Here is a 57,671-nt window from a genome sequence, read left to right on the forward strand (position 1 = left end):
GTGCGGGCTTGTAGATGGCCTGTTCCGCTCGGAGGAACTGGGGGCCCGTTTCTTTGATTACAAGTTTGAAGTTGTATTTGAGTTTGAGTGGGAGAAGTCGAAATTAATCCTTAACCAGCAGCTGTTTAATGAGCCCAAGTTGATCCAACTTCAAAAGACGCTGGAGCAATTTATACAAACTAAGATTCTCCCTGATCCGCCCGTGTTGCCAGGAGAGAATGACATGTTCTTTTTCACCCAACATTTGGTCAATCCTGATCTGATGAAACAGGAAGCGGAAGAGATTGATCCGTTGATTCGTCGCCTCTCCGACAAGCTAAATAAGAACCAAGAGCGCAAAAACTATTGGATCAGACAGTATACTTCGGCCTTCAACAATTGGGCGCAGGACCACTTTTTACTGCAGCATTTCACCCGATCCGGTGATTTTGGAAACGAGTGGATTTTGAAGGAGGAGCCGGTTCAACCTTCTGTAGATGCCGGAGAAATGGATTTCTTTCTTTATGCGGCACTGCAGATCGGCTTCACTGAGCCGGATACCCGGCAGAAGTATCTGGAACTGGCGGTCCAATTGGATTCCAGGCAGGCTGCTGATTATTTGAAAATAGGCAGCGGAAAATTTACAAGTACATATCGTGGAGAGCGGGTGGAAGGCAGGAACAACGATATAACACAAACGATAGAAATCCGGATTCTCTCCGAAGAGGAACTTGCTTATGGAGAAGCGTTGGATTATATGATCGACCTTTTGAAGCAAGGATTTCCCAAAAGTTACCAGCTAAAACTGAAGAGCAGCCAGAAGTACTTCCTTTCTGTGAAAAAACTGGCGAAGTCCAAGCTGCATCAGTTTTTTGCCAATGCGCTCAGCTACCCTAACCTTTTTCCCAAGCTAGCAGAATATGCGGATACAGCTATGGAAGAGTTCGCTTGGTACCGGGATGTGGAACCAAGCGAGAAATCGGTGATGCCGGGCACCTATGCTGTATTGGGACTCGGCTTATACAGCGAATCCTATTTACCGCTGGTCTGCCGCTATATGGAACTGGTAGATACGGAGCATCAAATGGTGCAGGATGGCTATGCAGAGGCATTTATTGAGGCGCATGGCGTAAAGGCAGAGCATATGCTGGTGATCGTATCCATTTTGCTGGGAGGGAATGAGGAAGGCAGATTGGTTAAGAATCTAACCATCGACCGTCCTGAGCTTGCCGAGGCGCTTTTCGAGGCGCTGAAAGGCAAAGAGATTCATGAACGCGAACTGGTACTGTGTCGGATTTTCGGGAGCATGAAAAAACTTGTAGGAGCAGCCCGAAAGGCACAACCACCACTAAAAGAAGGACTGGAGCAGCTGTTGGCGCTTTAAATGTTAACACTTTGGAAATGACCTGAGGACTCCATCCTGAAGAGCCCACGTCGAACGTGGGCTCTTGTCGTTGCTTGCATGATCCGGGTCGGCCTTTTAGGCTTCTCTCAGCTGCTTAGCCACTTCCACAGCGAACTGATCCGTAAACCGAAGGCGTCCATTTTCCTGTACGATACGTCCTTCTTGCATGCGGCGGTCCAGCCAATCGGTAATCCATCCTAGGGCATAGCCGCCTTGACCGAATTCTCCTCCGAAGGCGATCATATTCTCATAGATAGCCAAGTATTGTTCGCGACTGGTATCCGGGTATGACTTTGTGTATAACCAAAACTGCACATCATACATCAGATACGATAATTCATCCGCATTAAAAGAAAAATGGCCTTTTTCTTCGACAATCCGTATACAGATGCTGCGGATTTTCTGTTCAATCTGTTCCACTTCTATTACTCGAGAGCAAAGCTCCTCCAGCAAGGAAGAAAATTTCCCGTGGGATACTTTGTAAAGATCCGCTTCCTTGTCCTCCTCGGAGGTATCAAATTCTTCTTCGCTCACTAGGCCACTAATAAACGCTTCGAAATTTTCGGCCAGAAAAGTAATTTCATAATCGTCCTCCTGATCGACGTGAATCACTTCTGGTTCACCATCTCTTCCGCATGCCCGGTAATCTAACATCACGACGTCATGACCTGCTGAAGGACAATCGCAGATCACTACGCCAATGTCAGGATATCCCCATTCCTCAATCATAAACCGACTGCCGAGATCCCCGCAGAGTGAATAGCTTTTCTCACGGCCAATGCCCAGGATGCCCGTAATGGCAATATGATCCTCAGCCCAGGAAGTGTGGTCCTCTGTTGGAAAGCAGGTGTTCTTCGAAATTCCGCCATTCTGCTGCTTCATCAGTGCAATATAAGAGGAGGGGAGCTTGTATCCCAGCTCTTCCTCGATCGAGGTGATCAGATCATCCGTGGGTGGCTCGGATAGATAGGAATTCCTCGCGTACTCGCTGTCGTCCCAAAAATCAACAAGCGACATGTTCAAAAAAGGAACATCCTCCGCTGCCGATCCGCGAGACTCCATGGCTGCTTCCCTTTTGGTAGCCATTCGACGCTCTTGTCTTTGCTGCTTCTCCGCTTTTTGCAAGCTCCACCTTAACCATAATTCGGTACGCTGATCACTGGCTTCTAATTTGTCAGAGGTACTGAATGCCTGAGCCGCATCCTCATATCTTTTTAAATGATAAAGAGCAAAACCTACCCGAAAGTGCCATATTGGATCGTGTTGACCCGCTTCAGCAATTGTTGCCAATTGGTTGAGTGCTTCTTCATAAAGCCCCAAGTTGTTATAGGCTCTGCCCAGTCGGCTGAACGCTTCGTAGTCCCGTTCCTCCTCGGGAATGGCTAACAGCAAGTCCACAATTCGCTGCTGTTCGTCTTCTTCATGCCATTGGTTCAATTGTTCGATAAGCGCTTGGTCCATTGCAGCCTCCAAAACTATTATTTTTCTTAAAAATTTAGCGGCGTTTGTCCTCAAAAATTCGTGCCTGACCGGTAGCTAACGGCTACATGGACGCCAGCCATGCGGCGCTGCCGCCTGCGATCGTCAATATTGCTCCGGCTGAAATTCCCCATCTATGCTTTTTATCTAATCTAAGTTCCCCAAATAAAATAGGCAGCAGCCATTTAAAAGCAAGGAGCGAGAAGGCACCTTGTACGGTTCCCCAAAGTACCAGATTCTTGGCCTGATCCATGTAGGCATCGGTTGAAACTGGACGGGAGAAGGCCAATGTTCCGCCGATTCGTGCGTTCCAATATGTCAATATCATATACATAATCAAAGTTAGCAAAGTCAAAAAAACCGTGAGTATAAATTTGATCAGGTCGGGCGATAACCATTTTTTCGAGGACTTGGATGTAGGTAATCCAATTAGGAAGAATACAAAGCCTACAAAAACCGCGCAACCTACAAAGGCACATAAAGCGCCATTCACGATGGCTCCCGCCATCAAAAGAATAAACATCATACGCTCCTCCCGTAGTTTGGATAATAGGGTTTCAACATCTCCCGATTAGAGCTCACTGCGGGTAACTAAATCGGTGCATCGCCAGCAAATTCGAGCAGGTCTTGACCCCGGAACTGCAGTATATAACGCTTGGTATCTTCTACCTTTACAAATTGTAACATCAATAAATGGCTGTGTACATGAATAAGAGAACGATCTCGGGGAATGAATCATACTGGATTAATACTAAAAAAATTACTTTCCCTTTCCTTATGTTACAATTGAATTTTTGATCTGGGAAAGCTTCAATATTAAGGAGGAGTACAATTTGAGTAAGCCCGATATCCGTGACATATGGTTCGATTATGCCGCGGCCTTTGTGCAGAGAAAGAATGCTTCGGACTGGAACATCTTGACCAAGCAGGAACAAGAGATTGCCGCCCTATGGCTGCTGGAAGCCGATGTGTATAACGGCGAGTTTGTGCAGTTTTTTTGCAATTGGGGAGATGAGGCATATATCTGCGCGGTACGAGCATTACAAGCCATCGGGGCGGTACATGCGCTCGAAATCGTCCAGTCCGGATATGCCTGCATCGAGCATTTATCGGAAGACAACCGCCTCACTCAGCTCTGGGATATACCAAAGTTTCTTACCGAGGAAGAGGCAGAACGGCTGGATAAACTTGATATGAGATTCTGGGAAGACCAGGATCGCATTGCGGAAATTGCACATCGATATTACGTGCAGCAGCTGGGAATACCTGCTTCAGTTGAATAATAATCTTGAGTTTGCACTATATTTACAAAAATAAAAAAAGCGAGCACTCTTTGGAAAGAGCGTTCGCTTTTTAGGTGTATTATTTTATCTGAGTAGTTCGATCATCTCTTCTTCTTCCCTTGCCCTTGCAATATCCAGCGGGGTTTGCCCATCGTTATCCTTAATGCTTTTGTCCGCTCCCTTGGCAAGAAGTATTTCAACTACGTCCAAACGTTCTTCACCGTCTGCTACTTGTGTATGTGAAGGCGTACTTCTGTCCGAGGACTTTTTATTGATCTCGGCTCCGCGATTCAGCAATTAAAAGCCCCTTCGCCGTTGGCGGAAGAGGCCCGTAAAGCTCTAGTTCCATGTGCTGGACATAAGATTCAATCAGATATAAACCCTCGGCACTCTTTTTCCGATTAAACAGACGACTTCATAATGAATGGTACCCATCCAGTCTGCAACCTCATCGACGGCGAGCAGCATGCCGTCCGACCAACCGAACAACGTAACTTCCTCCCCAACCTTTACATCGGGGAGTGCGGTAATATCAAGCATAGTCTGATCCATACAGACACGGCCGACGATCGGCACGCGATGGCCTCGCAGGAGCGCGCTGCCTTTGTTAGATAGCTGCCGCGACAAGCCGTCAGCATATCCGATCGGAATCGTCGCAATGACGCTGTCCCGTTCCGGTACGAAGGTACAGCTGTAACTGACGGGTTGATTTCGGGCAATATTCCTTAATGCAGACAGCCGGGTTTTCAGGCTCATCGCTTGCCGGATCGGGAAACTCTGCCGTTGCAGCCGTTTTGCAGGGTGCAGCCCGTACAATGCGATCCCCACCCGCACCATATCTAGATGCATATCTGGATACCGCATGGCAGCAGCGCTGTTGCAGCAGTGCTTGATTGGAATGTCGATGTTTCTCTGCTTAAAGGCTTCAACGAATGCCATAAATGCTTGAAACTGTTTCCTTGTATAGGTATCGTTATCTCCGTCGGCGTCAGCCAAATGCGTGAATATACCTTCAATTGACGTATAACGGGAGGCAAGCACCAGTTCGGCAAGCGCCAGCGTTTCCTGGATCGTTTGAATACCGATGCGCGACATGCCTGTATCGACTTTGATGTGAATTCGTGCTTTAAGTTTCAGACGCTCCGAACATAAGATGATTGCTTCCAACACTTCGCGAGTATATACAGTCATCGTAATGTCGCCGGTAATTGCCGCTTCAACGGAACGCAGCGGCGTGTACCCGAGGATGAGAATCGGCGCTTGTATACCCGCTTCCCGCAAAAGAAGGGCTTCATCTAGGAAAGCAACGCTCAAGTAATCCGCGCCCGCTTCGATGGCGGCTTTGGCCGTCTCGAACGCGCCGTGCCCATATCCGTCGGCCTTCACGACTGCCATAAGCCGGCAGCCTTCGCGAATATGAGCTTTGAACAATGCAGCATTATGAGCGATAGCGTCGAGAGAAATTTCCGCCCAAGTATCCCGATAGCTTGCCGCAAGCATAGACGCCACCGTTATTCCGCGGAAGGCGTGCTATAGAGTGCTTGCTCTACCGGAACGTAAGTGTAGCCTAGATCTTTGGCTACCGCTTCATAGGTTACAAATCCGGCCGCAGTATTGACTCCCAGCTTCAGGGAATGATTATCCTGTATTGCTTTCAATACGCCTTTGTTGGCTAGCTGCAGGGCGTACGGCATAGTCGCATTCGTAAGCGCGATGGTAGATGTTCTTGGCACGGCGCCGGGCATATTCGCAACGGCGTAGTGAACGACTCCGTGCTTGATATAGGTCGGATTGTCATGGGTCGTAATACGATCGACGGTTTCCATAATACCGCCCTGGTCAACGGCCACGTCAATGACGACGGCCCCTGGCTTCATCGTTTTGATCATTGCTTCGGTGACGAGCTTCGGCGCTTTGGCTCCCGGAATCAGCACAGCGCCAATGACGAGATCCGATTCTGCAACTGCTTCGGCGATGTTTAGCGGATTCGACATAAGCGTACTAATTTGCGAGCCGAAAATATCGTCAATCTGACGCAGCCGATCCGCGCTCAAATCGATTATAGTCACTTCTGCGCCAAGCCCGATGGCAATTTTGGCTGCATTCGTGCCTACCACTCCGCCGCCGATAATAGTCACCTTACCCCGCTTCACGCCTGGCACGCCGCCAAGTAGTATGCCTTTTCCGCCATGATTTTTCTCCAGAAACTGCGCTCCTATCTGGGTGGACATCCGCCCTGCAACCTCGCTCATTGGAGTGAGCAGCGGCAATGTACGGTTCACTTCGACTGTTTCATATGCAATGGCTGTGACTCCCGATTCTGTAAGCGCACGGGCAAGGTTGGGCTCCGCCGCCAAGTGCAGATAGGTGAATAAAATAAGGTCTTTGCGGAAATAGCCGTATTCGGACGGCAGCGGCTCCTTCACTTTCATGACCATATCGGATTTCGCCCACACCTCGCCGGCTTCATCCAGCAAAATCGCTCCGGCAGTCACATAATCATCGTTCGTAAAACCGCTGTCGATGCCGGCGTTCCGCTCAATATGCACGGTGTGGCCAGCTTTGACGAAAGAGACGACTCCTGCGGGCGTAATCGCAACCCGGTTTTCATTGTTTTTAATTTCTTTCGGTACGCCGATGATCATCAGCTGCTCCCCCTCTTATGTTGTTTCTTCAGTGCCAATTATAAAGGTGAAAACGCTTTATTACTTTGTGCGGAAACAACAAAATTAATAGGATTGATTGTGCGGATTCACAAAAGTGGACAAATCCCTGTTTAGCTTATGCATTTTTAAATCAAGAAAAACTGTTACTTTCTGGTCCATATTGTCGAGATCGATGCCGCCGATTTCTCCAATACGCTTTAATCGATAACTCAGCGTATTGATATGAACGTGCAGCGCCTTCGCTGCTACTTTCACATTGCTGTCGGAACATAAGAAAATTTCCAACGTATGCAGCAAGTCACTGCTGTGCTCCAGATCGTACTGCCGCAATTTTTTTAGACACTGGTTGTCGACGCGATGAATCTGGCTTTCTTCAAGTATTGCAGGAAGCTGGCGATAATAGCCGAGCTCCGGATAAACATAAACATTTCGGAGCTCATGAGGGAAGYTCTGCTTGATCTGCAAAACCGTCAACGCTTCCCAATAACTTCGCTCCACTAGCATATAATCGTCGTAAACGGAGCCGCTTCCTCCTCCGGATGGAGAGAAACCGAACCGCTGCTGCATTTGCTCGGACACATATTGAAAGCTGAAGGAATCGTCTTCCTTGCTATTCTGACCTTGCTTTAACCCTGACAGGAAAATAAGCTGATTATTCTTTATAGTATGAAAAAAGATTTGAATCTGCTGTGTTGTAGTGAGTATATATTCGATCTGCTGCTGCTTGTCTTGAATTTCCGATTGAAATTCAAGGACGACGATCCGGTACAGAGGCGGCAGCTCAATTTCCAGCATGGCGGCTTTCTCCCGAATTTCCTTGCAAGTCGTCAAGTATCCGGTTAGCAGTTGCCAAAAAAAATCCTCGTGCCCCTTCTCTTGCTTGCRCTTCTTGACTTGATGCTGCATCAGCTTCGTTGTAGCCGCGTGCGCCGCTTTCTTCAGCTTGCCGGCTGCTTCTTTGCCAAGCCGTTTATCTGTTTCCAGCACCCAAATATAGCCGAGAATCGTACGTTGCTTGCGAATGGCGATGACCAGCCGGTCGCCCAAACCGATGGACGAAATCGCGGGAATGGAAACGGGTTCTTCGCTTTCAATTATTTGCTGCATAATTCCTTCTTGCCATAAAGTTCGAATCACCTTCTCGGGAACTCGGCGGCCGATAATGGTCGCGACCCGCGCCGCATCGGTCTGTGAATCGTGGGAACTGTATGCCATGAGACGATGATTATTATCTTCAATTGTAACAGGATTATGGAGAACTTCGCTGATGGTATCGGCCAGCGACTCCAAGCTTTCAAAGCTTTGGTCAAAAGGATCGTTTGCTTCATTCAATTTGGAAAACACCTTCTTACCTCTCTTGAGCCTATTTGTCGATTTTTACAAAGAAATCGCTTTTATTTCAAAAATTTGAACAAAAACTAGGCCAGAGGATTGTGATAAGATGACCTCAATAAGTTTCACGGTTTTCTTAAGTTTCGCCGCAGACCGTGAATTTATACGTAATCCAGTTGCGTCCGCCGGTAGTAGGAATATTTTAACGGGTATTTTGATAACGCTTTCAAAGAAGTCTATTTTTTATTAGGAGGAATTATCATCATGAAGAAACCAGAAGCAACAGAGCTGCATCGAGGGCTTGAGCAAAGACACATTTCCTTAATGTCTCTTGGAGCTGCAATAGGTGTCGGTTTATTCCTTGGTTCTGCTTCCGCAATTAGACTTGCGGGTCCGGCGATTTTGCTCGCATATGCGCTTGGCGGACTAGCCATATACTTCATTATGAGAGCGCTCGGTGAGATGGCTATTCATAATCCTGTAGCAGGTTCGTTCAGCCGTTATGCCAGAGAGTACATTAGTCCGATTTTCGGCTATTTAACAGGGTGGAATTACTGGTTTCTCTGGATTATCACTTGTATGGCGGAAATTACAGCGGTTGGGATCTATATGGAATTTTGGGAGCCCGATGTTCCCCGCTGGATTTGGTCTTTGGCCGCTCTTGTGATCATGACATTGGTGAACCTGATTGCCGTCAAGGCATATGGAGAGCTTGAATTCTGGTTTGCGCTTATCAAGGTTGTAACGATCATTCTGATGATTGGACTCGGACTTGCTATGATCCTGTTCGGTTTCGGAAACGAAGGCGTGGCGGTTGGAATTAGCAATCTGTGGAGCCATGGAGGATTTTTACCTAATGGTTTCAGTGGCGTGTTAATGTCATTGCAAATGGTTATGTTTGCTTACCTTGGAATTGAAATGATTGGTGTAACTGCAGGGGAAGTAAAAAATCCGAAGAAGTCGATTTCCAGAGCAATCGATTCCGTATTCTGGCGCATTCTAATTTTCTATATCGGCGCACTGTTCGTGATAATGTCAATTTATCCATGGAACGAAATCGGCCAAACGGGAAGCCCTTTTGTCATGACATTTGAAAAAATAGGGATTCCTTACGCGGGGGCCATCATTAATTTCGTCGTCATTACGGYCGCACTCTCTTCCTGCAACAGTGGGATATTCAGCACGGCTCGTATGCTGTTCAATCTCGGCCAGCAGGGAGAAGCTCCTGCCCGCTTTACCAAGGTCACAAAAAGAGGCGTGCCGGGTATAGCAACATTAGCATCGGGTGGCATTTTGCTGGTTGGAGTTGTTCTCAATTATTTGGTGCCGGAAAAGGTATTTACATGGCTGACAAGCATAGCGACGTTCGGCGCGATTTGGACTTGGGCGATCATTCTTGTTTCTCAATTGAGATTCCGTAAAGGCATGACCGCTGAAGAGAGAGGCCAGCTTTCTTACAGAATGCCATGGGCTCCTTACAGCTCGTACCTTACGTTGGTCTTCTTGATGGGTGTAATCGGGCTGATGGCCTACTTCCCGGCGACGCGAATTTCCTTGATCGTTGGTCCGATTTGGTACATCATTCTAATTATTGTATATTACAGCAAGGGATTAGGGAAGCAACAGTAATTTGCTCATAACAGAAAAAAGGGCGCCCATGTCGTCATCCAGGAGTGGCGGCACTGAAAGAGGCTGGAGCCGGATAAGGTTGAGATAGGCGAGGCCCGATTAGCTTAGTACAAGGCTAATCGGGCCTTTTGTGCGCTTGGCAGCACATCGAACTAAAGGGTGAAAGTCCCAAATGTGCCGCGAGTAACTAGAACAGAGTTTGCATCCGTGTTAGTAAGAACACTTGGATTAACGTCAGAAGGTGATTCCGGCTTTATAGACACCAAAGGTCACTGGGCAGCAGATGCGATTGCTACATTAAAAACAATAGGCATTGCTAATGGTTACTCAGACGGAACGTTCAAACCAAAACAAACAATCACCAGAGCGGAAATAGTAGCTATGCTTTCTAAAGTAATGAACACGAATTTCGTGAAAAATTCGAAGTTCAAGGATGTTATAGGACACTCGGCAGAGGCAGAGATTGATACATTATCCGATATGGGAATCGCGAAGGGTACGCCGGACGGTTTATTCAAACCGAATGCTAATGCAACTAGATCTGAAACGTTACTCTTGGTCTTACGCATGCTGAATACCAGTCTTGATCATTCGCTAGATGTAGAATAGAAGAATAGAGTTGCTTGAATTCGGCAGGTACTGGTCAAACGGTATCTGCTGTTTTGTATGCGGCTAAGATGGGGACAGCGTGTTTCGTCGCACTAGATTTTTCGCCGATAGATCCGTTAAGCTGAACCATATCATAAATGAAGCGAATTTTATTGGGGGGAAAAAAGAGGTTTATCATATTCTAAACGTGAACGTTTATATTGAATCATTTTTGGTATAATATTTGGTAGAGAAAGAAGATTAAATTTCTGGTTTTAGAAAATTATGAGAGAAAATGAGGGATGGAAATGTCGTATATCGTTGATTTTAAAAATGTGTCTACGGTTGGTTTAGAGTCTTCACCTGTAGCAGAAGCGCTTGCTGGTTTACGTGCCAATGAAGCCCGTTACTTTATGAACAAATACGAGCATGAATTTACGGTTGTACCAGCTAGTGAAAGTCAGGAAAACCTTGATTATGTGAACCACATTTTGAAAGAACGTGATATTGCGTTTGCGGCCAAACCTTTAGAAACGTCGCGTTTTCAAGTGGAAAATATCCAATTTACCTACGTCTTTTATGAGGATGGTCTTGGGATCAATGTCATGTATACGGTTGATGACCCTAAGAAGCGGGCCGTTGGTTTTAAGCTTTCTGAGGGGATGGAGGTACCAAAGGAATTAGAAGGGAAGTTTAAATTTGCTAGACAGAAGTCTAAACTAGCTGGAACAATACGGGGTTCGTTTTTTGTTATTAAAGGACTATATTAAAGTAAGCCAAAGCGTAAGTGGAGGAATCTAGCCATTGTGATCCGAGTCATCTACGCATGGAGCCATGCCCGCAATTTTTAAAGGACTGTCCGCAGGCAGAGAGGTTGCTTGTGGACAGTCCTTTCAATATCCATACAAATGTACAACGTTTAACCGGGAATAGTTATTTTACCATTGTTGATTCGATTGCTCACTATTTCCAAAAGGCGATAGAGCGGCGCACCTGAAACTTCAGTCTCCCAAGCTACTAGAAGGTTGTCGTCCCTTATGTCGCTCTGGCAGCAGAAGCCCAATCAGCATTCCCACGCAGGCTGGAATCAGCCAGCCCAATCCGATATTATACAAAGGTAAGTAGTGGTTAAACCAGTCATGGAGCTGCTCTATACCTAGCGGCGTATCTTCAAGGCCGTCGACCAGGCTGACAAGAAAAGTCAGCAGCAGGCTAACCCCGTATACGGTGCGCTTACCTTTAAACAAATCATGCAAGAATGTCAGTAAGATGAGCACGATAGCCAGAGGGTATAATATCGTCAGAACGGGCTCGGAAAAGTGGATTAATTGCTCTAGACCTATATTGGCAAGTAGGGCGCTGACAACACACAAGACGATGCAGATACTTTTATACGACATGCCTGGAATAATCTTTTGAAAATAGCTGCTGCAAGCGGCGGTCAGGCCGATGCTTGTGGTCAGACAGGCTAGCAGCACAATGATGCCGAGTACAACCCCTCCGAACGTGCCGAAATAATGGCTAGTTACCAAGTTCAACACCTCGCCGCCATTGGCCAGAATACCAAAGGCGGATACGCTGCTTGCTCCGATATAAGTCAGGGATGTGTAAATAACGGCGAGCATTGCCGCTGCAATCAAGGTGGCTTGGAAGCAGACGGACAGAATGTTTTTACGTTCGTGGACCCCTTTCGCTCGAATAGCGTTTATGACGATAATGCCGAATACGAATGCCGCGAGCGCATCCATAGTCAAATACCCCTCTTGAAATCCATTAAAGAAGGCTTGGGAGGCATACCCGATTTCCGGTTCTTGAGGCTCTCCTAGGGGTACCGTAAAGGATGCTATGGCCAACATTGTGATGCAGGCGATCAAAATAGGTGTCAGTATCTTTCCTATAATATCAACCATTCTTGCTGGGTTAATAGAAAGGAGCAAGGTTACCCCGAAAAATAATACGGTGAAGACCATCATTCCTAGCGGCCCATACTCCGTTTCGATATAGGGCTTAATACCGATTTCGTACGAAATGCTGCCGGTTCTCGGCATGGCAAACAACGGTCCGATCGTTAAGTAAAGCAAAGTTGTGTAGCCGTAGGCAAACCAAGGATGTACGCGATTGGTTAATGCGAGCAAATCTTTCAAGCCGGAAAAGCCGAGCGCCAACGTTCCAAGCAAAGGCAGGCCGACGCCCGTGATCAGGAAGCCCAGATTGGCTTGCCAATACTGATCACCTGCGATTTGGCCCATCATCGCCGGGAATACGAGATTTCCCGCTCCGAAGAACAAGGCGAATAGCATGAGTCCGATTGTCAAAGTGTTACTAAAAGGAATGCGTTGCATAAAATGTCTCTCCTGTATCAAAAAATAATCTTTATTATTTACACATAGAAAAAATAATACGAATAAGATATCTTCATTGTAGCATTTCAATGTTGAATTTGCTTAATATAAATCCACATGATTCGATAAAATTCGACAATAGGGTGATAATAAAGGGTAAGCGAATCTTAGGGCACCTTCGTAGGGTGCCCTTTTGAACGATCGGCTATATAGTTAAGACTACATGAAAGCAGGTTCCGCCATCTTCATTATCAGTAACGGTAAGCATCCCATTATGTTTCTTGATAATACTTTCGACAATCGAAAGCCCTAAGCCCGCACCACCTATTTGACGGGATCGTGATTGGTCAACACGATAAAAAGGCTCAAATATATGCTTTTTGTTTTTTTCAGGAATACCGATGCCTGAATCTTTAATTTTGATTGAGACCTGTTCCTTACTTAATCTGTTTACAATAACCTCAACCGTTCCGCCATCGTCAATATTGTACTTAATTCCGTTTTCCACAARGTTATAAAAAGCACGATACAATAAGTCGGTGTTACCAGTAACCATGCTATTATCACAATCTAAGGACAGCGTAACATTTTTATCTTTAGCTATGTGTGAAAGCTCCGAAATAATATCCTCGAAAATATCCTTTACGAAAATGCTGCTTTGCTCTCCGTTGTCGTTCATATTCGTCATTTCTAGCAGATTGCCGACAAGTCCTCTCAAGCGTTTTGTTTGCTTTTCAATAACGGAAATAAGAGCATCATATTCCTCGTTTGTATGCTCTTTTTTCTTCTTAAATACATCAACCTTTGTTTGTAAAACAGCAAGAGGTGTCCTAAGCTCGTGGGCAGCATCTGCTGAAAATCTTCCTAGCATCATAAAAGCACTATTCAACTTATCCGTCATTTCATTAAATGTAATGGTAAGCTCTGCAATTTCATCCTTTGTAGGCGGCACAGATAATGTTTCAGATAAATTATGCACATTTATGTTTTTCACTTGACAATTTAGCGTATTAAGAGGCCTTAATGCTTTTCCTGAAATATAGTAGGTTAAGAATCCCCCGCCAACAATAACAAAAATCATATATATAATGCTTTTAATTGTAAAATCCATTCTTGCTTTTTTGGAATCAACAGATGGAACGGGAGCAATTATGCTGCTTGACGGTAATTGAGAGCTTTCAGAGCTTTCATCAACCCATCCATCTTCGCCGATCTCATGTGCCGGTAATGCCAAGGCTGCATCAATCCTTGTAGCCATTGTAGCCGCAGATAAATTAAGTATTAAGGTAAGACCTACACAACAAACAGTCAAAAGTGCAACGGTCATAACAGTAAGCCGCAATCGAATTGGCATTTTTTTAAGCATTAACATCACTACCCTTTTCTGATAACAAGTATCCTTCGCCGATTTTCGTTCCAATGGGGTCATAGTTTAAAACAGCTTTTAGCTTCTTTCGGAGAGTTGCAATATGAACCCGTATAGCACCACTAAAGCTATCCGCATTCTGATCCCAAACATGTTCAATCAATTCTTCTTGGCTAACCACTCTATCCTTGTTAAGCAAGAAATATTCAAGCAATGCAAATTCTTTTTTTGTAAAAGACATTTCATTATCATCAACAACTGCAATACGCTTTGATAAATCCACTTTAATTGCTCCGCAGAAATGCATACTACTTTCTTGGACAAACTTTCGCCTTAACAAATTTCGTACTCGTGCTTCCAACTCCGCAAAATCAAATGGCTTCGCCAAATAATCATTTGCACCAATGTCTAAGCCTTTTACTTTGTCATTAACACTACTTCTTGCACTGAGAATGAGTACCTTTAATTGCGGCTTTTCATCTCGTATCTTAGCTAAAACCTCAAGCCCATCCATTTTTGGGAGGTTTAAGTCAAGTATAACCAAGTCGTAATCGACGTCATATAAAAGCTCGTAAGCATCTTCACCGTTGTCACAGATATCAACGGCATAACCATCTATTCTAAGCCCATCTGCAATCGCTTCTTGCAAATCAAGCTCGTCCTCTACAATAAGAATCCTCATATGCAAATCACCTCTTTTACTATTGTACCTGAAAATAGGTTAAATCTATGTTAAGCATTTGATTCAAAAAAAATCACTTAACAGGGATTTAACATCGTTTGTTGTACGATGGTTACATCAAGTTTAGGAGGAACAAAAATGTATATATTAAAAACCGAAAATGGATGGGGATGCTGTGAGAATATCAATTTTAGATCGTAAGGAGGTTCTTGCGGCTTTCTGTTTTCTTGCTCCGAGCTTAATAGGTTTTGCCTTATTTTATTTAATTCCATTTGGTCAAAGTATTGCATTTTCTTTTGAGAATCCAAACGGAGAAGCAGGATTCTCGCTTGCCAATTATCAGAGCCTATTAACCAGTTCGTCCTTTCAAAAGGCAATGGGGAATACATTCTGGTTTACTATTACTGGCGTTCCCATTCTTATTGTATTGTCACTTTCTCTTGCCATGCTGCTTAACAAACGAGTTTTCTTTCGTAACTGGCTGCGCACCTCTTATGTGCTGCCGCTGGTTGTTCCAGTAGCTTCAATTGTGCTAGTATGGCAGATTTTATTTGATTGGAATGGCTTTTTTAATTATGTATTGGAGTGGCTTCAAATCGATCGGATCGATTGGATGAAATCAAAGTGGGCGCAAGGAGTCATTATAGTTATCTATGTATGGAAAAACATTGGCTATAACGTGATTTTGTTCTTGGCCGGTTTGCAAAATATCCCTGATCAATATTATGAGATAGCAAACCTGGAGGGAGCAAGCTGGGCTCGTAAGCTCCAGATCACCTTGATTTATTTAGTACCGACAGGATTTTTAGTTATACTGATGTCGATTTTGAACTCATTCAAGGTATTTCGGGAAATCTATTTAGTTGCGGGTGACTATCCACATGATAGCATCTATATGCTTCAGCACTATATGAACAATATGTTCCTATCGCTCGATATTCAGAAGCTGTCGGCTGCAGCATGCTTGATGGTGCTCTGTATTCTAGTCATTGTGCTGATGCTCTTCCGAGTTGAACGAAAGTTCCGTTCATTTATGGAGTAAAGGGAGGTGTGTAGATGAACAAGAAACAGATTAGAACACTGCTACTCACTATCTTCTTAACCGTGATCGCGCTTATCATGCTGTTTCCTGTTGTACTGACAGTTGTAAGCTCCTTGATGACGGAGAAGGAAATTATGCTGAATTACGGCATGTTGGGTAGTACGCAGACGAATGATATTGTGAATTTAAAGCTGATTCCAGATTGGGCTTCGTTCGAGCAATTTTTCAAGGTGCTTATTTCAACCTCACAATTTCTTCGTATGTTTTGGAATTCTGTATTTATGGTAGTTCCAATTATTATAGGTCAGGTCGTGGTGGCAACATTAGCGGCATTTGCATTTGCGAAGCTGCGATTTCCTGGCAGAGAGCCATTATTTATTGTGTATCTGATAACCATGCTCATGCCGTTCCAGGTTACACTTGTACCGAATTACATCATGTCTGATCGATTGGGGCTTATCAATAGTCCGAGCTCCATTATTTTACCAGGAATATTTGCAGCGTTTGGTGTGTTCCTGCTCAGACAATTTATGCTCCAGATTCCAACTGCTTATATGGAAGCTGCGAAAATGGACGGAGCAGGCTATTTCCGTTCCTTTGTCGCAATCGTCCTGCCTATGGTGAAACCTGGTATGGCAGCGCTTGTTGTTCTACTGTTTGCAGATTACTGGAATATGGTGGAGCAGCCACTGATCTTTCTGCAGGATGCCGCATTGCAGCCCTTGTCCATTTTTCTATCTCGCTTGCAGGAAGATGCGTTTGGGGTATCCTTTGCTGCTTCGGTCTTGTATATGATGCCCATGATTCTCTTGTTTCTTTTAGCAGAACGGTATTTTATTGAGGGCATAGAGCTTTCTGGAATTAAAGGATAGGTGGAATGAGATGACAAGTATATCTAAGCGACAACGTATAACGGCTGCTTTGTTTATATTGTTCTTTGCGATATTGGCTGGCTTGACTTTCTTTAGCAGCACACTCGAAACGATGATGCTGCCCAAAGTGATTACGGAGAAGCTTGTTTCTAAATCATTAGTTCATGATGTTAACGGGAGTGGAGTCTTAACGCCTCGAAAACAGGTGGATCTGGTGAATGAGAGCGGCTCTAAAATTTTGAAGCTTCATGTAAAAAAGAATGAAAAGGTTAAGAAGGGTCAAAAGCTCGTGACATTCGACAGTTCTGATTTGGATGAGCAGCTATACCAAGAGGAAATGGCGCTTAAGAAGCAAGAGCTGAATCGGGAGGTGTTGAAGGAGAACTTCGTGAATGCGATGCGAGACGGTGATGAGCAAGTAATTGTCAAAGCTAAACGAGATCTTGACCTGGATAATATGGATCTTGAATTGGCAAAAAGAAAATTGAATAAGCTGCGTAAAGAAAAGTCGGACAAACAAACGCTGACTGCCCCCTTTGATGGCAAAATTACAAAGCTTATAGAAGAAGACAGCATGAATGCCACACAAGGTGGGGCAATATTGACACTTATGGATAGTGGCAAGGGCTTTGAATTTTTATTTGCTGTCGATTCGGGGAATACGGCATTATTCGAGATTGGATCTCAAGTTTCTGTTCGATTGGTGAAAGACAATAAATTGGTTAACGGTACAATTCAAGAGATTAAAGCTGCATCTAAAGAAAATAGTGAAGATTCCAGCGAAGATTCACCCACTGAATCCAGTTATCAGGTTGTCGTTTCTGTCTCCGATGATGGGCTTCAAGGCGGCGAACAAGTAAGTCTAGATATAAAGAAGGAGTCAAATGAAAAAGGGTTTGTGTTACCAAAGAAATGGGTTCATAAAGATGCAACAGGAAGCTATGTCTATGTAGTTGAGGAGAAGAAAAGCTCACTCGGCAATACATTCAATGCGCGCAAGGCTTATATTTTAACAGGTGATTCAACCGAGGATGAAGTCGTAGCGGTAAGCGGATTAAGTCCGCAAGATGAGGTTATTACTGAATCAAGTGAACCACTGCAAGAAGGTAATCGAATCCGAATTTATTGAAGGGAATGAATGAAATTGAATAGAAAATGGGTATTGGCCTTATTAGCAATGATTATCGTATTATCGGGATGCTCTAGCAGCAGCGTAGGATCAGGTGGAGAAGGAGTGACTGATAAACCGTCAGGTCAAGATGACAAAACGATTGAGATTGCAATGATGTCGGCACATCCTTATTTGGATGAAGCAATTAAGCAATATAAAAAAATTCGTCCAGATATCCACATTAAATTTCAAGAGTATAAAGCTACACCCCAACTCGAGGAAAATACATCGAGTGAACCATTAACAAAGGGCGATATCGAGAAATATGTACAAACGGTCAGCACACAGCTAATGTCTGGCAAAGGGGCAGACATTATCGTAATGAACGAACTGCCGAAGGACAAATATGTAGCCAAGAACATGCTGGTTAATTTCTATGATCTGATGGACAAAGATGCTGACTTTGATCGAAATCAGTACTATCAGAATATCTTTAAAAACTCCCAGAATGGAGATGGTTTGTATGCAATGCCATTCTCATTTACACTTGACGCATTGACGGGAAATAAAGATTTGTTAGAGCGAGCTAATATTAAAATTAATGATCAAACTTGGACATGGGATGACTTAAAAGAAATTTCAAAGAAGCTTAAGGAACAAGTTGCTGAAGATGTTGTGGCATTTGGTAATCTATACCCTGGTGCCCTGTTATCGGAGTATATAGAGGCTAATTATGATAAGCTCATTGATCAAGGTCAAGCAAATTTCGATTCCGATCTGTTTCGAGGTATGATGAAGCAAATCAAATCGATGTATGATGAAGGTGTGTTTAGTGCCGATTTTACGCAACAGTTTTCCGAATCCTTTTTCGGCAATGCTTACCTTCTCGATCCAACAACAGGCCTGACTCAAGTCCTTGATCCAAAGTTTAATATCTATCAAAAGCCAACAGTAAATGGACAAAATAACGGAACGCCATTTAAGTCGTATTTCACTTTAGGCATGAACAGCAAATCAAAGGTTCAAGATGAAGCTTGGAATTTTATTAAGTTTATGCTTTCTGAAGAAATGCAATCTTCACCAATGGTAGGAGGCTTTGCATTGCATAAGGGAGTTGTGGAGAAACAGCTGGGTGATGCCAAACAGCAGGCAGTAGCGGGTACACTTACTGGACAGAAGTTTGATACTAATACAGTAGAAAGCAAGATCAAAGAATTGAATCAGCTCATAGATGGAGCGAGTACGAATTTATCTAGTGATTTCAAGGTCATTTCCATTGCGATTGAAGAATTTGAATCCTATATGAGTGGTCAGAAATCAGTTGAAGACGTCAGCAAGCTGATTCAAAACCGAGTTAACACGTACATTAATGAGTAAATAGAGTCTAAGAGGCCAGTCATCGGAATTGAACCGGTGACTGGTTATTTTGATTGGAGCACTCGGATTCGCTGCATTAATTTTCCTTATAGGTTACATGATGACCATATAGAAAAATAAGGAGTTTATTCTGGACGGAATCCAGAAAGATTTCTTTTTCGTTCAGCCGCTTGAAGTTCTGACTCTCGTAAAATCCATAGTTGCATCTGGTATCTGTATACACGTAGATCGAATTTACATCCATACTTCTCATGTAATAGGACAAATGGTGCATCAGCGTTTTTCCCACGCCAAGACCTCTCGATTCCCCGGATACAATGAACAACTCGATATAACCTTGAAAATCATCTTCTTTTCCTTGAATAATCTCTTTATACGTATTTTGAACCTTCGTCAGTTCTTTAGCGGCTTTTCTATTCTCTTTATTCGCCGTGACGACTTTGAATAAGGTATTCGCAAGAGTTAACAGATTATGGGCATTTGCTAAGCGGTGTTTATCTTTTTGGGCTTTGCCAAGAATAATACCGATAACTCTGTTGTTTTTTACAGCGACTTCGCTGAAAGAACTGCTCAGAATACAGCTTTGCAAATAAAGGTTCAATATGACATCTAAAAATTTTTTGTCTTGAATAAGGTCATGGATGCCGAATGCTTCATCAATTAATTCTTTGATGCGGTCATAATCGTCTTTCATAATCTCTCTATAGATAACCTCAGACATGTTGATACACTTTCCTTTCTAATGGTGACTTCCTTATAATGATCATAAGGTATCCCTTAAGGGGAGAGTCAAGGATGGGCATGGAGAATGTAACGAAGGAGGGACTTCAATGAAAAACCTGTTTTCGATCGGTGAAGTTACCAAAATAAAAGAGGTATCTATAAAAGCGCTGAGATATTATCACAAAATGGGCATCCTGGTTCCCAGGTATATCGATATCGCGACAGGTTATCGGTATTATTCTCTAGATCAATTTATTTATATAGACGTCATTAAAGGCTGCCGCTCTTTCGGCACCAGTATTAAAGAACTTCAGGAGATTTTTAAAGAATGCAACACTGACCAATTAATCAATTTTCTGCAACTCAAGAGACAGGAAGCGGAAGAAAATCTGAAACAAGTGAAAGAGGTTATTCAAAATATTGATAATTTAAACAAGAGTGTCGAGTCCTCAAAAGAAATCTTGAATCAGGATGAGATCGTTATTCACTTTTTTGAGAAGCGTTATGTTTTGACAGCTCCATGCTGGGAAGCGGGCAGCCTCAAGGAACTGTTGTATTATTCAGACTTGGAGAAGATCATACGGAGTCAGCAAAAAAAAATGACCATGGAAAGAGGTATTCTATACATTCTGAATGCAGAGGTGAAACTCGAACCCCGATATGTGTTTCATGGTTTTGAGGGGGAYGGAAGCACAGAAGGCGACTCGCATGTTCAAATCCTTCCGGAAGGAAAGTATGTAACTTTGGCTTATCGTAAGGAGAACGAGGCGGAACGCGTGAAAAAAATACTAAACTATATAGAAAAAAACAGTCTGAGCGTAAAAAATTATATCGAGATAGAATTATATAACGATTTGTTTGATACTGAATCCTACAKTTGTCAGATCCAAATGCTGATCGAAAATGATGAGCTGGATTAAGGTGGAGAGCTGTGAAAATGATCTTGACCTTAGAGTTGGAAACGCTTTATAATCTAATCATGCCACACGTGTGGCGTACCATTAGCGGGCAATCTGAAAAGGGAGGTAATTGATGGAAAAATTACCGAGGAAGATAATGATTTTATATTCGCTTGGGCAGTTAGGTTGGTCGATTCTGGCTGGTATCATCGGTACATGGCTCATCTATTTTTATTTACCGCCTGAAGGATCGGGTATTCAAGTGGCGATTCCACAAGGTAGTGTCATTATGGGTGTTACAATTATTGGCGTCATTATGGGATTAGCTACGGTAATCAATGCCGTGACCGATCTATGGATTGCAAATTTAAGTGATAGAAGCAGGCACCGCCTTGGAAGAAGGACACCGTTTATGAGACGAAGCGCACTGCCTTGCGCACTTCTGCTCGTATGTATATTTATCGTGCCTTTTCAGAACGAAGTTCATTCGTTCAACTCTTTATGGCTTTTCCTCATCTTGCCTCTCTACTATGTAGCGTTTACTTGTTATGTGATACCGTATACCGCGCTCCTTGGTGAATTGGGCCGTAATACGGAAGAGCGCATAGATCTGTCGACATATATTTCGGTAACCTGGTTTCTGGGACTTATAATAGCGACCTTTGCACCAAGTATTTGGGAGACAGTCATGGCGGTCTTTGAAATTTCAAAAACAGCTTCAATTCAGTGGACGTTCGGAGCACTTGCAATTATTGCGTTCATCCTCATGCTCATACCCGCATATACGATTGACGAGACAAAATACGGTTCGACCAATGCGACAAGCTTGGACATCAAAACGTCGGTTAAAGCTGTTTTTAAGAATCGGGATTTCCGGTATTTCTTAATAAGCGAGCTAGGTTATTGGTTTACGAACGGGTTCTTCCAATCTTCCCTCGTCTACTATATTACTGTTCTCGCGCGGCAGAAGGAAACTCATGTCGGACTAATTGTGACTGCCGTCGGCGTACTTTCTTTCATGCTCTATCCGCTAGTCAACAAACTTAGTAAAAAGTACGGCAAGAAGAAATTGATGATTGTTTCGTTTCTGTTTCTTATTATTTCTTTCATTTATATAACGTTTATGGGGAAACTTCCATTTAGCGGTTTTCTGGAACTTATTCCGATTATTATTCTTTCTGCGGTTCCTGCGGCGATATCGGGTATATTACCGAATGCTATCATTGCGGATTGTGCTGTATATGACGCTAGTCAAAGTGGGGAAAACAAAGAAGCATTGTACTTTGGTGTACGCTCGTTTCTTACGAAATTTGGCACCGCATTATCCGTCATTCTTCTGCCCACCGTATTGGCGATAGGGAAATCGGTTGAGAATGATTCTGGCATCAGAATATCCGTCATTATTGCAGCTGTAGTTGCTCTATTTTCTTTATTGGCACTGCTTAAATACAACGAGAAGAAAATTACATCTCAAGTTAAGGCTATAAGTGATTTGTAAACCCAAGATGACATCGACATAAGTTAAATTCGGATTCACCACAATTTATATAGAAGAATAGGAGAGGTTTATATGTTTAAAGTAAAGGGTAAACCATTTATTCCAATGGGAGGTCAATCAAAAAACTCCAGCGCATATAATGCAGAAGAGCTGTCATCTGCTATTGCGGGTATCAAAGCAATAGGAGGCAATACGCTAGAAGCTCCGGTTTATTGGGATACGGTTGAGCCACAGGAGGGGAAATTTGATTTCTCTTCGGTTGACATGCTTCTGGAAGAGTGTCGAAAGAATGATTTGCACCTAATCGTATTGTGGTTTGCAACTTGGAAAAATGGCGAAATGCGATATTGCCCAGGCTGGGTAAAGTCAGACAAGAAGCGATTTACTAGAGTGCTTCGCAGTGATGGTGTCCCTATGAATATCCTTTCAGCTTTTGGTGAGGAATCACTGCAGGCGGATACGAAAGCGTTCTGCGCACTGATGAAGCATCTGAAAGAAGCCGATGGTGACACGCAGACGATTATTGCGGTGCAAGTTGAGAATGAACCGGGTATTCTTGGCTGCGATAGAGATTATGGACCTGAGGCGGAAGCTGCTTATATTGGACCAGTAGCTCCGGGGCTCTTCGAACATGTGAAGGGGTTAGGAAAGGGCCATGCCTGGGACGCTTGGAAGAAGAATGGTTCCAAAGAAGAAGGGAGCTGGCAGGACATCTTTGGTGTCGCGGGTGGCGAGTTCTGCACAGCCTGGTCTATTGCCAAATATATTGATCATATCGCTGCAGCAGGCCGTACAGTATACGATATCCCCTTGTACACTAATGCATGGATCTCATTTCCAGGTTGGCCGATTCCGGGCTTCTATCCCGCTGGTGGACCTACTAGAAACACGTTAGATATTTGGAAATTTACAGCGCCTAATCTGGATCTGATCGCACCGGATATTTACAATGTTAATTATAGTGATTACAGAGTTGTGTGCGAAGACTATCGTCGGTCTGACAATCCTTTATTTGTTCCGGAATCCGGCACGGACGGGCTTAATGCGCGAAATATGCTTAGGGCGTTGGCTGATTATGACGCGATCGGTTATTTCTGTTTTGGCGTAGACAACGTTTTAGATGGGGAAGGCAATGTGATGGAAGATGCCGTATTATTCGTCGAAAGCTTCCGTAGTGTAATGAGTTTATTGCCGTTGATTCAGAAGTATCAAGGGACAGGGAAAATTCATGCTGTCGTAGAAGAGGATTATCAAATGAATCAGAGTTTTGTATTCGAAGACTACATCGGAGCAGTTCCTTTTATCGATATGGGCCCATTGACCGATCACAAGGATCATAGACATACCCGTAATCCTCAGTTGACTGCAGGACGGCCTAGACACGGGCTTATTATTGAAGCTGGACCAAAAGAATTTTACTTGGCAGGTAACTTCCATCTCTTTATGGTTCCCGGGTCAGGGCCTGGATGGTTGGATGCTATGAAAATGTCGCTAGTATCAACCCCTGTGGACTATCTTACTGTAGAGGAAGGTTATTTGACCGAATCTGGTGAATTTGTCCCGACGAGAACTAGAAATGGCGATGAGGCCGTGTTCGGAAGCTTCTGGTCGACACCGTATTGCGGAGTTGTAAGAATCGTTCTAACGCCATAGCTACAAGGCGAAACGGCTGTCGCCGTCCTTATGGCGGTCGCGCGTTTCATTCCGGAGAAATATAGAGATAGTATGGCGAATTTTCCTATGTTTTAAATTAACAGCCATGCCAGCGCACATGAAATCGAAATTGATACTCCGATTTTTATGTGCGCTGAATTCCGGTTAGTATAATATCCCGAAATGATTTGTGAAAATCAATATTATCGCAATATTCATACTTCAAGTGGTTCTCTCTCAGAATTAGCCGTTGGAAGAGGGAGATAAAACTGTGGCTAATAAAGTGATACAACTCTTCGGCCGTCATATCATTACGAATGGAACCATCTGTTACGCCATCACGAATATAATGAAATAGCGGATCCTGGTTTGGATTTAAAGCTTCTATAAACAACTGCTCCAACTCTGGATTTGGATAATTCCCTTGAAAATATCGATCGAACTCGGCAGTGAACCTGATCTGTTCTTTAACGTTTTCAAGATCAACCTGAAAAAAATACGCTTTTACTTTTTCAAAGCCGGTTTTTCCGGTCATGTCCCCTAAATCCAATGTGAGATGGTCCTGCAGCTGCTTCATCACCATGATCTCAATTTCAAAGGCTAATTCATCCTTCGTGGGGAAATAACGATACAGTGTTCTTCTATTAATATTAATGGTTGATGCAATATCTTTCATTTGTACACTTGCGATTCCGAGCGCAATAAATTGCTTTTCTGCTTCTATCAGTATGCGTTGCCTTGTTGTTGGATTGTCCACTCCATTAACCCCACTTATTCATAGTGTTATCTATCTATCCATGCTTGATTATCTACAAGATGCCGTGCGATAAACGGAGTATACCTTTATTATTCAAATCATTGCAAGCCCTGAAATTATTCGATAATGCAGCGCGCTGCTCGCGTTTCTGCCGCTTTGCCGATCCGACTTATCGGAGAGCAAATATTTGCGCGTATTGGATGAGCTTAAAGAAAGAAGCGTTAGCGCAGAATCCACTGGGAGGTTTCGGAATTGAGGAAAGTGCTGACAACGATCAAACGTTATATCGAATGGAAACTCGAGTATAAAAACCAGTCGCCGGTATTTCCGTTCTGGTGCGATACGGGAGGCAAAGTGGAGGCGGGGGCTGGATTAAGGCATACGGTGGGAGAAGACGAAAGCATCGTATGGGATGTAGCGCAGGATAAGCGGATTCCCCATTACGATCACCTGGAAATGAGCGGATTTCTCGTTTCGGCTATTATCTCTTATGGCGTCAACAAGAAAGGTGAATTAAGACTGAGCCGCCACGTCGTCATTCCGACCCTGCGCAAAATCCCGAACGAGACAAGAGRCAGCCTGTCCCATAACTTCTGCTTGTCCGTCTCCGCGAGGATCAAGGTCAACGGCGTCAAGGTAAGCGAAGAATATCCGCGCCGGATCAGAATCAAAGGGTTTCTGGAGATAGCCTCCGACACAAACCAGGGACTAGATATCGTGCGAACGCTTATGCCAACGGTACATTGTCCTGCCTTGATCGAGAAAGTGACGCTCATCAATATGACGAGAAACGCTATGCTCATCGAAGTTGCCTCCCCAGGCTACGTTCATTTGACCGATCCGAAGTGGGGGGTAGAAGGTGCTTACGAGGTGAGAGCGGGTTTGGCAGATGATTCAGGCCACTTCGTAACGGGCGAAGATAACGGATACCATATGAACCTGGAGCCCGGGGATAGCAAGACCTATTATTTAGTGTTTGCCGCAACGAAAGAACGGCAAGCGCTTACAGTTAATACCGCCGAAGAGGAGCGCGCAAGACTCGCGCTTGTGAACGAGTGGTTTGGTTCTTTGAAGCTGGAGACACCGGATCCAGTTCTAAACACCGCCTTTAATTTCGCCAAGGTACGCGGCAGCGAAAGCATTTTTCGGACGAAAAACGGGCTTATGCACGGACCCGGAGGCGGAAGCTATTACGCGGCTTTATGGACGAATGATCAATGCGAATACATAAATCCGTTCTTCCCCTTCCTGGGCTATGACGCGGGCATTGAGCAGAGCATCAATTGCTATTCGCTATATATGGACCGTATGGACCCCGAGTATAAGAAGCCGCTTGTGACGAGCATTATCGCGGAAGGGGATGATTACTGGAACGGAGCGGGTGATCGCGGAGACGCCGCGATGTTCGCATACGGTGCCGCCAGGTTCTGTCTCGCATACGGAGACCGGATGGCGGCGAAAAAGCTGTGGCCGGGAATAGCGTGGGCGATCGAGTTCTCCCTGCGGCAGAAGACCACGGAAGGCGTCATCCGCAGCGATTCGGATGAGCTCGAGAATCGGTTTGAATCGGGTGAGGCCAACTTGTTCACTTCCTGCTTGCTCTATGACGCGCTCCACAGCGCGTCCCTGCTGGCGAAGGAGCTTGGGGAAAACCAAGATGTCGTGAGAAAGCTATCGGAAGAGGCGGAATTGCTAAAGGAAGCTATCGAAGCGTATTTCGGCGAGCGCGTGGAAGGTTATGAAACCTATCGCTACTATAAAGGCAACAAGGTATTAAGAGCTTGGATTTGCATACCGCTTGCGATGGGGATTTACGAGCGTAAAGCTGGCACGCTGCAAGCGTTGTTCTCGCCTAGACTATGGACTAACAATGGCCTCAGCTCGCAAGCGGGCAAGGAGACGTTCTGGGACCGTTCGACGCTGTATGCACTCCGAGGGGTGTTTACCGCGGGCGAGCCGGACCTCGCATTGAAGCATCTTTCGCATATGACGAAGGAGCGGTTACTGGGTGAGCACGTACCGTACTCGGTCGAAGCCTATCCGGAAGGTAATCAGCGACATCTGTCGGCAGAGAGCGGCCTCTATGCCCGTATTTTCACCGAAGGCTTGTTTGAAATTAGGCCGACTGGATTTAAGACGATGACTTGCAATCCACATCTTCCTAGCTCATGGAACGAGGCTGCTTTGCGGAATGTAAAGGCATTCCAAACGACATTCGACTTGGAAGTCAGCAGAAGCGAGTACGGCAGGAGACTCAAGGTTTACGAGAAGGGTCGGCTAATCTTCGATCATATAGCGGATGAGGGCGAACCGTTCAACATCGTATTCATCGAACCTAAGGAAACGGAGTGAGACGCAGCATGGAGGAAAAGACAAGTTTGGGTTTTAAGTGGTTGTACGGGGTGAATGCTTACGGCAATGGGCTACTAGGCGGGTTCGTATCTTCGTACATTATGATTTTCTTCAGTGACGTCGCTCTTGTTCCTGTAGCTTTCATCGGCTCGCTGTTTTTCGCCGTCAAAATACTCAATATGTGCGTGGCTCCGGTGATGGGCGTCGTCATCGACCGGACGAACAGCCGTTGGGGGAAAATAAAGCCATGGCTGCTGGTTGGCGCGCTCCTGATGCCGCCAACCGCCGTTCTATTGTTCGCGAACACCGGATTCACCGGGACGCGGCTGTTAGTTTACGTAACAATCGTGTACGTGTTGTGGGGCTTGTTCAGTACCGTATTCGGCACGGCTCTCGGTTCAGTGTTCCCGACTTTAACACGCAATGTAGAAGAGAGACGCAAACTTTCCATCATTCCGGCGATCGGCGGAGTGCTGGGGGATTTCACGACCGTGGGTGCCGTATTGCCATTGATCGCGGTTATTGCGGCGACTCAGGCGCAAGGTTATTTCCGGTTAGGGCTTCTATTCGCCGCCTTATTTTTCGTCAGCAATCTATTCTTCATTAACAAATACAAGGAACGGGTCACAGTTGAATCGACGGAGCGGTTGAAGCTAAGAGATATTATTAAGGCCGTGTCGCGCAACGATCAGCTGCTAATCCTGCTCATCGTAAACTTCTTCTTGAACGTCGGGGTTTTTATCACGATGGGCACCGCGCTCTATTTCTTTAAATACAATATGGGTAACGAAGGCATGTTCGCCACGTTCGGAATTACCGTAGGTTTGTCGCAAGTGTTTATGATGACCTTATTTCCGAAGCTCATGAAAAAGCTATCGAAGAAAGCGGCGTTCCAGGTCGCAGGGGTAACTTTGATCGTGGGCTATGTCATATTATTCACGGCCAAAGGAATCATGGGCACCTTCTTCCCTATCGTGTATGTCGGTGGAATTATGCTTTATTTGGCGTTAGGCATCACGACAGCTCTCATGCCGATCTTCTATGCGGATATTATCGATTATGGTGAGTGGAAAACGGGTGAGCGCAACAACTCCACGATCATATCCATTTCTTCTTTGGTCGGAAGCTTCAGCGACGCCACAAAGGAATTGATCGTCGGGTTGACGCTCGCATTCATCGGATTCGCGCCTAATGTCGTTCAATCCAAACATACACTAGACGGCATCCTGTTCCTGATGACGTGCATTCCGATGATCGTGATAACGATAGCCGTAATCGTGTTTACGTTGTTCTACAAGCTGAATGATGGATTCTACAATCGTATTCTTAAGGAATTGGAGAGTCGGGCATGATTGCGATTCCTTGGGCGAGCCAGTAGTACTGTACTGGTACGAGTGTTAATATCCAGTATGGAATGGCAACTCACTCGTCGTTCGCAGATATAACGGGTCACTGGGGAAGTGATGCCATTCAGATTAAAGGGTGACCTCTAGACATAGAGGTCACCCTTTTATTTCGCACTATAGATGATATGGTGAACCATATCATCTATAGTGGTAAAGCGGAGCGTTAAGCTACGAGTAGAGTCTACCCTATTTGATTATAAAATTTGAATATTTGCTCAAGGCTGGGCGGTAAAATACCCCACGCTTCACCATAGCAAAGAATGAACGGCAGAGATGTCGTTTTTTTACATGACACGTTTTCCGACATTTTACAAAACCTGCTCACTTTCATCTATAATGGTAGTGATTAACCTGCAATTTGTATGGATTCAAAATGACCCAAGTGTGTAGAGGGAGGATTTATGTACCGGATTCTCATTGTAGAAGATGATCAGCGAATTGCCGAGCTTTTATCCAATCATTTGGATAAATACGGATATGAACCCATTGTGACACATCAGTTTGATGCCATAGATCAAGCCTTTCAACAAATCATGCCTCATCTTGTCTTGCTGGATGTGAACCTACCTAAATTTGACGGATATTATTGGTGCAAACAAATACGGAAAATTTCATCTTGTCCAATTATTTTTATTTCTGCTCGAACAGAAGAATTGGATCAGGTGATGGCAATTGAGTATGGTGGAGATGATTTTGTAACCAAACCTTTTTACTATGATGTCATCGTTGCAAAAGTGAAAAGTCAAATCCGCCGTTCGTATGGAGAATTATCAATCGGAGCTACTGATACAGAACGAGAAGTTCATTTTTATGGAGTGACATTTTTTCCAGAACGTCCAGAACTACATTACGGACAGCAGAGATTATCGCTTATGAAAAAAGAAGCTGATCTACTCGACCTGCTCATTAACAAATATCCACGTACGGTAAAGCGAGAGAAAATATTTGAACGGATGTGGGACGAAAAAGAATTCATCAACGAGAATACGTTGAATGTCAATGTAGCTCGGTTACGCAAGAAGTTCACAGATCTCGGGATAGATAATGCCATTGAAACCGTCAAGGGCTTAGGCTACCGTCTGAACGTATCTTGGAACGAGGTGGACAAAGAATGAAATTATTTGTAAAGGATAATATTCCTTATATCGTACTTCATGTCATGCAGTTTATATTTTTATATTCGACTTTTCACTGGTTGGATGCGAATGTTGTTGAAGGCAATATCGTATATCTCTTTCTAGTGAGTCTTGTTATGCTGGTCATTTATCTTACATTTCGTTATGTAGTTGGACACAGCGGCTATAAATGGCTAAGTAATATTCCCGATTTGAAAGATGCAAAGGCTTTCTTACAAATGGACGTTACTTCACCGTTGCTTCATACTCTCAAGGATGGGCTTGCAAGGCAATATCAGTTAATGCAGAGCGAAAGAGAAAGATCCATACAGGAAAAACAAGAGCAGATTGATTTTATGAATCGGTTTGTCCATTTGCTGAAAACACCGCTTTCCGCTTTGCACCTGATTGTTCAGGATCGTGAGGACTCGGATGGGTCGGAGGAAATGCAAGTTGAAATCGTCCGTATGGAGTACCAGTTGAATATGATTCTGACGCTGTCAAGATTGTCCTCTTTCCGACAGGATTTCTATATTCAAACAGTATCCATAGAGCCATTGGTGGTTGAAGTAATTAACGACTTAAAGAGCCACTTTATTCACCATCACTTATTCCCCTCAGCCGATGTACAGGGGGATGCCACTGTACTTTCGGATCGCAAATGGTTGAAGTTTGTACTGACGCAGTTGCTTACCAATGCCATCCGTTATTCTGATGGTGGAAACCGACACATAATGATATTTGCGGGTCGACAGGGAGAGCATCTTACATTGACCGTGAAAGATGAAGGCGTAGGTATCTCCCCTCAAGACCTTCCTAGAGTATTTGACTTGTATTTTACAGGTGCCAATGGACGCAAATTTGGTGAATCCACGGGCATCGGTTTGTATCTTGTTCGGAAAATTTGTGATGAGCTGGGTCACAAGGTTTCAATCCAATCATCATTAGGAGTGGGAACGGAGGTCAAGATTCGTTTTTCATTACCCCATCATCCTGAGTTGACAAGGTGACAAATATGTAATGTTGATGTTATCTAGAACGATAGCGACGTCCCTACCTTTCTTATAACCTAAGAGTGAGGAAAGAAAGGAGCGAAATCACACATGAATATGCTGGAAATTAGTAAGGTATCAAAAATATATGAGGGGAAAGTTTCTTATCAGGCATTGAGACATGTCGATTTTATCGTACCGAAAGGTCAATTTGTTGGGGTTATGGGTCCATCGGGGAGTGGAAAGACAACGCTGTTGAATGTCATCTCGACAATTGACCATCCGACCACTGGAGAGGTTGTCATCAATGGAAAAGAACCACATCAACTGCCATCGGAGCAATTGGCTGTGTTCCGACGCCGTGAACTAGGTTTTGTGTTTCAGGACTTCAATTTATTACATACGTTGACAGTACGGGAAAATATTTTCCTACCACTAGCTCTGGACGAAGTAGCTGTAAGGAAAATGAATGAACGGTTAAACTCCATTGCTCCTATTCTAGGTATTACTGACATTCTCGACAAGCGTACCTATGAAATATCTGGAGGACAAGCCCAACGTGCAGCCATTGCAAGAGCCATCATTCATGAACCGGCACTACTACTTGCGGACGAACCAACTGGAAACTTGGACACCAAATCATCTCGTGATGTAATGGAGTTGTTTCGCAATATTAATCGTGAAATTGGAGCAACGATGTTAATGGTTACCCACGACCCAACAGCTGCAAGTTATTGCGACCGAATTATTTTCATTCGAGATGGTTCAGTATATAACGAAATTTATCGTGGGGAACATCAGAACGACTTCTATGGCAACATTATGGATGTGTTGTCCTTTATGGGAGGCGACTCTCGTGACGTTTCGACAATTCGCAATTAAAAACGTGCAAAGAAATTATAAAGCATACTTAGCTTATTTTCTCAGCAGCACCTTTTCCATACTGGTCTTTTTCTTATTTGCTGTGAACCTGTTTCATCCTATGATCGGAGAGAGTTTCACATCTGGAACCGTTCATCTTGTTCTGTCTGCAGGAGAAGTTGCGATATCCATATTTTCTTTGCTGTTTATCCTTTACTCAGTGGGAACTTTTTTAAAGATGCGATTAGCAGAATTTGGTTTGCTGACGATGTTAGGTGCTACACGTAAGCAATTGAATCGACTGATTTCATTGGAAAATATCATCATTGGACTTGCAGCAATGGTGACGGGAATCGCCACGGGACTTTTTTTATCAAAATATTTTTTAATGTTTGCTTCGATGATTCTGGAAGTTCCAGAACTCGAATTTTACATGCCAGTGAAAGCAATTCTTTTTACAATAACCTGCTTTCTAATCATATTCGTCTTGATCTCTGTGCTCGCTCCGTTTGCAGTGAGATCCAAGGAGATCATTGAACTCCTTAAAGGGAATCGAAAACCGAAAGAACCACCTAAAGCATCAATATGGCTCTCAATAGCAGGATTAATATTGATTGCGGCAGGTTATATAATTGTATTATTACAAATGGCGTTCCCTTTTCACTTGGGCGTAATCGGCACACTGGTTTCAGCAGGAACCTACCTGTTTTATTCGCAGCTTAGTGTATTTACCTTAATGCGATTGACATCCCTTCCAACATTATTTTTTAGAAAAACGAACTTGCTTTGGATTTCAGACTTGGTTTATCGTATGAAAGATAACGCTCGATTATTGTTTGTTGTCACGATTACCTGCACGGTATCATTCACGACAATGGCAGCTTCTTTTGCCGTTTATCAGACGGTAGACGAGGAATACGCGAACAGCTACCCGATACCATTCAATTATTCCTCCTATTCCTCAGACGTTCAGCGTGAGAATAATCTTTCTCTCATTTCTTCAAAATTAGATGAAGAAGGGCTGTCGTATCGGACAGTCTCAGTACCGTTTCTGGAGTTCGACAGCAAGACCGCAGCACTATCCACACAAGGTTACAATCGTCTTGCAGAATTGTTGAACCGAGAACCATTGCAGTTAAAATCTGGAGAAGCCATTGAAGTTTCCACCTGGACGAACAAAGCTGATTCCCGTATAACAATCCAGGAGAATGAAACCGTACACTTGGGAAGCGACACACTTCGGCTTATTGGTGTCGTTCAAGACAACATATTTCCAGAGGGTTCGTATGGAAAATTGTATGTATTGAATGATTCGGATTTCGAGAAACAGGATTCTGTATTAAACAAAGGGGTATATTATGGTTATTCAGTTCCGGATTGGACGGAGGCATCGACAGCAGCTGAAAAAATTCGTGCCCAAATTAGAACCGATGGGAACGCGTTTAAGTATCGTTCATCACCGGACTGGTATCAGACGGATCAATTAACTTACAAATTAATTCTCTTTGTGGGGTCGTTTATGAGCATCGTGTTTTTTATAGCAGCTGGAAGCTTTATTTACTTCCGCTTTTATACGGATGTTCAGGAGGAAAAAGTGAAGTACCGTAACCTGCGGAAAATAGGTATGACTATCCGCGAGGTGAAGAAGATTATCACGGTACAGCTCGCGATCCTTTTCTTTATCCCGATCTTGCTCGCAGCACTACATTCAGTATTTGCACTGCAAACACTACAGAGACTAATATCTGTTTCCATAGGCAGTTACGCATCGATTATTTTGATTTTCTTTTTAGTAGCGTGGTCCATATACTTCCTGCTTCTTCGTTCTCGCTATTTGAGAAGTTTATTGGAAGAGACTAGGTAAGTCGTATCATCTGAATGATGTGGATGGTTTATAATAAATAGGTATGCACGTCATTGTCGCGTACCTAGTTAGACCAACATAGTTTTTCACATCGGAAGAGGAGATTGTTGATATTGAATAAGCAGGAAAATGGATCTGATAAAACCGTACTGGCCGCAATCGAGACGATTGAGGAAGTGGATTTTCTGCTCATAACGCAGTTAACGGCATGGTTTGTTTTGTCTGGTTATCTGGAAATTATGCGAAACGGTTCGGATATTTTGATTCGGACAGGTGATATCGATTTCGATGATTGGGAGGAGCGAGGCTTTCATAACAAGGAATGGTTTCATTTGGTGAAACAACAGCGGACGTTATTACAATGATTATAAATAGTACAATTTCATTCTGGATATTCTACCCTATATTTAAAGATATTTTCAAACAAGAGCCTGCAAAATAGGCCTAGTAATGGAATTATCGGTATTTCCAGACTAGTTAACCTTATTTTCATAAACAGAACAAAATAGTAATGCAGTCAGCGCGTGCCAATACTTTATTGGTGCGCGCTGTTTAATTTAATTATATTTCACGCCATTTTCTTGATTTTAATATTATTTTTTACATTTTTGATTAGTTTATCTAATTCTGTTGACATGCAGATCGATATAACTATATCATGACAATGAGTGGAGGCTATGAAAATGAAAAAAAAAATAGTAATTAGCGTAGGACTAATAGTATTAATTGTATGTATAATTATAGTTATTTATCTTAATTCCCCTTTAAAAAGTGAAAGTGTGGAGAATATTACCCCCCTTCATGAGGAAAACGGTGTTACTTATATTAGTAAGACAAATCAAGATTCGTTCTATGTTCACAATGGTAATGACTGGGAAAAAATGTTTATCAAAGGCGTTAATATCGGCGCAGGTAAACCTGGTGCTTTTCCTGGAGAACTTGCGATTACGTATGATGAGTATTACAGATGGTTTACTTATATATCTGAAATGAATGCCAACACAATCAGGGTTTACACGACGCTTCGCCCACAATTTTATAACGCTTTATATGATTTTAATCAAGCGCAAGAGAAAGATGGTAGAGATCCGATTTATATCATTCATGGCGTTTGGGTTGATGAGAATGATATTGTGGCAATCGAGGATGCTTTTGGAGAAGACAGTAAAATTATGAATGGTATCATCAAGAGCGGTGAAGACATTGTTGATATCATACATGGAAATAAGTATCTGCCTTTGAGTAAAGGTCATGCGGATGGCACATATACAACAGACATATCACAGTATGTGATTGGATGGATATTAGGTATAGAATGGGAACCATCGTTTGTTATAGGTACGAATGAAAATAATCAAGATCATACAAGTTATGACGGAGAGTTTCTATATACAGTTGATGCCTCACCATTCGAAGCTTTTCTAGCGGAAGTTGGTGATAAGATCATCGATTATGAGATGACCAACTACAATATGCAAAGTCCGGTAGCTTTCTCTAACTGGGTAACGACCGATCCACTTGATCATCCTAATGAACCATATGTTAATGAGGACATTGTGGAAGTGAATGTTGAGCATGTGAAGTGGCATGACAAGTATAAGCCCGGAATGTTTGTGTCCTATCACGTCTATCCTTACTATCCAGATTCGTTTAGTTTTCAGAAAGACTACATTAATTACATAGGCGCAGATGGAAAGCCAGATCCATATCTGGCCTATCTAGAGGATATCAAAACCGTACATTCAATGCCTATTGTTATATCAGAATTCGGTATACCAGCTTCAAGAGGTAAAGCTCACGAAAATAGGGTGACAGGATATAATCAAGGCTTTATTGATGAAGAGACGCAGGGCGAGATGTTAGTGAACATGATCAACGACATGCACATTGCCAATCTTGCTGGTGGTATTGCCTTTTCATGGCAAGATGAATGGTTCAAGAGAACGTGGAATAACAATGATCTTGACGTAGTAGACTTCAGGCCTTATTGGTCGAATACACAGACTAATGAGCAGCATTTTGGATTATTAGCGTTCGATCCAGGTAGTGAAGAGAGTATTATTTATAYGGATGGTCAAGTCAATGACTGGTCGGACAGTTCTCCATTCTATGAGGACGATGACACAAAGCTCTATGTGAAGAGTGACGAGGCATACGTCTATTTCAGGGTTGACTCTGATCGTTATGATTTTGACAATGACACGTTGTTAATTCCAATTGACTCGATAGATAGACAAGGAAATAAATACTTCTCGGAATACGACACAACGTTTAGCAAGGATGCAGATTTCGTATTGAAAATTCATGGACAAGATGATTCTAGGCTTCTAGTGGATGCTTATTACGATAATTATTATTTCCGCTATGGGGTTCTCACTAATCTTATTGAGAAGAATAACAAATTTCATTCGAAAAACTCAGGTATATTCAATCCAATTCGTCTTACTCTTGAAAAGGGATTTGTACTTCCAGAAGACAAAACGGTTATCCCGTTCACCGGATATGAGACAGGTTTACTTCTATACGGAATATCTGATCCTAATCATGTGGATTACAATTCGTTAAGCGATTTTTATTATGAGGATGGACATCTAGAGGTTAGAATTGCCTGGCAGTTACTAAATGTGATGGACCCATCTAATAGAATTGTCATCGATGATATGCACGATCGCGGTAAAGTATCACAAATAGAAGTGAATGGTTTTAATATTGGAATGGAATTAGTTAAAGCTGACTCTCCTACGGGTACTCAAGATCTTATGATGAAGGAATATACTTGGGATAAGTGGGATCAACCTACGTACCATGAGAGATTGAAGAAATCTTACTATATTGTACAAGAGGGGTTCAAAAAGCTAACAGCTGAAAATATGAAATGAACAGAGGCTATAATAGGTGGTTAAGAGGAAAATTAAGTTTCGTTATCTTGCGTTATTATTCGTAGTTATTGCTATAGTGGCGCCCTTTGTTATATGGATCAGCATGCCAAGCAAATATTTAAATATCGTTGTTATCAATAAAACTTTTCCAGTAGAGACTAATGCTGCTGGAGAGGTAGTGAAATTGGATTACAGCAAGCAACGTGGCTTATATTGGCTCATGAATTACCTTGGAATCAAAAATCCAGAAACAAAAAACGCATATAAAACGACTGTGGATTATTATGGAAACTTTCTTGAGGAAGGGCAGCTAGTTAATAAGCCCTTTCAAAAGCTGGACATTGTACCCGATATGATCTTTTTATCAGATATGTATGGGACCGGGGATTCGAGAATTAATGGTGAGGAAGCCAATGGTGTTTCCGGTATGACGAAAGAAGAAGTAGGTCTTGTTTCTACGTATTATGCTAAAGGTACGACTGTTATAGGTGAATATAATATTGCGGGAGACCCGACCAAAGCTAATGTATCGAAGGAGCTAGAAGAAATTTTCGGGGTTAGTTTTACTGGTGTAGCAGGTAAATTTTTCTCAGACCTTTCCTCGAATGAAGATGTACCTAACTGGATTCGAGATATTTATGAGCATCAGTACGGAAAAAAGTGGAATATTACAGGTGCCGGAATTGTAATTGCTGGAAACCGTAGAGTAGTTGTATTGCAACGTGAAATTGGATTTATAGGGAGTTCCATCAAGATAGCTATTTCTGAAGATAATAAAGATGACTATGGTACAGAAGCAACCGATTATTACAATTGGTTTGAAATTGTTGAAACATCTGAAGATGCATCGGTGGTTGCGTGGTACGATATAAACCTTACGGATAAAGGTAAGAAAATGTTAGAGCCGTTCGGTCTTAGTAATCAATTTCCTGCAATTATTATGAATCATTCTAATCGTCAAAAATCTTATTACTTAGCAGGAGATTTCACGGATTATAGAGCACCAGAGAAAATTAGTCAGTTTTCAGGAGCTGCAACGTTATATAAATTTTTCAGCGTTAAGAGTGAGGGTGATTTATCTCATTTCTACTGGAAATTCTATGTACCGTTAATGTCTAACATTCTCAAGGATATTGAACCATTAGACCRGGAGGCTTTCAATGCAGTAACTGATGTATCCGAGTCCTCATCTGGATACAGAACGTTTTCATGAGTACCTGGGATATACCGCAGGTCGTTTCTCGCAACAAAACTAGTTATGAGAAAATAAGGGAAGTTTTTGCGAAAACATCTTAGTTGGCGAGGAGGAAATACAATAATCAATCAGCAGATTATTTTACTTTGGATTTCAATCATTCTTACTGCAAGCCTCTTTATAGCCATTGTTTGTACGAGTTTATATAGTTATGTTAGCAAATTATCCTTTCAGAAGATCGATAAAGAATTAGCAAAGCTGATCTCTTCTTACTTTCATGCGAGTTTAGAGGAACAGCAAACATTCATTTTTAAGCTAAAACTATATACGAAACGTAGTAAATTAAAGAAAGAGCGGATGATTAATTACATCATTCAGTACTGTGAAGATTATATTAATAATCAGCCAGACAAAGTACTCCATTTATGCGAAGAGGTAGACCTTAAGGCATACTTGATCAAGCGACTCTCGTCAAAAAAAGATTATATTAAAGCTTTAGCTTGCAGGCAATTGGGTGATTTAAGATTATATTCTACGGAAATTTATATTGTTAAAGCTATGAATAGTAAGGATAATAACGTTATTTATAATGCGCTACTTGCTCTAGCCAAAATGGGAGATTTGGAGAACCTATCTCGTATTCTAGTTTCTAATTCAAGAGATATTAATATTTCATTTAGAGCGCTTATTGAAGTTTTGGAGGCGTTCAAGGGATCTAAGGAACAATTATTTAAAGAAACCATTGATTCAAGTGATGACTATTTAAGAGGAATATTAGTTAAAGCTGCAGTGGTTGGTCAATATGAAGGCTTAAGCAGTTATTATGTAAAGTATTTAATTAGTGATAATTTGAACTTGAAAATTGCATGTGTTCGAGCTTTAAGTGAACTTAAGAATCCTATTTATGAGAAAAATGTAATCGAAATGCTATATGCTGAAGAGTGGGAAGTCAGAGCGGCTGCTGCTAAAGGGCTTGAGAAAGTTGGAACGAGTGTTAGCTTCGAACCCCTATTGAAAATGACTAGTGACCAGGAATGGTGGGTAAGACACAATGCTGCAAGTACGTTGGTGTCCATTCCTGGAGGTAAAGAATATGCACAACAAGTTTTCAATGGCGACGATCAATATGCTCGTGATGCTGTTGCTGATGCAATGAAAACGGCTGTTTAAGCTGAAATAGAATTGGAACCCTGAGAGAGTGGTAAATTGTATGTATTACTTTATGAATTTTATATTGTACTTTAGTGGATTTTGCATGATTTACACAATCGCGATCAATCTTTTCTACAATGGTCAGATGTTGATTTCTGTAGTTGATCTTTTTGATTACTTTAAGAAGATGAAGTCATCCGACTATAAGAGATATGTTGAATCTAAAAATATGATTCCAATTTCTATTATTGTACCCGCGTATAATGAAGAGAAGACTATTGTAAGTAATATTAAGTCTTTGCTTGCATTAAATTATTACGAATATGAAATTATTGTTGTGAATGATGGCTCAAATGATTCTACGGTAGAAAAAATTATTGAAGAGTTCGAATTAGTGAAAGTGAATCAGCCAGTTAAAGTCAGTATACAGACTAATGAGATTTTAGGTATTTACAGAAATGCTAAATATGAACGCTTAATTGTGGTTGATAAATTAAATGGAGGCAAAGCGGATGCACTTAATGCCGGTATTAATCTGTCAACCTATCCTATATTTGCGAGCATAGATGCGGACTCTGTATTAGAAAATGACGCCTTGATCAAGTTAACTATGATGTTTGTAGAACATCCTGAGACGATTGCAGTTGGTGGTATTGTAAGGGTTGCGAATGGTTCTGTCATAAAAGATGGAGTTTTAATAGAATCAAATCTTCCTAAAAGCAGAGTGGCTAGATTTCAAATTGTGGAGTATTTTAGGGCATTTTTAACTGGTCGTACTAGTTTAAGTAAACTGAATTCTGTCCTCATTATTTCTGGTGCTTTTGGAGCTTTTAATAAAGCTGTCGTTATCGAGTGTGGTGGGTACAAAACCAATACCATTGGTGAAGATATGGATATTATTATGAATCTTCATAAGAAAATGAGAGATAAGAAAAAGAAATATAAGATTAAATTCCTTGCAGACCCTATTTGCTGGACTCAAGTTCCGGAATCACTCAAAGATTTGAGAACTCAGCGTAGAAGATGGCAGATCGGGTTATTCGACAGTTTATTAAGTTATAAATCCATGATTCTTAGACCAAAATACGGTACTGTAGGAATGATCGTCTTACCTTATTATTGGTTATTTGAGTTAATTGGTCCAGTTATTGAGTTTTTAGGTTATGTATTTATTCCATTAGCCTATTTATTCGGATTATTAGAATTAAATAGCTTCTTAATCTATTTTTTAATTGCATTCTTGTTAGGTACTACGTTATCAATGGGAAGTATATTATTGGAGCAAGTCTCATTCCAAAATAACAAAAGCTTCAAACAAATAATGAGTATAGTGTTAATTGCCTTCATTGAGAATCTTGGCTACCGTCAACTGACTGTTTTATTCCGAATTGAAGGTATTTTAAAAATCAGAAGCGGGAAACATTCTTGGGGAACGATTAAAAGACAAGAGTTTGACGCAAGCGCAAGCGTAAGTGAAGAGCATTCTGCTTAAAACGCCAGCTTAATCAGCGATCCCCGAAATAAGAGCCGTTAGTTATTATAGTGAAAGAAGCCGTCAGAAGTCTAACCATAAGAAAAGTACATCTTTTGCTGAAGCAGAAGAGGGATGAAACTTTATGCTTCCGGGCATGTTAGGGGAAATACATCAAGGGAGTGCTTTATGATGGCAAGAAGAAGAAGAAAATATGCGGTGCCAGGGGTCGAACAGGCGATGCAAGCTTTCAAAGCAGATGTAATGAAACACGAAGGGTATGCCGTTAATCCGAATCAACCGGACGATGTAAAATACGAAGTGGCTAAGGAGCTTGGCGTGCCTCTGCAGGCAGGGAACAATGGTCATCTGACTACGGAATCAGTAGGCCATGTCGGTGGTAAAATTGGCGGTTCCATGATTAGGGAAATGATCCGTCTCGCCCAAGAGCAAATAGCGAACAAGGAATAGTACGGAAGACTGACTTTAACCGACAACTTTCCCTTCTCACAAGAAGAGGTTTTAACGGCTGCACTCTCTTGTTAAGGAGAGGCAGCCGTTTCTGCTTGATTTCAGCTGATAAATTGTAATCTAAGTAAGTCGAGAGCTACTATACAGGGTATAACAATAACTCTGGTTAACGCTGACGGATTGGGAGCTGGATCTCGAACACCGTCTTTTCAAAAGGGACACTCTTTAAGGTAATTGATCCGGCATGGACGGCAATGATTTCTTTGACAATGGACAGTCCAATGCCGAGTCCTTCGCCTTTTCTGCTGCCATCGACACGGTAGAACCGCTCGAAAACATGCTCTTGATCCTCTGAAGGAATGCCGCGTCCTTTATCGATAACCGTCATGAATATGGCCTCCTCATTTTTCGAAAGCCCGATCTCAATATAATGGCCTTCTGATCCGTGACGGATCGCGTTGTCCAACAAGTTTCGCAGTGCACGTTCGATTAGGGAGTCATCAATCCATGCTTCAATATCCTCGTCTGGAATATTTACTTCAACAGTGAAGTTTTGCCCCTCTAAAAACATCAGGTAGTCTGCAGCAGTTTTTCGCAACATTTCAGATACATTATGCTCTGAGACATAAAAATCTAAATTCCCCTCATCCTGCCGAGTAATATCTAACAATTGATCTAAAAGCTTATCCATATAACGAGAGCGCTGCAGTAAAACCTTGGCACTAGCTTGCAGTTCCTTCTCATCCTTATACAATCCAGCGCGAATCGTCTCTGCGTAGCCTAAAATCATAGTTAGCGGTGTGCGTAGATCATGGGAAAGATTAGACAGCAGCAGCCTGCGTCTGTTGTCAAATTGCTTGATTTGTTCGGCTTGATTTTGAATACGGCGAGCCATGGCGTTATAATGCACAGTGAGGTTGCCAATTTCATCCTTTTTCGTATCCTCTAGTACAGTAATTTCACTTTGGAGGTTAAGCTGTCCTATGGCGTTATTGAGCTTATTGATGCGCCTGTTCATAGAAGAGAAAAACCATAGAGATAACAAATATGGAATTAAGAAAGCAACAATTAACGGTAACATAAAAATAGACATGACTTTAAAGGTGCGCATGAAAAAATATATTTGGCCTTGTTTCATGGCGTCACTAGAAAAACTCATCAGCAAATAATAGGGCTGATCCGCTTGGCTAATGGAAAAAGTAAGTGTAACCGGCTCATCTACCCCCCATAGGTTTTCAGGCATATAAAGCATACGATCTGCAAGTTGCCTAAAATCATAGCTGTTATTTTCCCCGAAGGTATCATAAATTGTCAATCCATCTGCTGAAATCCATTCAAAACGAATATCAGGATGATTTCTATGAGCATCATCCAGTAATGGCGTTATGTCTGCGACATGAAAAGCTTGATGCTTTTCAATCGTATTAAGAGTTTTTTGTGAGAGGGCGTTTAGGCTTTTTAGATCATATCCCTGATTTCCTATATTACCTATAACGATGGTAAGTGAAATAAACAGAATAAAACTGATGATTGCACTAATGAGCATAATTAGCCAAAGCTTTGTTCGATTTTTCATTGTCCATCTCCAGAGAACCTGTATCCGATTCCACGTATGCTATGAAGGTGATGGGGGGAGTCCCCCGTGGATTCAAGAATGCTTCGAAGTTTACTTATATAAACACTTAAATTATTATCATCAAAGTTTTCATGATTCCACACCTGTTTGTAAATTTCTCTTTTGGTTAAAACACGGTCTGGATTTTGCATAAAAAATTCTAAAAGTCTACATTCTACCGGGGTTACAGAAAATGACTTACCATCATTTCGCAAAACATAATTGTCGATATCCAGCACAAACTTATTTAAACGAAGAACCTTAGCAGGATAAGAAGAATGAGGACGATGTCTTCTTAACTGTGCTTGCACGCGAGCAACCAATTCCACTGGGCTAAAAGGCTTAGTGACGTAATCATCTGCACCTAATCCAAGCGTCAAAATTTTGTCCTGCACTTCCCGTCTTGCACTAAGGGCAATAACTAATGGCCCAGCATCTGCTTCTCGTAAATAGTGCAGCACCTCAAATCCGTTGCCATCATCCATCATGAGGTCCAGTATCAATAATTCTATAGCATGTTCCTGTAGGCATTGAATAGCTTGTCGTCCTGAACTGGATTCAATGACCTTTAGTTGTGCTTGTTCTAAATGCATTCGAATTAACTGCCGAATTTCAGGCTCATCATCTACAATTAAGATCTGATTGATGGTGAATCATTCCTCCTTCGTAAGTGGCATGAAGCCCATCTTGCTCACGATCAAATCATAACAATAATGAATAGAGAAATACATACTTTATAACATACATTAAGAATCTATTAAGAAAAGTACATCTGTGTTGATATGACGGCAAAGGAGTGATTTTTTTGAATCATGAACTGATGTCGGAGCTGGAGTGAAAACACAGATTAGCTTAGGAGCCCTTCACAAGAGAGGCTCTTTTTTTGTTGACTTTCCACCGGATGGTTCATTCAAACCGAATGCGAATGCTACGAGATCGGAATCGTTAGTCATGATTCTACGTATGTTGAACGCAAGTCTAGGTCATTCACTAGACGTAGAGTAGTAAACACTTATCACCCATACGGTAGGTACTGTTWAACAGTACCTACCGTATTTTTATGAGTGGACTATTTCCCCATTGGGATTGTGAATGATAGCGTTCTTTTTGATATATTTCATCTACATTATCCACATAGAAGGCGAAATGTAATAACGCTCCGTGAGCTATCGCGTACTCTTCACATAATTAAAAATGGTATCTCTCAATTCAAACTCATACGTCAAACCATCCACAATCCCCACAACGTGATTGCTGTCATATAGGTCAAGCATAAATCCAGCCATTTCTTTGGCGGTATGGAACCTCGGAACAGAGCCGTGATATTCAAAATCTTTGATATCGAAAGCACGCTTCGCGAATTCTGTTTCTGTTGCGGCAGGTGCCAACACTTTAGCCTGCATAAGTGCGCCTTGACTTTTCAACTCATGAGAAAGTCCTTCAGTAAAGGCACTTACATAAAATTTGGTTGCGCAGTACGTAATGGCATTTCCAACAATCGTATAGCCGCCACCGGATGAAATGTTGATTAATTGTGTTCCTTCAACATTGGTATAGTCACGAACGAATAGAGAGGATAGTATAGTTAACGCTTCAATGTTCAGATTCAGCATTGTAGATATCTTATTTAAATCTTGCTTGGCCACTGAAGCAAAGTTGCCCAATCCCGCATTGTTGATCCAGGTTTCGATTTGGAACCCTTGCAGGCTTTCATAAAGCTTATAAGAATTCTCGAAAACGGATAAGTCAGTCGTTCGAATGACAACATCTACATCAGGATGGATACGAGCAATTTCAGACTGTAATCCCTCCAGCTGCTCCTTTCTGCGTGCTGCAAGGATTAAGCTTTTTCCGCGAGACGCAAAAGCCAGAGCTGCTTCATAACCTATTCCTGAACTGGCGCCGGTAATTACAGTATATTTCATGTGATTTCCTCCTATTTTTTATGAAAATGTATGAAGAACCCACTGCGATTTGATTATACTGCTTAGAGTTTACTCTAAGTCAAATGTTATTTATAATCATCGGAGACTCTTAAAATAAAAAAATAGATTCGGGGGTTTATATGTACACGATTAGCGAGGTAGCCAAGTTATTGGGGATAAGCACACATACACTGAGATATTATGAAAAGGAAGGAATCACTGCTCCGTCACGCAATGTGAATGGAGTAAGAGCATATGATGACTCCGATCTTGCCTGGCTACGATTTGTGATGAGGTTGAAACAAACCCAAATGCCGATCTCACAAATCAGAGAATATGCCCAGTTATATATAGAAGGAGAGCATACCACGCATGCTCGCTTACGTCTTCTCGAAGATCATAGAAACTCCGTTCAGAATCAAATCATTAACTTAACAACTACAGAGAAGATGCTGGGAGACAAAATTGCGACTTACAAAGACTTCATAAGTAAGCGGAATAGTTCTTCTTGACGTCTACTGGAGAACTGTGGATATGGGGGATCATGATCTGTTGGGAATAGAGAATAGCGATTAAAATCGTACCTCTCCTGCACTGCTGACGGGTTTGAATCTATTCGAGCCTATTGCCTAATGATAGGATGTATGTTCTTAAAATACGATAATAAAGTAGGGTCCCTATTTCATAACAGGGGCTCTTTTTTCGTTGGAGTTTGTCATTTTGCTGTCATTGAAGTGAGATATGCTAGGCAGCATAAAAAAATGTCGAAATAAGTAGAAAAATAAGCAGGATGTGGAAAATTCTGATAACATAGAAGTCACAGAAAGAGAGAATATTATCTGCGCGAGGGCTGGAATATATGGGCAATAATTCGTATTTATCAGTATTGCTGATGGCAGCCACCTGCTGCTCATTGGTCATAGTGTATCTCTGTTGGAAAAGAAGAGAGCTTCCTATTGCAGTTAGCTATGGGCTAGGCATGCTGGCCGGTGCTTTCTATACATTTGGATATGCTTTTGAAATTGTAAGTGATTCACTGGAGCAGATTCGTTTCTGGCTTCGGATTGAATATTTTGGGATCCCTTTCGGCACGGTTTTATGGTTTGTTATGGTGCTGCAGTATACTGGGCGGCAGGCCCTCGTCCGCAAGCGGCTCATAGCAGTGCTTATGATTGTTCCTATGATTACCTTCTTATCGCATCAGACCAATGAGTGGCATCATTTGTTTTACAAAAGTATAACACTTAATGATTCGGGAGGTTTTCTGTCGGCTACTTTGGAAAAGGGACCTTTATACAAACTTCATGTCATTTACTCCTATAGTTTTTGCGTTGTAGGGATGGGACTGATGATCCGGATGTTCCTCCAGGCGACAACCCGCATGAAAAAACAAATCGCTTTTATGATTATTGGATCTTGTGGACCCTACGGATTTACGTTGGTCTATTTAAGCGGCGTTCTTCATAATCCTATCGATATTTCTCCCTTTGGTTTTATTTTCTCCGGTATCTTCTATATGTGGGGAATCTATCAGTTTAATATGTTAAGACTGGCCCCATTAGCGCTTCAAAAGGTATTTGCATCGATGGAGGATGCAGTTATTGTATTTGATCTTGACGATACATTAATCAGCTTTAATGATTCAGCCAAACGCGTTATTCAAGGGATTAATCCTAACTGGATCGGGCAGTCTGCTGCACAAGTATTCCAACAGTATCCTGTGCTGCTTAATAAAATAATGAAAGGCTCTATTATGGAAAGCAAGGTTCCCATTTTAGGGCCATCAGATGTGCAATATTATAATGTCTATCTTTCATTTATTCGTGATCATAGGCAAAAACCAGCTGGAAAAATGTTTCTGCTAAACAATGTAACGGAGAGGGTGCACTCCGAAGAAAGGCTGCTGGATAATGCTCGGCAGCTGAGTGAGTTGAATACGTTTAAGGATAAAATGTTTAACGTTGTTGCTCATGATATTCGCGAGCCGTTGGCCGTCCTTGTTAATTTAATGGAGTTATTAGAAGAGGAAATGCTGGCTTCAAAAGAAGATCATGAAGAAATCGTCGGTGAAATGGGCCAACAAATCCAGAACACGTTTATATTGGTAGAAAGCTTGCTGGATTGGTTCCGCAGTCAAAAGGGAGGCATGATTTTTAATCCTGTAGAAAGAGATCTGGCTCACGCGGTTCAGACCAGCTTGCGGCTGCTGATGGTACGCATCGAGAACAAACAGATCCGGATTGTATCCGACATTCCAAGGGAAACGTTCGTTTATGCAGATAAAGAAATGCTGGATTTGATCATTCGAAACCTGCTTTCCAATGCCATTAAGTTTACCGACTCCGGAGGGAGCATCCGTTTGCAGGCAGATCACAGAGATGACAAAATCATTGTTTCAGTGAGTGACACAGGTGAAGGGATTTCTTCCTATCAAGCCGCTACTCTACTTCAGGAAGCTTACCCTATCTCTTCAACGGGAACAGCCGGAGAGCGTGGTGTTGGCTTAGGACTTACGTTATGTAAGGAGTTCGTCCGTTTAAATGGCGGAGAAATTTGGTTTGACAGTACACCTATGCAAGGAAGTACATTTTATTTTTCTATCCCCACAGTTGCTCTATCCAAACCTTTAAGCCGGTGAGAAGGGGAGAACGATGAAAATAATTATTATTGACGATGAAAAAGCGATGCATCTTATTATGAAACGAATGTTGGCCAAGCTGATGGATATCGAAATTGTTGGCGTCTTCCATGAGACGGCATCTGCATTTACTTATTTAATGGACCATAAGGTAGATTTGATTTTTGTAGATATTAATATGCCCAGGGAAAATGGTCTAGAATTTGCGGAACGGTTGCGGGAAAGCGGCAGAGACACAAAAATTGTGTTTATTACCTCTCACAAGGAGTATGCTTTATTTGCTTTTGATGTACATGCTTTTGATTATATTGTGAAACCCGTTGTCCAGGAGAGGCTGCATAAGACGGTTCTAAGGGTGCTTGCGGAAAGGCGTTCCGAGGTGGAAGGTTCACCTAAGCCCCAGGAAATCAGATTTAGTTGCTTAGGCAGTACGGATATACAGAGTTCACTGGGGACAAGAGCGAAATGGAAAACGAGTAAAAGTATAGAGCTTTTTGGCTATTTACTCCTTCATAAAGGGAGACTTGTCTCTCGCGCGCGTCTAATTGAGGATATGTTTGGTCACATGCCACAAAAGAATGCGGAAACCTATTTGAATACGACTGCCTATCAGCTTCGTAAAATTTTGGATACCTTCGGCTTGAAGGAGCATTTGTATTCCGACAACAACAATTACGCACTGAGTCTAAACGAGGTAAAGGTCGATCTTTTTGAATTCGAAGAGGGCTGCAGCAAGCTGTCTTTCGTGGACGAGTCCAATTTGGAACATGCTTTAAAGCTGGAACAGCTATATGAGGGCGATTTATTCGGAGATCGGGTTTTTGTTTGGGCATGGAACGAGGCTGAACGATTCTCTTTGATGTATACGACTTTGACCCAACGAATCTGCGTCGCCTTGCTGCATAAAGGTGAAACGAATTCTGCGATCAGGCTATTATCGAAGCTTATGTCCAAAAATGAAATGGACGAGCAATCCTTTATACTGCTTATGAAAGCATTGGCTCTTCAGGAGAACAAAGAGGCCATGACTCGGGAATACTTGAGGTATGCGGAGACTCTGCAAAAAGAAATTGGTATGAAGCCGTCTCCTGAGGCTTCCGATCTGTATGAGAAGCTGCTAGCTGAGTTTGTTGTTGTGTAAGAGGAGATGTGTGAAACCAGAACATGAATAAAAACTGACCGTTATGGGGATTAAGCCAACTCGATCAGTTTTTTTGTCGTTCCCATTTTAACAAATATCATTCCGAGTCTATGAGCTGGTTCGGATTTTGATGTAATCGGAATAGTAGAGAAAGCTGCTTGGCAAGATACTGTGGTGTGTAGGGCATGTCGTTACGAAGCCAGCAGACAATGGTACCAATAAAGGCGGAGGAACCGTACCAGGTTGCAATATCTTTCGGAACAATCACAGCCGAAGTAGTTGGGGAAACGTCTTGGTGCTCTCTTCTGTGAGTAATAATATCTACGATTAGCTGCGTAAGCCGATCGGTGAAAACCGGTATCCGTTGCGAAGCGAGCAGTACCTTGTAAAATTTTGAATTTTCCGCGATATGCTCAAGCATTTTAACCAATATGGACAAATCCATATCTAAGGAATGAGACTTACTTTGAATACCATTCACGATAGTATGAATTTCATTAATCATGTCATCGGCCAACTTCTCCAGCATTTCCGGAATATCACGGTAATGGAGATAGAAGGTAACACGATTGATGGTAGCGCGTTCCGCTATACGATTTTGAAAGGAAGAAAAAAATGAATCAAGAGACAAGATTACCGAGAAACGGGAAAGAGGGCGCTTTGTAAGGCGCAATTATTGTTACACTGACAGCTCTGTTTATGACATCGTTTAATGTCATTCTAGCTGTTGGAGAATTCAATGAAGACGTTGCCTTATCGATTCTTAAGACGTTTCCGATCATGTGGATTATTGCTATGATTCTTGAACCAGTTCTTGTTGGACGTATTGCAGAAAAATTGGTTGTAAAATTTACAGAATCAACGGATAGCTTTAATGCTAAAATTTTATTTCGCATCTTATTTACTGTAATAGGAATGTCAGTCTGTATGACGCTTATTGGTGATATTGTAGGAAATGGTTTTCATTCTGATATGTTTAGCAGCTTCTTAACGAACTGGCCTAGAAATTTCTTAATTGTACTGATCGCTGAGAGTTTAGTCATTTAGCCAATTGCACGTTTGGCGATGGTAAAATTACATGCTTCCCAAGACAAAAAATTAAGCAGTGCAATGTAAACGTACATTATTAGCACCTGAGATTTGGGGCAGAGCCGTCTCATTAGATTTAGGTAGACGCATTATTGTCCCCGTGGCGTTGATCGCGATAATGCTGAGGGGATAATGCTGCTTCGCGTTTAAAAATGCGGCTGAAGTAGAAAGCATCCTCAAATCCGATTTCCTGTGCAATAGTGCTGATGCTTTTATCAGTAGTTAGCAGCAGATGTTTCGCGCGTTGAATTCGCAGCTGGTTAACATAGTTTGTTATCGTTATGCCAGCATATTTTTTGAATATTTGAGATAGGTAATCGTAATTGCGATCGACTAATTGCTCAAGCATATCTTTTCCGATTTTATGTTCATACTGATTGTTCAAGAAGCTGACAAGCTTGCGATAGGTGAAATAGGAGGTTGGAAAGGCTGCATCTTGCTGCTTCTCATCAAGAAAATCATTGGCTATAAGCTGGAAAATTTGTCCGAGCAGCAGTGTTTGACGAAAGCGAAAATACCCCTTTGGATTCTGAGAGACAGCAACCAACTCCTCCATGAGGCTTAATAAATGAAAGCGTTGCTTTGATAGATGAAGCTTAGGAATAACGAGAAGATCCTCATGACCGGTTGTTGTTGTTGTGCGCAACTCGGTCTTTTCCGTATGCATAATAATGGTATCAGACGATTTATTGACATCAAATAAATTGATCTCTGGCAAACAGGAAAATTGCGTCCAAAAAAACTTTCCTTGATCTGCTTGGCTAGGCCAGCTAGTATGCTGCTCCCACGGCATCAGAAGTAAAGCTTCGCCCGTTTGCACTTCAAAGCGCCCCTGATCGGTCTGAATGCGCACCTGTCCTTCGGCAACAATAATGAGCTGATAGTAGGGATTATAATGATTCCAAGAAAAATTAGGCGAGCTGGCGTCAAATAAGTCAGCCCATTTAATATCTAGCGCAGCGAGTCTGGAAAGTGAATAGTACATAGATTCCTCCGTGTTTTTTACCTATAATATCTCAATRCCGTCTATGGCGTTTGGCAGGTGTCAATCCTACAATGAAAGCAATTACAAATTTCATTATACCAAATAGTAGGAGGGTAACAATGAGCATCGCTATTTTGAATGAAAAGGAATATTATCGTATCGTTTATGGTGGCTGGTTAGGAAAAAATATAGGTGGAACGCTTGGCGCTCCTGTAGAAGGAAAGAAAGAATTGCTGGATCTGGATTTCTATCCTGTGCTGCCGGAAGGTCCGCTGGAAAATGATGATCTTGACTTGCAGCTTGTATGGCTGCATGCCTTAGAGCAATACGGACCTGGATTAACGGCTAGAGAGCTGGGCCAGGAGTGGCTTGACCACATTTTCTTCCCATTTGATGAATATGGCTATGCATTAACTAATCTCAGAAGAGGCTTAGTTGCTCCATTATGCGGGTCGTTCAACAATCCATTTACAAACTGTATGGGATCGCCGATTCGTTCTGAAATATGGGCGATGGCAGCGCCAGGGGCACCGGATATTGCTGTAAAATATGCCTATGAGGATGCGATTGTAGACCATGCGGGCGGAGAAGGCGTATATGGAGAAATGTTCTTCGCTGCTATTGAAAGCGCAATTTTTATGGAAAAGGATCGCGATAAGCTGATTGCAATCGGCATGGCTTATATTCCAGCAGAAAGCCGCACTGCAAAGGCATTGCGTGATTTGTTTAGGTGGCATAAAGAGGGTAAGAACTGGATAGAAGCACGCGAGCTTATTCTTGAATACCATGGCAATGACAATTTTACTGATGCACCACAAAATATTGCCTTCACGATTTTAGGCTGGTTGTATGGCGAGAATTTCGAGGATGCTATTTTGAAGGCCGTTAATTGCGGCTATGATACAGATTGTACCGCAGCTACACTTGGAGCAATACTTGGCATGCTGCTCGGACCAGAGCAATTGCCGCAAAAATGGGTATCTCCGGTTGGCGACCGCGTTGTAGTTAGTCCTCCTATCAATGGTTTCCCGGCACCTCAAGATTTGGATGAGCTGACGAGCAGAACAATTCAAATGGGTAAGCAGGTATTGGCATACTGGAATAAAAATATAGTCATACATGCTGAGCTGGAAACAAAGCTGCAATCGCCAAGCACAGAGACGAGCGAGGAAATTATCGAGCTATGGAATCGTAACGTAAAAATGGATCGCCGTTTACTTCCTAGATCAACTGCCAAAGCATCGGCATTAGAGCTGATCATTGATTATGGGGCAGAAGGACCCGCTATTGCTCGCAATGCCAGCAAGCAGCTTACATTGACTCTTACCAATCATTCTTTAACAGAATGGATTGGTGAGTTGAGCCTAGTGATACCTTCCGACTGGTCAGGTTCAGCGGCGAAGCCATTCAAGCTGGCTGCAGGATCATCGGCAGTATTTGAGTTTAATGTACAATCATCCAGCATAGCAAGTCCATCCTATGAATTGCAGGTTGTTATTGCAAGGGAGCATGATCGATCGCCTTGGATGCAAATAAAAGAGAGTATCTACTTGGTTGCTGCAGCGGAGTGGCTGGTGCAGGGACCAGAGGATGAGACTGCTAAACCAGTTGTTTTAGGTGGAAATGCGATTGAGTGGAGTAAAGCAGTAAGTGTAAAGCAAGCAGGGAGCTACTCCGCATCAACGATGATTCATAATGATAAGGAACGCGTTGTACGCATTATTACAGCGACAGATCGTCCTATTTCAGCAAAGTTAAATGACATTGCCGTCATTAATAGTCCGAATATTGAGGAGTTTATGCCAGCCTACCATCGTGCACATAGCCAGCAGTTTGTGGAGCTGACCTTGCCAGTAGGAAGTCACAAGCTGGAGATTACTGTACAAAAGGATGATCAGCCGCTTCAAGTATACGTGCTACCTGTAGCTGGAGCGAATACGGAGCAGCCAGGCCCTTATTATTACTACACCGATATATTATTTTACAATAAATAGATTTTAGAAATTCCTAAAAAAGGGGGGCTGTCGGCCTTCCTTTTTTGGTTGTTCTCAGGATGTCATAGGCTTAACCTCTTTCGATATTAAGGAGAAGCATGCTTCGCTTGTTTCATTCGATTGATTAAATCAGTTTTTGCTTTGGTAACATGGTTAGATGCAATTTGAGCGGCTGCATCGCTGTCTCTTGCTCTTAAAGCGGCTACTAGAAGTCTATGCTCCTCAATAATCTCGTGTACTCTTAAATTGCTGAAGCCATATTGATGGCGCATGCTATCAATCAGTCCCCAGTGGCGATCAATAATTTGCACAGCTTCTGGGTTTTGAGCTAGATCATTAATTTTACGGTGCAGCATTTCATTCCATTTTAGAGCTGCTGTGAAGTCATCTTGCAGAGCAGATACCTCGTAATGATTAGCGATTTCCTCTAATTCCCCACACAGAAATTCTGTAATATGCAAAATCCCCTTACGTACAAGCATAGTTTCAATTGCAATACGAATATCATACATATTCGTTACAAATTGCTCATCGATCTCCCGCACACTAGCCCCTTTTTGCGGATTTAAAATAATTAATCCTTCACCTTGTAATTGCTGCAAAGCCTCGCGAATAGGCATCTGACTGACTTGATAGCGGTCTGTTAGTTGTTTAATTCTTAATCGTACTCCAGATTCATAAAATCCGCTTAATATGTCATCTCGCAGCTGTTTGCATACACGAGAATAGGTGGTTAGATTAAGGTCGGTATCAGTTGAAGCTGGCATAATTTATTTCACTCCCCGTGATTCAATAGGAATATCATATCACTAAATAGTTTCCAAAGACTAGGTGCTCAAGAATAGAACTTGAGCTTTTTCACATTAAAATATATAAAATATACATTGACATCAAAATGTATACAATATATATTTTACTTAAGACTTAATGATTGAAATGAATGGGAAGAGGTAAAGCCCTGTGAATGAATTGAAGGAACAGCTAAATGAAACGCTATATTCAAAGATTGGCAATCTGCTACGAGAAGATATTTTGAATGGTGTGTTTGAGCCAGGGGAAAGACTGATCATTGCAGATTTAATACAACGGTATGGCGTTAGCCAGATGCCCATCCGAGAAGCATTACAGCAACTTCAGGGGGAGGCGCTGATAATTATGTTGCCGCAGAGAGGAGCGCGCGTTAGTAAAATTGATGAGTCGCTTATTTCCAATATGTACGATATACGAGCAAGTATTGAAGCTATGTTAGCGACAAGAGCCTTGCATCATATGTCTATAGAAGGAATAAATCAGCTCGAACAGATTGAGAGTAAGTTTGAAGCCGCAGTTAGTGAGCAGGATATAACCGCTCAGCTTATGCATAATGAAAATTTTCACAGGGTAATTAACAGTAGCGCTCGTAATCCGGAGGCTACAAGAATTATTGATCGTCACTGGGCTCTAATCGATAGTTTGCGGCGTAAGTTCGGATTTAGTCAGTCGCGTATGGAGGAAGTAATTGAGGATCATCGTGAAATGATTTGTGCCTTTAAAGAGCAAGATGAAGAGAGGCTGGCTAATGTAACGATGAAGCATGTACTGGAGGCTAAGGAAGATCTAATTTCAAGAATGAAGGCGCTTTAAACTATGAAAATTCAACGAAGAAAGGGACTTGCAGATGATATGGAGTAAAGTGGGGCGGAATATTAGCCTGATGAGAAAAGACAAGCTGCTTTATTTTATGGCGATACCAGGCATCCTATATTTTATCGTGTTTGATTATATTCCTATGTACGGGATATTGATTTCCTTTAAGGATTATTCCATTTATAACGGTTTTATGGAAAGTGATTGGGTTGGCTTAGATAATTTTAAGCAGTTATTTAATACGTATGGATTTACTAGGGCACTGCGCAATACGATTGTTATTTCTTTTTACCAACTAATATTTGCTTTTCCAGTTCCGATTATATTAGCTGTTTTACTGAATGAAATACGTAAGGTTGCGTTTCAGCGTTTTGTACAGACAGCTATTTATTTACCACATTTTGTTTCATGGATCATAATTGGCGGCATTTTGTTTGCTATCTTATCCCCATCAACTGGTATTATTCGTGAAATCGCTTCCTTTTTTGGCTATGAAGGAACAATACCTAATCTTCTGAACAATAAGCATTATTTTAGAGGGGTGCTCGTTGTATCAAATGTTTGGAAGGAAGCTGGTTTTGGCACAGTGCTTTACATGGCTACGATTACTACAATAAATCCGCAGCTATATGAAGCAGCTAAAGTAGATGGTGCTGAAAAAATGCGTCAAATCTGGCATATTACACTTCCAGGGTTGCGAACTACGATTGTTATTCTATTTATTTTTAGAGTAGGACAGATATTAAATGCTGGCTTAGAGCAGGTATTTGCGCTCTATTCACCGCTAGTATACGAAGTATCAGAAATTCTGGATACATACGTGTATAAATTGGCTTTTAATGAAGCAAAATTTGCACTTGCAACAGCTACTGGAGTATTCAAAGGGCTAGTTGGTCTCACGCTTGTACTTATCGCTAACTATATTGCGAAAAAGATTGATTCCGAAAGTGGGTTGTTTTAAATGAAGGCTATGAAATTTCCATGGGGGCAAACAGCCTTGGTCATTGTGATGATGATTCTAGCACTCATCACCCTATATCCCTTCTGGCATGTGTTAATGTATTCACTTAGTGATCCACACCAAGTAATGGGAGGAGGCATTTTGCTCTTCCCAAGAGGATTTTCTTTAACTTCCTTTCAGTTGCTGCTTGACAGCAACGGAGTTTTTGATGCTTATAAAAACAGTATTATTCGACTGGTCGCTGGAACAACACTTAATGTTCTAATGACTTCATTGCTTGCTTATCCGTTATCTATGAAAAGATTTATTGGCAGAAGAGCGATCACTTTGTTTATCTTTTTCACTATGTTGTTTCAAGGAGGAATGATTCCTTCTTATTTATTAGTTCAATCGTTAGGGCTGCTGGATTCGATTTGGGCACTTATTATACCTGGAGCGATTAGCGCTTGGAATTTTTTCATAATGAAAAATTTCTTTCAAGCGATTTCCCCAGAAATTGAGGAATCAGCTAATATCGATGGCGCTACGCCGCTCAAAACCTTGTTTTTAATCATGCTGCCTTTATCCAAGCCTGTTATTGCAGCGATTGCTTTATTTTATGCCGTATATCATTGGAATTCTTATTTCGATGCAGTACTTTATATTAACTCGCAAGACAATCAAGTGCTGCAGGTTTTTCTGAGAAATATGTTGAACTCCAGTTCACTGCAGCAACTAGGCGGCACTGGCAGCTTTGGCAATATTCATAATGTTACGGAGGAATCGGTGAAAATGGCAACGGTAGTTATTTCGATACTGCCAATGCTGTTCATATATCCTTTTGTTCAAAAATATTACGTTAAGGGAATTATGATTGGGGGGGTGAAAGGGTAAGCCCGTTTTTGTTCAAATATAGGACAGTAGAAGTTGGAGTCAGCCGTTTACGCTTGGTCAGTATGTAGAAAGTTATTAAACAACATTCATTGGGGGTCAAAAGGATGAAAACTTCTTTCAGCAAGGTACTAACAATTTTACTGGTTCTTGCAGTAGTACTAGTGGCGTGCAGCTCGAACCAACCAACGAAAGGCAATGAGACTGCTCCGCCAGCTACAAATAATGGTAAGAATAATGTTAACGAAAATAAAGATCCAGTTACGATTCAAGTGCTGCATCATCGTACTACTAACTTCCCAGATGATAACCCTGTTCTGCAAGAGATTAATAAGAGAACAGGTGTTAAAATGGTTCCGATCACAGTGGATCAAGGAGAATTGCAAAATAAACTAAACGTCATGATTGCATCGAAAACATTACCTGATATTATATCATTCCATTCAAATCAATTAGAGGATTTGGTGAATAATGGCGTAATTATTCCTTTAGATGACCTGCTTAATGAATATGGTAAAGAAATACTGGCTAACAAAGGGGAGTACTTGAAGAAGCGCGCTACACAAAAAGGGAATATTTACGCTCTGCCTTCTGGACATGGCTATCCCTCCATGTTAGCGATGAGAAAGGATTGGTTGGACGCAGTGGACAAACAGCCGCCAACCACTATTGAAGAGTATTATGAAGTGCTGAAAGCATTTGTTAAAAATGATCCGAATCAATCTGGCAAAGCGGATACGATGGGACTTGGAGCAGCGCTAGAATCACCGAATACACTAAATCATATTTTTACTGCCTATGGTGTTACTTACGGTAGACCGCAAATGATAGATGGTCAATTGCTGCCGCATCTTTTGCAGCCTGGTTATTTGGATGCTGTAAAGTTTATTAATAAATTGTATAAAGAAGGCTTGATAGATCCAGATTTCACGTCAATACCATTAATGCAATCATTTGAACGCTTATGGAATGGACAAGCTGGATCTTATGATTTTGCACCAGTTGGAGTAGCAAATAACTGGATGTCACGCTATGCAGAGCCAAAACCAGAGTGGGTTTTTCCAATCGTTCGTGGTTCTGAAGGTAAAGGCGGACCCTTGCGCGTGGTTCGTGATAATAATATGTTCTATGCGATCACCACGGCATCCAAGCATCCAGAAGAAGCTATGAAACTGCTTAACTTTTTGAATAGCGAAGAGGGCGATCAATTAGCTTACTTAGGCATTGAAGGAACTCATTACGAAATGAAAGATGGAAAAGTAACATTTATTTCTCCGTATGAAGATGCTGCGCAGCATCGCAATGAAGGGGCATTTGCTTACTATGCGATTAGTTATCGGATTGGCGGTATGGAAGATAAGATGCTTAATCAGGTAACGCAAGATGCGATTAAACTTGGAAATGATAACTCGATAAGTGACGATATGATTTATACGCAGCCTGCGATTGAAAAGGAGCTAGGTACGATACTTACAGATATGGAGCTGGAAGTTTTGGCTTCACTTGCACTTTCAACAGGAGATTTAGATAAGGAATACGCGTCCTTTAAACAGCGCTACCTTGATGCAGGCGGCCAGCGTTGGGTTGAGGAAGCAACTGAAATATATTTGCAAGAGCAAAAAAAATAAGTAGTATCGGCATGTACTAACAAACTATGTAATGGGTGCAATTATTCCAAGTCTCAATTCTTGAGGCTTGGAACTACATTTATGAGGTGTCTAATGAAAATTATAGATATAAAAACATTTACGGTATTTGCATATCGTACGAATTGGATATTCATTCAGGTTTATACGGATGAAGGAATTGTTGGGGTTGGAGAGGCCACACTAGAATATAACGAGCAGGGCGTATGGGGTGCTATTGAAGATATACGGAAGTACTTAATAGGAAAAAATCCGCTTAATATTGAGCAGCATTACTCCTGTCTGTATAGGGACAGCTATTTTCGTGGAGGACCTGCCTTTATGTCGGCATTAAGTGCGATTGAAGCATGCTTATGGGACATTAACGGCAAAGCCTTGGGTGTTCCAGTATACAGGCTGTTAGGCGGGAAGTGCAGAGATAAGGTTAAAATATATGCTAATGGCTGGTTTGCTAATGCTAAAACACCGGAGCAATTCGCTGAAAAAGCTATGGAAGCTAAAAAGAGAGGCATTCGTGCCATCAAATGGGACCCTTTTGGTAAAGCGCATTTGACGATTAGCAATGAGGAGCTTGCACACGCTTTAAATTGTGTTGGGGCGGTACGAGATGCCGTTGGCACTGATATGGATTTATTAATAGAGGGACATGGTCGTTTTAATATTCCTACAGCCATTCAAATTGCTAAAGAAATTGAAGTATTCAAACCTCTATTTTTTGAAGAGCCGATCGCACCTGATTA

General features: G+C 42.2%; 51 protein-coding genes and 2 pseudogenes (1 of these 53 running past the window's edge). 34 read left to right on the plus strand and 19 right to left on the minus strand.

Features of this window, described 5'->3' with window-relative positions; all coding sequences use genetic code 11:
- Window positions 1-1,363, plus strand: a 1,363-nt coding sequence (locus AC1DWN_RS02875; RefSeq protein WP_477557433.1) for a DUF6138 family protein, incomplete at its 5' end; no start/stop codon positions are given.
- A 96-nt stretch (window positions 1,364-1,459) separates the two neighbouring features.
- Here the strand turns inward: AC1DWN_RS02875 and AC1DWN_RS02880 are convergent.
- Together AC1DWN_RS02880 and AC1DWN_RS02885 are read right to left on the minus strand one after the other, a co-directional pair.
- Window positions 1,460-2,845 carry an SMI1/KNR4 family protein gene (locus tag AC1DWN_RS02880; protein ID WP_477557434.1) on the minus strand — a complete coding sequence of 462 codons (1,386 nt, stop codon included), beginning with the start codon at window positions 2,843-2,845 and terminating at the stop codon, window positions 1,460-1,462.
- 82 nt (window positions 2,846-2,927) lie between these two features.
- The gene (locus AC1DWN_RS02885) at window positions 2,928-3,389 is read right to left on the minus strand and encodes a hypothetical protein (RefSeq protein ID WP_477557435.1); all 462 of its coding nucleotides are present in this window, start codon (window positions 3,387-3,389) and stop codon (window positions 2,928-2,930) included.
- Window positions 3,390-3,696: 307 nt separating this feature from the next.
- Between AC1DWN_RS02885 and AC1DWN_RS02890 the strand changes: the two genes are divergently transcribed.
- On the plus strand, window positions 3,697-4,146 hold the full coding sequence (locus AC1DWN_RS02890; protein ID WP_477557436.1) for a DMP19 family protein: 450 nt from the start codon (window positions 3,697-3,699) through the stop codon (window positions 4,144-4,146).
- A gap of 84 nt (window positions 4,147-4,230) precedes the next feature.
- Here the strand turns inward: AC1DWN_RS02890 and AC1DWN_RS02895 are convergent, their stop codons facing one another.
- From AC1DWN_RS02895 to AC1DWN_RS02910, 4 genes are all read right to left on the minus strand, one after another.
- The gene (locus AC1DWN_RS02895) at window positions 4,231-4,443 is read right to left on the minus strand and encodes an ankyrin repeat domain-containing protein (RefSeq protein WP_477557437.1); all 213 of its coding nucleotides are present in this window, start codon (window positions 4,441-4,443) and stop codon (window positions 4,231-4,233) included.
- 72 nt (window positions 4,444-4,515) lie between these two features.
- A complete protein-coding gene (gene alr / locus AC1DWN_RS02900) occupies window positions 4,516-5,646 on the minus strand; it encodes an alanine racemase (protein ID WP_477557438.1) in 1,131 nt (376 codons plus the stop codon).
- Between the two features lie 11 nt (window positions 5,647-5,657).
- Window positions 5,658-6,791: an alanine dehydrogenase gene (gene ald, locus AC1DWN_RS02905; RefSeq protein ID WP_477557439.1), complete on the minus strand. Its 1,134-nt coding sequence runs from the start codon at window positions 6,789-6,791 to the stop codon at window positions 5,658-5,660.
- 84 nt (window positions 6,792-6,875) lie between these two features.
- Window positions 6,876-8,156 carry a PucR family transcriptional regulator gene (locus AC1DWN_RS02910; protein ID WP_477557440.1) on the minus strand — a complete coding sequence of 427 codons (1,281 nt, stop codon included), beginning with the start codon at window positions 8,154-8,156 and terminating at the stop codon, window positions 6,876-6,878.
- Between the two features lie 252 nt (window positions 8,157-8,408).
- On the opposite strand from AC1DWN_RS02910, the gene AC1DWN_RS02915 reads away from it, so the two are divergent.
- From AC1DWN_RS02915 to AC1DWN_RS02925, 3 genes are all read left to right on the plus strand, one after another.
- Complete coding sequence (locus AC1DWN_RS02915; RefSeq protein WP_477557441.1) at window positions 8,409-9,773, plus strand: amino acid permease; 1,365 nt, start codon at window positions 8,409-8,411, stop codon at window positions 9,771-9,773.
- A gap of 174 nt (window positions 9,774-9,947) precedes the next feature.
- Window positions 9,948-10,382, plus strand: a complete 435-nt coding sequence (locus AC1DWN_RS02920) for an S-layer homology domain-containing protein (RefSeq protein WP_477557442.1) — start codon at window positions 9,948-9,950, stop codon at window positions 10,380-10,382.
- 287 nt (window positions 10,383-10,669) lie between these two features.
- Window positions 10,670-11,131 (plus strand): phage tail protein, encoded by a 462-nt coding sequence (locus AC1DWN_RS02925; RefSeq protein ID WP_477557443.1) that lies wholly within the window; start codon window positions 10,670-10,672, stop codon window positions 11,129-11,131.
- 231 nt (window positions 11,132-11,362) lie between these two features.
- On the opposite strand, the gene brnQ is transcribed toward AC1DWN_RS02925, so the two are convergent.
- From brnQ to AC1DWN_RS02940, 3 genes are all read right to left on the minus strand, one after another.
- Complete coding sequence (gene brnQ / locus AC1DWN_RS02930; RefSeq protein ID WP_477557444.1) at window positions 11,363-12,703, minus strand: branched-chain amino acid transport system II carrier protein; 1,341 nt, start codon at window positions 12,701-12,703, stop codon at window positions 11,363-11,365.
- A gap of 205 nt (window positions 12,704-12,908) precedes the next feature.
- On the minus strand, window positions 12,909-14,069 hold the full coding sequence (locus tag AC1DWN_RS02935; RefSeq protein ID WP_477557445.1) for a sensor histidine kinase: 1,161 nt from the start codon (window positions 14,067-14,069) through the stop codon (window positions 12,909-12,911).
- Entirely contained in the window at window positions 14,062-14,751 is a 690-nt protein-coding gene (locus tag AC1DWN_RS02940) for a response regulator transcription factor (RefSeq protein ID WP_477557446.1), read from the minus strand. The genes AC1DWN_RS02935 and AC1DWN_RS02940 overlap by 8 nt, the downstream gene beginning before the upstream one ends.
- 160 nt (window positions 14,752-14,911) lie before the next feature.
- On the opposite strand from AC1DWN_RS02940, the gene AC1DWN_RS02945 reads away from it, so the two are divergent.
- Genes AC1DWN_RS02945 through AC1DWN_RS02960 form a run of 4 tightly spaced genes read left to right on the plus strand, consistent with a single transcriptional unit; the run spans window position 14,912 to window position 19,153 of the window.
- On the plus strand, window positions 14,912-15,793 hold the full coding sequence (locus tag AC1DWN_RS02945; protein ID WP_477557447.1) for a carbohydrate ABC transporter permease: 882 nt from the start codon (window positions 14,912-14,914) through the stop codon (window positions 15,791-15,793).
- Between the two features lie 14 nt (window positions 15,794-15,807).
- Complete coding sequence (locus tag AC1DWN_RS02950; RefSeq protein WP_477557448.1) at window positions 15,808-16,665, plus strand: carbohydrate ABC transporter permease; 858 nt, start codon at window positions 15,808-15,810, stop codon at window positions 16,663-16,665.
- Window positions 16,666-16,675: 10 nt separating this feature from the next.
- A complete protein-coding gene (locus AC1DWN_RS02955; RefSeq protein WP_477557449.1) occupies window positions 16,676-17,794 on the plus strand; it encodes an efflux RND transporter periplasmic adaptor subunit in 1,119 nt (372 codons plus the stop codon).
- Window positions 17,795-17,803: 9 nt separating this feature from the next.
- On the plus strand, window positions 17,804-19,153 hold the full coding sequence (locus AC1DWN_RS02960; RefSeq protein ID WP_477557450.1) for an ABC transporter substrate-binding protein: 1,350 nt from the start codon (window positions 17,804-17,806) through the stop codon (window positions 19,151-19,153).
- Between the two features lie 76 nt (window positions 19,154-19,229).
- On the opposite strand, the gene AC1DWN_RS02965 is transcribed toward AC1DWN_RS02960, so the two are convergent.
- The gene (locus AC1DWN_RS02965; protein ID WP_477557451.1) at window positions 19,230-19,874 is read right to left on the minus strand and encodes a GNAT family N-acetyltransferase; all 645 of its coding nucleotides are present in this window, start codon (window positions 19,872-19,874) and stop codon (window positions 19,230-19,232) included.
- Between the two features lie 109 nt (window positions 19,875-19,983).
- On the opposite strand from AC1DWN_RS02965, the gene AC1DWN_RS02970 reads away from it, so the two are divergent.
- From AC1DWN_RS02970 to AC1DWN_RS02980, 3 genes are all read left to right on the plus strand, one after another.
- Window positions 19,984-20,796 (plus strand): MerR family transcriptional regulator, encoded by an 813-nt coding sequence (locus AC1DWN_RS02970; protein WP_477557452.1) that lies wholly within the window; start codon window positions 19,984-19,986, stop codon window positions 20,794-20,796.
- Window positions 20,797-20,908: 112 nt separating this feature from the next.
- The gene (locus tag AC1DWN_RS02975) at window positions 20,909-22,273 is read left to right on the plus strand and encodes an MFS transporter (protein WP_477557453.1); all 1,365 of its coding nucleotides are present in this window, start codon (window positions 20,909-20,911) and stop codon (window positions 22,271-22,273) included.
- A 72-nt stretch (window positions 22,274-22,345) separates the two neighbouring features.
- Entirely contained in the window at window positions 22,346-23,926 is a 1,581-nt protein-coding gene (locus AC1DWN_RS02980) for a DUF5597 domain-containing protein (protein ID WP_477557454.1), read from the plus strand.
- A gap of 145 nt (window positions 23,927-24,071) precedes the next feature.
- Here AC1DWN_RS02980 and AC1DWN_RS02985 read toward each other — a convergent pair whose 3' ends face one another.
- Complete coding sequence (locus tag AC1DWN_RS02985) at window positions 24,072-24,683, minus strand: TetR/AcrR family transcriptional regulator (protein WP_477557455.1); 612 nt, start codon at window positions 24,681-24,683, stop codon at window positions 24,072-24,074.
- A gap of 252 nt (window positions 24,684-24,935) precedes the next feature.
- Between AC1DWN_RS02985 and AC1DWN_RS02990 the strand changes: the two genes are divergently transcribed.
- The 12 genes from AC1DWN_RS02990 (at window position 24,936) to AC1DWN_RS03045 (ending at window position 40,441) form a co-directional block, all read left to right on the plus strand.
- The gene (locus AC1DWN_RS02990; protein ID WP_477557456.1) at window positions 24,936-27,035 is read left to right on the plus strand and encodes a hypothetical protein; all 2,100 of its coding nucleotides are present in this window, start codon (window positions 24,936-24,938) and stop codon (window positions 27,033-27,035) included.
- Window positions 27,036-27,061: 26 nt separating this feature from the next.
- Window positions 27,062-28,387 carry a glycoside-pentoside-hexuronide (GPH):cation symporter gene (locus AC1DWN_RS02995; RefSeq protein ID WP_477557457.1) on the plus strand — a complete coding sequence of 442 codons (1,326 nt, stop codon included), beginning with the start codon at window positions 27,062-27,064 and terminating at the stop codon, window positions 28,385-28,387.
- A 455-nt stretch (window positions 28,388-28,842) separates the two neighbouring features.
- Entirely contained in the window at window positions 28,843-29,556 is a 714-nt protein-coding gene (locus AC1DWN_RS03000; RefSeq protein ID WP_477557458.1) for a response regulator transcription factor, read from the plus strand.
- Window positions 29,553-30,566, plus strand: coding sequence for a sensor histidine kinase (locus AC1DWN_RS03005; RefSeq protein WP_477557459.1), 1,014 nt, complete (start codon window positions 29,553-29,555; stop codon window positions 30,564-30,566). Before AC1DWN_RS03000 ends, AC1DWN_RS03005 begins: the two co-directional genes overlap by 4 nt.
- Window positions 30,567-30,659: 93 nt before the next feature.
- Window positions 30,660-31,430 (plus strand): ABC transporter ATP-binding protein, encoded by a 771-nt coding sequence (locus tag AC1DWN_RS03010; RefSeq protein ID WP_477557460.1) that lies wholly within the window; start codon window positions 30,660-30,662, stop codon window positions 31,428-31,430.
- Window positions 31,405-33,273: an FtsX-like permease family protein gene (locus AC1DWN_RS03015; protein WP_477557461.1), complete on the plus strand. Its 1,869-nt coding sequence runs from the start codon at window positions 31,405-31,407 to the stop codon at window positions 33,271-33,273. The genes AC1DWN_RS03010 and AC1DWN_RS03015 overlap by 26 nt, the downstream gene beginning before the upstream one ends.
- 113 nt (window positions 33,274-33,386) lie before the next feature.
- Window positions 33,387-33,638: a hypothetical protein gene (locus tag AC1DWN_RS03020; RefSeq protein ID WP_477557462.1), complete on the plus strand. Its 252-nt coding sequence runs from the start codon at window positions 33,387-33,389 to the stop codon at window positions 33,636-33,638.
- A 318-nt stretch (window positions 33,639-33,956) separates the two neighbouring features.
- Complete coding sequence (locus AC1DWN_RS03025) at window positions 33,957-36,152, plus strand: family 2 glycosyl transferase (RefSeq protein ID WP_477557463.1); 2,196 nt, start codon at window positions 33,957-33,959, stop codon at window positions 36,150-36,152.
- Between the two features lie 16 nt (window positions 36,153-36,168).
- Entirely contained in the window at window positions 36,169-37,365 is a 1,197-nt protein-coding gene (locus AC1DWN_RS03030; RefSeq protein ID WP_477557464.1) for a hypothetical protein, read from the plus strand.
- Window positions 37,366-37,431: 66 nt separating this feature from the next.
- Window positions 37,432-38,517, plus strand: coding sequence for a HEAT repeat domain-containing protein (locus AC1DWN_RS03035; protein WP_477557465.1), 1,086 nt, complete (start codon window positions 37,432-37,434; stop codon window positions 38,515-38,517).
- An 85-nt stretch (window positions 38,518-38,602) separates the two neighbouring features.
- Window positions 38,603-39,991 (plus strand): glycosyltransferase family 2 protein, encoded by a 1,389-nt coding sequence (locus AC1DWN_RS03040; RefSeq protein ID WP_477557466.1) that lies wholly within the window; start codon window positions 38,603-38,605, stop codon window positions 39,989-39,991.
- A gap of 168 nt (window positions 39,992-40,159) precedes the next feature.
- Window positions 40,160-40,441 (plus strand): alpha/beta-type small acid-soluble spore protein, encoded by a 282-nt coding sequence (locus AC1DWN_RS03045; RefSeq protein ID WP_477557467.1) that lies wholly within the window; start codon window positions 40,160-40,162, stop codon window positions 40,439-40,441.
- A gap of 166 nt (window positions 40,442-40,607) precedes the next feature.
- Here AC1DWN_RS03045 and AC1DWN_RS03050 read toward each other — a convergent pair whose 3' ends face one another.
- From AC1DWN_RS03050 to AC1DWN_RS03070, 5 genes and pseudogenes are all read right to left on the minus strand, one after another.
- Entirely contained in the window at window positions 40,608-42,017 is a 1,410-nt protein-coding gene (locus tag AC1DWN_RS03050; protein ID WP_477557468.1) for a HAMP domain-containing sensor histidine kinase, read from the minus strand.
- Window positions 42,014-42,367, minus strand: coding sequence for a winged helix-turn-helix domain-containing protein (locus AC1DWN_RS03055; protein ID WP_477557485.1), 354 nt, complete (start codon window positions 42,365-42,367; stop codon window positions 42,014-42,016). Before AC1DWN_RS03055 ends, AC1DWN_RS03050 begins: the two co-directional genes overlap by 4 nt.
- A pseudogene (locus AC1DWN_RS03060) lies at window positions 42,340-42,445 on the minus strand (DNA-binding response regulator); the annotation flags it as partial. The gene AC1DWN_RS03055 and the pseudogene AC1DWN_RS03060, both read right to left, overlap by 28 nt.
- Window positions 42,422-42,649 (minus strand): annotated as a pseudogene (locus AC1DWN_RS03065) (response regulator); the annotation flags it as partial. The pseudogenes AC1DWN_RS03060 and AC1DWN_RS03065, both read right to left, overlap by 24 nt.
- Before the next feature lie 573 nt (window positions 42,650-43,222).
- Entirely contained in the window at window positions 43,223-43,981 is a 759-nt protein-coding gene (locus AC1DWN_RS03070; RefSeq protein ID WP_477557469.1) for an SDR family NAD(P)-dependent oxidoreductase, read from the minus strand.
- A 140-nt stretch (window positions 43,982-44,121) separates the two neighbouring features.
- On the opposite strand from AC1DWN_RS03070, the gene AC1DWN_RS03075 reads away from it, so the two are divergent.
- The 3 genes from AC1DWN_RS03075 (at window position 44,122) to AC1DWN_RS03085 (ending at window position 47,760) form a co-directional block, all read left to right on the plus strand.
- Complete coding sequence (locus AC1DWN_RS03075; protein WP_477557470.1) at window positions 44,122-44,493, plus strand: MerR family transcriptional regulator; 372 nt, start codon at window positions 44,122-44,124, stop codon at window positions 44,491-44,493.
- Between the two features lie 347 nt (window positions 44,494-44,840).
- Window positions 44,841-46,619 (plus strand): sensor histidine kinase, encoded by a 1,779-nt coding sequence (locus tag AC1DWN_RS03080; RefSeq protein ID WP_477557471.1) that lies wholly within the window; start codon window positions 44,841-44,843, stop codon window positions 46,617-46,619.
- Between the two features lie 13 nt (window positions 46,620-46,632).
- Window positions 46,633-47,760: a response regulator gene (locus AC1DWN_RS03085; RefSeq protein ID WP_477557472.1), complete on the plus strand. Its 1,128-nt coding sequence runs from the start codon at window positions 46,633-46,635 to the stop codon at window positions 47,758-47,760.
- Window positions 47,761-47,857: 97 nt separating this feature from the next.
- Here the strand turns inward: AC1DWN_RS03085 and AC1DWN_RS03090 are convergent, their stop codons facing one another.
- Window positions 47,858-48,433 (minus strand): TetR-like C-terminal domain-containing protein, encoded by a 576-nt coding sequence (locus AC1DWN_RS03090; protein ID WP_477557473.1) that lies wholly within the window; start codon window positions 48,431-48,433, stop codon window positions 47,858-47,860.
- A 26-nt stretch (window positions 48,434-48,459) separates the two neighbouring features.
- Between AC1DWN_RS03090 and AC1DWN_RS03095 the strand changes: the two genes are divergently transcribed.
- Window positions 48,460-48,807 (plus strand): DUF2798 domain-containing protein, encoded by a 348-nt coding sequence (locus tag AC1DWN_RS03095; protein WP_477557474.1) that lies wholly within the window; start codon window positions 48,460-48,462, stop codon window positions 48,805-48,807.
- Between the two features lie 118 nt (window positions 48,808-48,925).
- Here AC1DWN_RS03095 and AC1DWN_RS03100 read toward each other — a convergent pair whose 3' ends face one another.
- Window positions 48,926-49,834, minus strand: a complete 909-nt coding sequence (locus tag AC1DWN_RS03100) for an AraC family transcriptional regulator (RefSeq protein WP_477557475.1) — start codon at window positions 49,832-49,834, stop codon at window positions 48,926-48,928.
- Between the two features lie 119 nt (window positions 49,835-49,953).
- Here AC1DWN_RS03100 and AC1DWN_RS03105 point away from each other — a divergent pair, with 119 nt between their 5' ends.
- Window positions 49,954-51,828, plus strand: coding sequence for an ADP-ribosylglycohydrolase family protein (locus AC1DWN_RS03105; RefSeq protein WP_477557476.1), 1,875 nt, complete (start codon window positions 49,954-49,956; stop codon window positions 51,826-51,828).
- A gap of 86 nt (window positions 51,829-51,914) precedes the next feature.
- Here the strand turns inward: AC1DWN_RS03105 and AC1DWN_RS03110 are convergent, their stop codons facing one another.
- Window positions 51,915-52,595 carry a GntR family transcriptional regulator gene (locus AC1DWN_RS03110; protein WP_477557477.1) on the minus strand — a complete coding sequence of 227 codons (681 nt, stop codon included), beginning with the start codon at window positions 52,593-52,595 and terminating at the stop codon, window positions 51,915-51,917.
- Between the two features lie 193 nt (window positions 52,596-52,788).
- Here AC1DWN_RS03110 and AC1DWN_RS03115 point away from each other — a divergent pair, with 193 nt between their 5' ends.
- The 5 genes from AC1DWN_RS03115 to dgoD form a co-directional block, all read left to right on the plus strand.
- The gene (locus AC1DWN_RS03115; RefSeq protein ID WP_477557478.1) at window positions 52,789-53,451 is read left to right on the plus strand and encodes a GntR family transcriptional regulator; all 663 of its coding nucleotides are present in this window, start codon (window positions 52,789-52,791) and stop codon (window positions 53,449-53,451) included.
- A gap of 34 nt (window positions 53,452-53,485) precedes the next feature.
- Window positions 53,486-54,415, plus strand: coding sequence for an ABC transporter permease (locus tag AC1DWN_RS03120; RefSeq protein WP_477557479.1), 930 nt, complete (start codon window positions 53,486-53,488; stop codon window positions 54,413-54,415).
- Complete coding sequence (locus tag AC1DWN_RS03125; RefSeq protein ID WP_477557480.1) at window positions 54,416-55,288, plus strand: carbohydrate ABC transporter permease; 873 nt, start codon at window positions 54,416-54,418, stop codon at window positions 55,286-55,288.
- Between the two features lie 104 nt (window positions 55,289-55,392).
- Window positions 55,393-56,913, plus strand: coding sequence for an extracellular solute-binding protein (locus AC1DWN_RS03130; RefSeq protein ID WP_477557481.1), 1,521 nt, complete (start codon window positions 55,393-55,395; stop codon window positions 56,911-56,913).
- A 93-nt stretch (window positions 56,914-57,006) separates the two neighbouring features.
- Window positions 57,007-57,671 carry the 5' portion of a galactonate dehydratase gene (gene dgoD / locus AC1DWN_RS03135; RefSeq protein WP_477557482.1) on the plus strand. Its footprint extends 496 nt past the window's final position, so the window shows 665 of its 1,161 coding nt (coding positions 1-665); the start codon lies at window positions 57,007-57,009; its stop codon lies off the right edge, out of view.

The sequence above is a fragment of the Paenibacillus sp. P4_A7 genome, from assembly GCF_056402455.1.

What these genes read in the sequence shown, in the direction of transcription:
- AC1DWN_RS03070 (WP_477557469.1), bottom strand. Translation starts at nt 43,981, where the DNA reads ATGAAATATACTGTAATTACCGGCGCCAGTTCAGGAATAGGTTATGAA.
- AC1DWN_RS02975 (WP_477557453.1), top strand. Translation starts at nt 20,909, where the DNA reads ATGGAAAAATTACCGAGGAAGATAATGATTTTATATTCGCTTGGGCAG.
- AC1DWN_RS03105 (WP_477557476.1), top strand. Translation starts at nt 49,954, where the DNA reads ATGAGCATCGCTATTTTGAATGAAAAGGAATATTATCGTATCGTTTAT.
- AC1DWN_RS02945 (WP_477557447.1), top strand. Translation starts at nt 14,912, where the DNA reads ATGGATGGGGATGCTGTGAGAATATCAATTTTAGATCGTAAGGAGGTT.
- alr (WP_477557438.1), bottom strand. Translation starts at nt 5,646, where the DNA reads ATGCTTGCGGCAAGCTATCGGGATACTTGGGCGGAAATTTCTCTCGAC.
- AC1DWN_RS02950 (WP_477557448.1), top strand. Translation starts at nt 15,808, where the DNA reads ATGAACAAGAAACAGATTAGAACACTGCTACTCACTATCTTCTTAACC.
- AC1DWN_RS03110 (WP_477557477.1), bottom strand. Translation starts at nt 52,595, where the DNA reads ATGCCAGCTTCAACTGATACCGACCTTAATCTAACCACCTATTCTCGT.
- AC1DWN_RS02940 (WP_477557446.1), bottom strand. Translation starts at nt 14,751, where the DNA reads ATGAGGATTCTTATTGTAGAGGACGAGCTTGATTTGCAAGAAGCGATT.
- AC1DWN_RS03120 (WP_477557479.1), top strand. Translation starts at nt 53,486, where the DNA reads ATGATATGGAGTAAAGTGGGGCGGAATATTAGCCTGATGAGAAAAGAC.
- AC1DWN_RS02965 (WP_477557451.1), bottom strand. Translation starts at nt 19,874, where the DNA reads ATGTCTGAGGTTATCTATAGAGAGATTATGAAAGACGATTATGACCGC.
- AC1DWN_RS03085 (WP_477557472.1), top strand. Translation starts at nt 46,633, where the DNA reads ATGAAAATAATTATTATTGACGATGAAAAAGCGATGCATCTTATTATG.
- AC1DWN_RS03125 (WP_477557480.1), top strand. Translation starts at nt 54,416, where the DNA reads ATGAAGGCTATGAAATTTCCATGGGGGCAAACAGCCTTGGTCATTGTG.
- AC1DWN_RS02960 (WP_477557450.1), top strand. Translation starts at nt 17,804, where the DNA reads ATGAAATTGAATAGAAAATGGGTATTGGCCTTATTAGCAATGATTATC.
- ald (WP_477557439.1), bottom strand. Translation starts at nt 6,791, where the DNA reads ATGATCATCGGCGTACCGAAAGAAATTAAAAACAATGAAAACCGGGTT.
- AC1DWN_RS03045 (WP_477557467.1), top strand. Translation starts at nt 40,160, where the DNA reads ATGATGGCAAGAAGAAGAAGAAAATATGCGGTGCCAGGGGTCGAACAG.
- AC1DWN_RS03040 (WP_477557466.1), top strand. Translation starts at nt 38,603, where the DNA reads ATGATTTACACAATCGCGATCAATCTTTTCTACAATGGTCAGATGTTG.
- AC1DWN_RS03080 (WP_477557471.1), top strand. Translation starts at nt 44,841, where the DNA reads ATGGGCAATAATTCGTATTTATCAGTATTGCTGATGGCAGCCACCTGC.
- AC1DWN_RS03050 (WP_477557468.1), bottom strand. Translation starts at nt 42,017, where the DNA reads ATGAAAAATCGAACAAAGCTTTGGCTAATTATGCTCATTAGTGCAATC.
- AC1DWN_RS03095 (WP_477557474.1), top strand. Translation starts at nt 48,460, where the DNA reads ATGACATCGTTTAATGTCATTCTAGCTGTTGGAGAATTCAATGAAGAC.
- AC1DWN_RS03000 (WP_477557458.1), top strand. Translation starts at nt 28,843, where the DNA reads ATGTACCGGATTCTCATTGTAGAAGATGATCAGCGAATTGCCGAGCTT.
- AC1DWN_RS03130 (WP_477557481.1), top strand. Translation starts at nt 55,393, where the DNA reads ATGAAAACTTCTTTCAGCAAGGTACTAACAATTTTACTGGTTCTTGCA.
- AC1DWN_RS03075 (WP_477557470.1), top strand. Translation starts at nt 44,122, where the DNA reads ATGTACACGATTAGCGAGGTAGCCAAGTTATTGGGGATAAGCACACAT.
- AC1DWN_RS02980 (WP_477557454.1), top strand. Translation starts at nt 22,346, where the DNA reads ATGTTTAAAGTAAAGGGTAAACCATTTATTCCAATGGGAGGTCAATCA.
- AC1DWN_RS02925 (WP_477557443.1), top strand. Translation starts at nt 10,670, where the DNA reads ATGTCGTATATCGTTGATTTTAAAAATGTGTCTACGGTTGGTTTAGAG.
- AC1DWN_RS02880 (WP_477557434.1), bottom strand. Translation starts at nt 2,845, where the DNA reads ATGGACCAAGCGCTTATCGAACAATTGAACCAATGGCATGAAGAAGAC.
- AC1DWN_RS02885 (WP_477557435.1), bottom strand. Translation starts at nt 3,389, where the DNA reads ATGATGTTTATTCTTTTGATGGCGGGAGCCATCGTGAATGGCGCTTTA.
- brnQ (WP_477557444.1), bottom strand. Translation starts at nt 12,703, where the DNA reads ATGCAACGCATTCCTTTTAGTAACACTTTGACAATCGGACTCATGCTA.
- AC1DWN_RS02955 (WP_477557449.1), top strand. Translation starts at nt 16,676, where the DNA reads ATGACAAGTATATCTAAGCGACAACGTATAACGGCTGCTTTGTTTATA.
- AC1DWN_RS03005 (WP_477557459.1), top strand. Translation starts at nt 29,553, where the DNA reads ATGAAATTATTTGTAAAGGATAATATTCCTTATATCGTACTTCATGTC.
- AC1DWN_RS03100 (WP_477557475.1), bottom strand. Translation starts at nt 49,834, where the DNA reads ATGTACTATTCACTTTCCAGACTCGCTGCGCTAGATATTAAATGGGCT.
- AC1DWN_RS03010 (WP_477557460.1), top strand. Translation starts at nt 30,660, where the DNA reads ATGAATATGCTGGAAATTAGTAAGGTATCAAAAATATATGAGGGGAAA.